Source organism: Stenotrophomonas sp. YJH_SMC_94-11, from assembly GCF_059370435.1.
The window spans coordinates 852772-910014 of the sequence record NZ_JCAFTR010000001.1 but is presented as its reverse complement, the minus strand read 5'-3'; the positions used below and the strand labels follow the sequence as shown (position 1 = coordinate 910014).

Sequence of the window (57243 nt, the reverse complement as noted above, 5' to 3'; positions counted from 1 at the left end):
TGGTACGAGAACATCCCGCTGTTCAGCTGGATCATCCAGGGCGGCAAGTGCCGCCATTGCAGGGCGCCGATCTCGCTGCAGTACCCGCTGGTCGAGGCCCTGACCTCGGTGCTGGTGCTGGCCTGCGTCTGGCAATTCGGCTTCGGCTGGCAGGGCTTCGGCGCCATCGTGCTGACCTGCTTCCTGATCGCCTTGTCCGGCATCGACCTGCGCACCCAGCTGCTGCCCGACCAGTTGACCCTACCCCTGATGTGGCTGGGCCTGATAGGCAACATCGACAACCTGTACATGCCGGCCAAGCCTGCATTGGTCGGCGCGGCGGTGGGCTATCTGTCGCTGTGGATGGTCTGGTGGCTGTTCAAGCAGCTGACCGGCAAGGAAGGCATGGGCCACGGCGATTTCAAGCTGTTGGCCGCCCTCGGCGCCTGGTGCGGGCTGAAGGGCATCCTGCCGATCATCCTGCTGTCGTCGGTGCTGGGCGCCATCATCGGCTCGATCTGGCTGTACACCCGCGGCCGTGACCGCGCCACGCCGATTCCGTTCGGCCCCTACCTGGCCATCGCGGGCTGGCTGTACTTCATGTGGGGCGCGCCCGTGGTCGAGCAGTACCTGGTGTTGAGCGGGCTGCGCTGAGGGGAATCCCCATGAGCCGGTATGTAGTGGGCCTGACCGGCGGCATTGCCGCCGGCAAGAGCGAGGTGACCCGGCGCTTCGAGGCGCTGGGCATCGTGGTGGCCGACGCCGATCTGGCCGCCCGCGCGGTGGTTGCTGCCGGCAGCCCTGCCCTGGGCCGCATCGCCGAGCGCTTCGGCGCCGACATGCTGCAGGCAGACGGCGGCCTGGATCGGGCACGCCTGCGGGCCCACGTGTTCGCCGATCCGGCCGAACGGGCCGCACTGGAAGCGATCACCCATCCGGCCATCCGCCTTCTGATGCAACAGCAGTGCGAGCAGGCCACCAGCCCCTATGCGATTGCCGCCATTCCGCTGCTGACCGAGGTCGGCGGGCGGACCGCCTACCCGTGGCTGGACCGGGTGCTGCTGGTGGATGCGCCCGAAGCCGTGCAGCACGCCCGGCTGATGCAGCGCGACGGCATCGACGCCGCACTGGCCGACAAGATGATCGCCGCCCAGGCCAGCCGCACGCAGCGGTTGGCACTGGCCGATGATGTGGTGGTCAACGATGGCCACCCGGAGGACCTGCAGGCGCAGGTGGAAGCGCTGCATGCGCGGTATCTGGGGTTGGCTGGAGGTTGAGGCCTGGTTGCCGGCCAGCGGCCGGCACTACCAAAGCAAATCCACGCATGGCGTGGATCTACTGGACGGTTTGGTTGCCGGCCAGCGGCCGGCACTACCGAACAGCATCCACGCATGGCGTGGATCTACCCGGCGCCAGCGTGGAACTGCTGCAGAGCCAAGCCCATGCTCGGCTGCGATCATCAAGCCGAGCATGGGCTCGGCTCTACAAAGCGTTCTGCATCCACGCATTGCGTGGACCTACTCAAGCTGCAGGCGGGCATAGCGGGCCAGTTCTCGTGCGCCAAGCAGCAATCCATCTACGACATCCGGGCTGAGCTGCTGGTGGGCACCGCCCTGTTCGCGGGCCGCCTCGGCGGCGTGCAGCACCTGCATGAGTGCATTCAAGCCGGCCAGGGTGCGGCTGAGGCCGGCCATGGTGGCCGCCTGTGCCGGGCTGAGGCCCTGTGCTTCCAATCGCCGCCCGTCGGCTGCATCGCGACCGTCCATGCGGGCCAGCAACGCAGGCAGCAGATCCTTGGGATCATCGAGCAGGACTTCGATGCGCTCGGCGACGTCGGCCGGCAGCAGGTCGGCGGCTTCGCCGATCAGGGCGTGCAGCTGGGGGAACAAGGGGCGTGCGGACATGGTGAATCTCCTCGCAGACGGCAGGCCACCCGCTGATGCAAGGTGGCGGACGGTGCGGGTTGGCGTACCGGAGACCCAACAACTCAAGCGCGAGGAAAAAGACTCCAGCGGATTCTGATGAATCCCCACGCACCATCCGCCGAAACAAGGCAGCCGATGCATTTTCCGTGATGAGCCGCAGCACACCCGGAGCGCTTGAGTTGAAGGTTTTTTTCAGGACGCCAATCCCGGCCAGGGCACCTGCCCCGGCCGACCCATCTGGCCATCACGTAGCGCTGTGATCTGTAAGGAAATTCTCAAGCCGCAGTTGAGGGTACGAATGCGTGCATGCGGACACGCACGTGGCGTGGCGGCGATCACGGTGATGTCGTGTTGGGCTTCTGGCCCATCACGACTGCAAAGCTAATTTGATGGCACAAGCGACACAGGGCGCAACACGAACCCGGTGTAGAGCCGAGCCAATGCTCGGCTCCGGGAAGCCACCGCAGCCGAGCGCGGGCTCGGCTCTACAAACGTGGAGCACCCACCAAAGTAAAGCCCCTTACAACGGCTTCGGCGAGAACGTCAGGGTGGCGATCACGCCGCGCTCGCCACCGGGGCGCACGCTCACCTGCCAGCCATACAGATCGCACAGGCGGCTGACGATCGACAGGCCGATGCCGCCGCCCTGCGAATGGCCGGCATGCGTGCCGCGATAGCCCCGCTGGAACAGTTTGGCGGCATCCTCTTCGCTCAGCCCCGGTCCGCTGTCGGTCACCGACACCGAATTGCTGCCGACAAAGACGCGCACTTCGCCATCCTGCGAGTACTTCACCGCGTTGCCGATCAGGTTGCCCAGCGCCACCGACAACGCGGCTTCCGGCGCATCGATCACCAGGTTGCGCTCGCCTTCCAGTGCCAGTTCCAATGGCTTGCCGCCCAGCTGTGCACGGTGGGCGTCCAGCAGCTGTTCGGCCACGCGGGCGACGTTGCTGGTGCCCTGCCCGCGTTCATTGCGCGACAGCAGCAGCAGTGCGCCGATCAGGTCGCTGCACTGTTGTTCGGCGCGCTGGATGCGCTGCAGACGCTGCAGCACCTTCTCATCCAGGCCGGGCCGGGTCAGCAGCAGTTCGGTGGCGCCACGGATCACCGCCAGCGGCGTGCGCAGCTCGTGGCTGACGTCGGCATTGAACTCACGGTCGCGCTGCACCACTTCGGTCAGCCGCGACGAATAATCATCCAGCGCCTGCGCCAGTTGCCCCACTTCGTCATCGGGGAAACGTGGCGCCAGCGGCTCGGGCTCGCTCGTGCCGCCGCGATAGGCACGCAGCCGCGCGGCCAGGTCCGAGACCGGCTTCATCACCTTCGACGCCGACCACCAGCCCAGCACCAGCGACAACAGGCTGAAGACCAGCACCGACAGCACCAGCGCGCGGTTGAGCTGCTGCCCGCCGCGCACGCTGTCGGTCATGTCGTAGGCCAGGAATGCCCAGGCGTCGGGCGTCTTGCGCACGGCCAGCTTGTACGAATAGCGCTGGCCGCGCTCATCCACGCCGCCCATGTTGTACAGGCCATCCTTGAACTCGTACCAGTCTGGCTCTTCCTCGCGCAGCGCCTCGAACTTGTCAGGCTTGATCAGGCGCGCACGCATCTGCTGCACGGGCAGGTCGGGGTTGCGATCCGGGCTCTCGTAGAACCGCCGCACGTACTCGTTGATGTTGCGGTTCATCACGTCTTCCACCAGCTGGTTTTCCACGCGCATGCGGGCCCAGTTGGTGGCGAACGCGAACAGTGTCGTCAGGCAGAAGCCCAACAACACGAACGAGACGATGATGCGGCTGCGCAGGCGCCGCCGATACGGCGAACGCCGGCGCTCCCCCTTGGTTGCCACGGAATCAGGCTTCCGGGGTAGCGATGCGGTATCCGATGCCATGGCGGGTCTGGATCAGCGGCACTTCAAACGGCTTGTCGACCACCGCACGCAGGCCGTGGATGTGGACACGCAGCGAATCCGAATCGGGCAGCTCTTCGCCCCAGACGCGGGTCTCCAGTTCCTGGCGGGTAACCACGGCCGGCGCGGCCTCCATCAGGGCCTGCAGAATCTTCAGCGCGGTCGGGTTGAGCTGCAGCAGCTTGCCCTGGCGACGCACTTCCAGCGTGTCCAGGTTGTATTCCAGATCGCCGGTTTCCAGCACGCGGGTCTGCACGCCCTTGCCGCGGCGCGACAAAGCGTTCAAGCGCACTTCCACTTCCTGCAGCGCGAACGGCTTGATCAGGTAGTCATCGGCGCCGGAATCGAAACCGGCCAGCTTGTTGTCCAGCGAGTCGCGGGCGGTCAGCATCAGCACCGGGGTCTGCTTGCGCGCTTCGTTGCGCAGCTTGCGGCACACTTCGATGCCGTCCATGCCCGGCAGGTTCAGGTCCAACACGATGGCGTCGAACTCGTGGACCACCGCCAGGTGCAGGCCGGTCACGCCGTCGGCGGCGAAGTCCACGGTGTGGCCACGATCCTCAAGGTAGTCGCCAAGGTTGGCGGCGATGTCGCTGTTGTCTTCGATTACGAGAATGCGCACTGGGACCTCTGGTTCTTGAAGGGTCGTCGGGGGGCCAGGCCCACCTGCTCAGGATGCCCCTGTGCGGGTGGACGCGACGTCTACCTGCTGAACGATACAGGTTCCATTCTTAACATTTCGTACCGGAGGGAGGACACCGGCAAACGCCCCCGGGGCGAGCGCTCAGCGGCTGATGCGCTGCTGGTCGGTCAGCGCCCGGCGGCTCTCTTCCTGGGCTTTGCGACGCTGGGCCACGGTCAGGCAGACGCTGGTCGGCATGTTGCTGCCGGTCAGGCGCTCGCGGCGGCAGATCATGCGGCTGTCGGCCTGGGCGCGGGTCATGATGGTGTTGACGATCTCCTGCTCGTTGAACAGGTCGTTGCGCTCCTGCGGGGCCAGCTCATCCACCTTCTCGCGGCCATTCATCTTGATCCGTATCCGGTTCAGCGCCTGCTGCACGCGGCTCTTGTCCTCCAGCCCGATCTCGCTGTAGTCCTCGCTGCCCATGGCCGTTTCAACGCGGCGGATCTGCTCGGATACCGGGGTGAAGGAATCCATCTGCACGGTGTCCTTCTGCGCCTTGGCCTGCACGGTGGCCACCAGGCCGAGCGACAGCATCAGGGCGAGCGTAGTGGTGCGGTACATGACGAGCTCCATGTTCGTCCATGAATAGGGTCTCGACTTTACGGTTCCGCCGATGCGTCCACAAGGGACGCACGGCAGGGTGACCGATGGCGGCCTGCGACCGGTCCAACCACGGTTACGGCTTGTAGTTGTTGAAACGCTGGTTGTCGTTGAGGGCCTTGCGGCTGTCTTCCTGCGCCTTGCGGCGCTGGGCCACGGTCAGGCAGACGCTCTGCGGCATGTTGCTGCCGGTGGTGCGCTCGCGGCGGCAGACCATGCGGCTGTCGGCATGGGCGCGGGTCATGATCGTGTTGATCACTTCCTGGTCGTTGAAGATCTCGGTGCGGTCCTGCGGGCTCAACTGCTCTACCCGTTCGTGGTCGCCCATCTTGATCTTGATACGGCCCAGCGCCTGCTGCACACGGCTTTTGTCTTCCAGCCCGATCTCGCTGTAGTCCTCGGTGTTGATCGCCGTCTCAACGTTGCGGATCTGTTCGGCCACCGGTGCGTTGGCGTCGAACTTCACCTGCCCTTTCTCGGGCTTGGCGTGCGCGGTGGTGGCCAGTGCCAGGCCCAGCATCAGGGCGAAGGGGGTCATGCGCTGCATTGTTACCTCCAGGTTCTTCCATGAGTGGAACACCGACCCTGCGGTGCCATCGACACGCCGTTACGGCACCCCGGTGGACCGAAAGGCGGTGCGGTCAACGCCCGGCGGGCGGTGGGCTGAGCGTGTTGTAGCTGCGCTGGTCGTTGATCAGCGCCTTGCCTTTCTCTTCGATCCGGCGCCGTTGGGCCACGGTCAGACAGCGGCTCCTGGGCATGTTGCTGCCGGTGGTGCGTTCGTACCTGCAGATCTGCCGGCTGTCGTCATGGCCACGCGCCATCAGGGTGTTGATGCGTTCCTGCTCGTTGAAGACCTCGGCCTGCAACTGCGGCGGCAGCTCCTGCACGGTCTGGCGTTCGCCCATGTGCTGGCGGATACGCGACAGCGCCTGCTGCACCTGGCCGCGATCCTCGGCAGACAGTTCGGCATAGTCGGGGGCGGCCAGCGCGGCTTCCACCTGGCGCATCTGCTCGGCGACCGAGCCCTGCCGGTCCATCTGTACAGCGACTTTCTCCGGCTTGGCGGCAACAGCGCCAGACAGGCCCAGCAGCAACGCGATCGTCATGATGCGGTACATCGCCAACCTCCCGATCCATCCCGGAACGAAGGGCCAACTCTACGACCGTCACGCGGCCTCCACAAGAGACCTTGGGCACAGAGCCGACAGGCATAAAAAAGGCCCAGGCGGTGCACCCGCCTGGGCCTGAAGTCGTATCCCGATACCGATCCTGCTGAGAGGCAGAGCTGCGGTTCGCTGAAGCCTACGCCGGGGCCGATTAAAGCCTCGTTAAAGGCCCGGATCATTTACCCATGAGAATCACAACCCTATGAATAATCAAGGCTTTTTGATCTTCTCTACGTGTTCGATGATGCGTGTGGCCACGTCCACACCGCAGGCCGCTTCGATGCCCTCCAGCCCCGGCGTGGAGTTGACCTCCAGCACCAGCGGGCCGCGCGCGGAGCGGATCAGGTCCACGCCGCACACCGACAGGCCCAACGCCTTGGCCGAACGCACCGCCACCTGCTGCTCGGCGCGACTGGCCTTGGCCGCCACGGCGGTGCCGCCAGCGTGCAGGTTGGAGCGGAAGTCACCCTCCGGTGCCTGCCGCTGCATCGACGCCACCACCTGGTCGCCCACCACGAAGCAGCGCAGGTCGGCGCCCTTGGCCTCGCCGATGAATTCCTGCATCAGGAAGTTGGCGTACAGGCCGCGCAGCGCTTCGACGATGCCGCGCGAGGCACTGGCCTTTTCGGTCAGGATCACGCCGCGACCCTGGGTACCTTCATTGAGCTTCACCACATGCGGCGGCGGGCCGAGCATGGACAGCAGATCGACGGTGTCGTCGGGGTTGTCGCCGAACACGGTGACCGGCATGTCGATGCCCTTGGCCGCCAGCAGCTGGTGCGCGCGCAGCTTGTCGCGCGAACGCAGGATGGCATCGGACGGATTGGGCGTGCGCGCGCCCATCAGCTCGAACTGGCGCAGTACCGCGGTGCCGTAGCGGGTGATCGAGGCACCGATGCGCGGAATGACCATGTCCACGCCGGTCATCGGCCGGCCCTTGTAGTGCATGGAAAAGCCATCGGCGGCGATGCGCATGTAGCAGCGCAACGGGTCGAGGATGCGCACGGTGTGGCCGCGCGCGCGCGCCGCCTCGACCAGCCGACGGGTGGAATACAGGGAGCTGTTGCGGGACAGGATGGCGAGCTTCATCGCGGAGGGATCGGTCGGCAGGCGCGCAGCATAGCGCGGGCGTGTGGCGGGCGGATGATGCCCGTCGTCGACGATCTCGAGCGTTGTGGATGAAGCTTCAGCTGTCCCGTTCAGCACTGACCTGGAAGCCACGGGCCGCTTCGCCCAGCGCCGCCACGCAGGCCATCTGCAGGGCAGAATTGCTGAACGCCTGCTGGTAGATCTGCTCGAGCAGTTCCGCGGCCTTGGGACCACCGGCACGCCCGAGCGCGCGCACGGCCTCAAGCTGCTTGTTCGAGCCGACGCCGGCGGAAAGAAAGATCTGATGGATGCGCTCGACGACGTCGTTCCGGCAGTTCATGGAAGGCAGCTCCTTGTCAGTATCCGCTCACGCTAGTTGGTCGGTGCCGGCCTGCCCATGGGAAAAGTTTGAAGCGTTACGCGCCATCTCGGCAGCACCGCTTCCGCTTCGGCTGCCAGGGAGCGGGGATGTTCTGGTCAGGAAAAGCCCGTAGTACCTGCACACAGTCACCATCAGGGACACCTGCTGGGCGCCGAGGCCCGGGGCCGGCGCGCTCGCGGCGTAGTAAGGCACCCGCGGGAATGGCTGACGTAGCGCTGCAGGCCGAACGCCCGCGCCACATGCGCCGCCATCGAATCCCGGCTGGACTCAGACGCTTGATCAGCGGGCACTGTGGCAATGTTCGGGCACCGCAGGCCCGAACAGTCTGTCCGCACCTCTGTTGGAGATATCCACCGCATGCCGGGCCCTCTCACGCATATCCGACTGGTACTGCGCCAGCGCACTCGGAATGGAGAGCGCGCCACTATCGGCTTTCAGCATCAGCTCGGCCAGAGCGGCCGCGTCGGCGAGTGCAGTGTTTGCACCCAACCCACCTGCTGGCGTCATCGCGTGGACAGCATCGCCCAGCAGCGTTGCCGGCCCAACGGGCCATGGCACGTCAGGACGTCCACTGCGGATCGGGAGCATCGCGGTGTCCCCGACCTTGCTCTGCTGCAGGATTTCCCGAAGATCGGGGTGCCAATCATCGGTCGCAGCCACTATCGCCTTGCGGATGTGATCCGGATCCGACCGATGATCCGACGCGACCCCGAAGCGGTGAGCTGGCCCGATCAGGCACCAATAGAGGTAGTCAGGTGTGGGCGTGACGCTGCAGCCGAGGTGAGCGCACGCATGCTCCAGGAAGTGCCGGTCAAACTGCATCTGATCGAAGATGGCGGCGAATCCGTCTGCAAAGACGATAGTGGTTCCTTCGAGACGTGAAGGGTTGCCGCCCAACCGGTCCAGATCTACTTTCCCGTAAATGCAGACTGCGCCGGTATCCACCGGCTGCGCATCCGGCGCCAGCTGGGAGCGGACCCGAGAATTGACACCGTCCGCACCTACCAGCACGTCACATGTCGACGCAGGACCACCGGACCGGAAACGCACTTCGGCCCTGCCATCGCTGGTCAATGCGTAGCGATCGAATGCGCGATCGAAATGGACACGGTCTTCGATCCCGCACATCAGGATCTCGCGCAGGGTGCGTCGATTGACGCTTACGTCCCCGCCCTCCTGTGCGCCATCGTCCTTGCTGTCGGCCGAGCGCCAGCTATCGGGCTTGCGGCCCGGGGCAGGCAGCAAACCTGGCGTGAGAAAGCGGCCTGATGTCGCCGTTGTCGAAACGGTTCCGCGGAAGAGATCGTACAGTTCTGGAGGGAGCGTTCGCGCGAGGGCCCGTTGACCTTCGGCGTCGATCCGGATGCGATAGCCCTGTGGCCGCGAGTTGAGCGTCTTGTCTGCCTCGAACACGTCGAATGCAACCCCGCCGCACTTCAGCGCCTGCGCCAGCGCCAGCCCCCCCAGACCGGCGCCGATGATGCTCACATGGATTCTGCTCACGGATTCTCCTGATAGTGGCCCCTCGGTTGCAGCTCGATGCCAGAGCCACGAGGTGATGGCTGAAGGGTTGCACGCGCGCCGCATAGCCAAGTAACGTCATTCGGACCACAAATAGTGAAATGCGGCCAGCATGAGCAATGACGCTACACGCGGCACGGAAGACTTCAGTGAGATGCCTGACGGCCCGCTTCTTGTTGGTCTCAGGGGAGACGACAGCCCGGCGCATGAGTTCCGGCTGGGGACGCGCGAATACGACTGGCACCAGCATGTGCGTGGCCAGTTGTTCTGTGTTGAAACCGGGTTGATCCAGGTCAATACACCGCGGGGCTCCTGGCTTCTTCCTCCCTATCGCGCAGGGTGGATACCACCCGGTGTGCGTCATGAGGTTCGCGTGAGTGGCGCGCTGAGTGGCTGGACATTGCTGATGGCGCCCTCGTTCTGCAGCAACCTCCCTGCAACACCCTGCGTTGTCGCAATCAGTGACGTGCTGCGGGCACTGGCGCAGAGGACCACGGAATGGGACAAGCGCGCTTCGTTGACGCCTGAGCAGGAGCGCATCGCCACAGTCATACAAGACGAAATCCGTCGGGCTCCGCACGAGTCCTTGCATGTGCCGATGCCCAGGGACCCCCGCCTTCTTCGCGTGGCCCGCGCTGTCCTGCGGGATCCGGGAAATTCCCGTACCCTCGAGGCGTGGGCATCGTCCGGGGCAATGTCATCGCGTACCCTGCGCCGCTTGACGCTTGCTGAGACCGGATTGAGTTTCGGCCAGTGGCGGCAACAGGTGAAGCTGATGCACGGTCTGGAGATGCTAGCGCGGGGCGTCCCGGTGGCGGAGATTTCGGATGTTCTTGGCTATTCTTCGCCGAGCAACTTCATTGCGATGTTCCGCAGAGCCTTTGGCGATTCTCCGGCGCGCTACTTCTCCAGCAGAAATCAGCATGGCGCCTTCCGCTGACGGTATACGACCCACTGCATAAACGGGTCGTGCCCGGCATGCAATGGGACCATGCGCTTCAGGAAGAGTGCTGACGTCAGTACCGACGTCACGGCTGCCGACGCTCCAAGGCGTGGTGGGATTGGAGCGGGCGATGGGAATCGAACCCAAACCAACCTAACCGACTGTTCCATAAGAAAATCCCAGGAACATTCGACTAAAAAAACGATACCTCAAACGATACCTTGAAGCCTAACAGGCTTGCAGAAGGGCCAGCAAGCAGCGGGGCAATGCTTCCCACTTGCTCCCACTCGTGGGGATGGCTCGGGTGCGCATTGCCCCGTCGGCAAACCAAGCTCCAGCAAAAGACAAGGCCGCCAAACGGCGGCCTTGTTGATCAACCCTTGGGAGGATTTGGGTCGTTCCCGTAACTGTCCTTGTCCCGGATAAGGCCCTGACGGTCGTGGATCACCACTTCGCTGCGCTGGTTGATAGCGATTTCACGCGCATGCTGCCTTGCCTCTTCCTGGGTCCGGTGGTGAGAGGTATCGCGCGAGTTGCCTTCGCCACGCACCGCCCAGCCATCCGGCCGCTTCACCACGTGCTGATTCTTGCCCATTTCGACCTCGACAATGGTTTTGGGCGACGACCGCCCAGACCCATGATCTTGGGTAAAAATTCCAAAATCAACACCAGATATAGTTAATTCACAAAAAAACACGCCAATTCACTCCGCAGCCGCGGATGTCGCAAACGCGTCTCAATTCACGCCGAGAGGAAAGCCTTCAAAGCTCGCGGGTAAGCCAGACCGAACGGCGTCTCGTGTCGGCAATTTGGGGCGTTTGGCTCAGCGCCTGCGGCAAGGAGCGTCGCACACGTGGCGGCAGGGTCACGCCGTTCCCACGCCTCCAGGAACCTAGTGGCGTGAACGGACGTCCAGGGGCGCCCATCGGCCAGCGCGGCCAGAGCTGCCGCGACGGGTCCGGAAGACCCAAAGTGATCTGAGCGTGCCGCCAAGTGAAGCGGGGTCTGGGCATGGCGATCACGTGCATTCGGGGAAGCACCGGCCAGCAACAGCGCGGACACTGCCTCAACGTTTCCCAGATGGGCGGCGAAGTGAAGCGGTGTCTGACCGTGGCGATCGCGCGGATCAGGAAAGATGGTCGCGGCCAGTGCAGCGTTGAGCGCGGCAACATCGCCCATGACCACGGCCTCGTGTAATGGCGTCCAAGTCATGATTGCCCTGCCCTTCGAGTGGCAGCCCTCGCCTCCAAATGGGCGATGCCTTTCTCGCGCAGGGCATTTCGTCGGGTCGGTTGTAGCAACAGCTGCTCGCTCACAACCAACAATCCTCCGACAACTTCTGCCGGATCCCAACTGTCCACCCCGGCAGCGATTACCAGACCACCCAGTTCGATCTTCCGGTGGGCATCGGCACGGCGATCCGCTTCGCGTTGCTTCAGTTCTGCACGCCGGCGCTTGCGTTGCTCTTCGCGCTCGACGAGCAGCAGCTTGGCTTGCTCCTTGGCCAGCGCTCCGACCATCCGCTCCAACTTCAGTTTCTGCTTTTCAACGTTTCCCACAGCACGCGTGCTCTTGCTTCGTTGATCCATGCAACCAGAAATGGCGCGAAGCGCAAGGGGAGCCTGCCCCATCGTGGATGCGAGCGGTTAGCGAGCATCGTTTTTGCTCTTGGCTAAAAAGTTGACAGTTCTGACGTGCATGTAACCCTGAGAAGGGGGCCCGGCGAGCGACAGCGAGCGGCCCGGTTCTATGCAGTTGGCAGGGGGCGATTTCGCCCCCAACAACCCAGCAATAGCGCACTTATGGTCTTGCTTCGCAAAACCGTGCGGTCAGGGCTTCGCCCCGACACTCGAACGCCACGCCTTGCGCGTCGCCTTCTCCCCAATCCTCGCCCCCAGAGGGGGCTGCGGTGCATCGGAGCTTTGGGCAGTGGCGATCTACAGCGTTCAAGTGAAAAGTCTCAGCCGAGGGAAGGGCGACAGCGCGACCGCTGCCGCCGCTTACCGGGCTGGTCTCGACCTGGACGATCCCAGCGGTGCACGCCACAGCTACAGCCGCAAAACCGGCGTGCTTTCCGTGGACATGCTGGCCCCCACTAACGCGCCGGCGTGGGCACTGAATCCGCACCAACTCTGGTCCAAGGTTGAAGAACACGAGACACGGAAGAACGCGCGTGTCGCGCGCGAGGTGCTGATGGCCCTGCCCCACGAACTCACGCCCGAACAACGCCGGGCGCTGGCTCGGGACGTCGGCCAACTGTTGGTGGAACGTTACAGCGTGGCTGTGCAGATCGCTCTCCACGCCCCGGACAAGGGAGGCGATGAGCGGAACTACCACGCGCACATTCTCATGACCCCTCGCCAAGTGGGCTCAACCGGGTTTGGCGACAGCGCGGCCAAGGTCCTGGATGAGTTCAAGGCAGGTGCTCAGGAGCTGAAAGCACTGCGGGCCTTGATCGGTGAGCGCATCAACGATGCCCTGAGCGCTGCCTGCCTATCAGCACGCGTGGACCACCGCAGCCTGCGCGACCAGCAAGGCAGCGCCATCGAAGCGGGCGATTTCTGCGCCGCCGCCAAGCTGGACCGCCAGCCCTCCAGGCACGAAGGCAAGGCGGTCACCCAAGCCCGCCGAAGGGGAGAGCGCCTCCCTCGAGCAAAACGCAACGATCGCTTGAAGACGGTGGGGGAGCGGCGATTCAACCAGCACTCCCGTCGCTTCGAGGAAATCAAAGCCAAGGCCGCTGCCGAAGGCCGATTGGCAACCGTGGACGAACAAGCCCTGCATGCCCGCGCCCTGGTAGAACGCCGCAAAGCAGGGGCTCAGCGGTTGCAGGCTGCAACCGACGCCCTTCTCGTTCCCACCCCACCCAAAGCCAAGACGGGCGTTCCGGCACGTGAGGTCCGTCCCGCTTCCCTCCAACCCGGATCCTCAGTGCCCAAAAGGATCACTCGGGTGATCGGTCACCGGGGGAAAGAGGCAGCGGCCAAACTGCCTCCGCAAGTCCACACCCGGGTCACCGGTAATGGAACGAGGGAAAGCGAACAAGCGGCCCACCTGGCCAACCTATGGCTGGCTCAGGTGGAAAAAGACGTGGCCGATCTGATCCGGCGTGCCCTGGCTTGGGCTCAGAACCATGCCGCCCCCCTGCCTCGTTCGTTAGCCAGGGACTACCTCTCTGCTGAGGGAGAAGCCCAGTTGGCCGTCGTCGTACGAAACCAAGCGGCGGCTGACCTCAAGCACGCCCGACGGGCCCGGCACGATGCCCGCTACTACCGCGATCAAGGCGAAGCGGGGTTGAAGGGCAAAGACAAGCTCGCCCAGCGCTTGGGCTGGACGCCCAGGACCCTGCGGGACCTGCAAGACGCGGTGAAACTGACTGAAGAGCAAGTAATCCACGCCAAACAGGCCGAGCACTTGGCCGTCAGCACCCAGGACAAGACCACCCGAGAAGCCGAGCGCCAACGCCAACGCCTCCTGCAGGCGTTCCACAAGGCCCATCCCACCGAGGACTTCCGGTTCCCAGAGCAGTGGCCGCCTATGGCGCCATCGCCCACGACTGAGCAATCACCAAGCAAGCAGCCTGGGGCGGGCACCGGCATTCTGCCTCCGCGGCTGGAGCCCCCGCGCATTCGACGGCAAGGCCCACGCTAAGAACGCGGGCCGCCCACCGTTCAGGGGGATGCGTTATCGCCGGTGTATCCCTTGATGAGGCCCAACACCTCTTTTTGCCGCTCTACGGGCAGTCGGGCCACCAACAAGATGACTTCCGCCAACACATCCGAGCTCGCGTGGAAGTAGGCCGGCGGCACGCCGAGCGCCTTGCTTAGGGCTTCCAGGGTTTCGCCGTCGGGTTCTCGCTCCCCACGTTCGTAGCGGGACAGGCGTGACGAAGCCGATTTCTCACTCATGCCGATCAACGCCCCCAGTTCGACCTGCGACAACCCGGCGGCCTGACGCGCTGCACGGAGGCGAAGGCCGAAGACAGAGATTGCGGGCAACGGAGCGGGCATGGGGGACGGGCAATGGATCAGCTCCTTAGTCTGCACGGACTGGCATGATAAGGCACGCATCTGCCAAAATGGCAGATGCCACCATCCGGTGGACAGCCAAGGAATTGATCATGAAGACCGTTTGCACCGTGCTTGTATCGGTGGTTGCTGCTGTGAGCCTTTCTGGATGCAGCAGCAATCAGCCTTCCATCGAAGAAGCCCAGGCCGCCATCGGGGCCACTTTCACTCAGGTCTCCAGCGGATCGATGACGGTGACCGGTTACCGGGACTTCACGCTTTCAAACTGCCGAAATGCCGCCCCCTCCGATGGCGTCATCTGTGACCTTGGCGGAGAGGTGGTCCTCAATGTGTCAGGCGCCGAACTGGTGCGCCCCATCGTGGAGCCCGTTCGGTTCTCCAAGGCCAACGGCACCTGGACGGCACACAGGCCCTGATCGATGAACTCCTACGCGAACGTGGGCTGTGCGTCGGTTCTTCTCGGGGGAGCCGGCCTCGTCTTCATCGGTGGCGGCTTGGAGATGCTCCAGAACGGAATCTCTTTGGGTTGGCTGGCGGTCTTGGGAGGCATTGGCACCTGGCTGGTGCTGGCCTTCCTCTTCTGGATCACCCATCGGGCCAACCGACGACGGGCGTGGATCAACCGCCAGCCTTTTCCCCATTACGCAGAACAGGGTCTCCCTCGCGGGGGCTTCTGGCGGGGCTTCCTTTGGACTTGGGCTGCGGTCATCGCGGCCCAAGTGCTAGTGTTTTTAGTCGCTGGCTTTGCCGATGTGCTTCCCAATCCCACGCAAGTCCGGGGCCTGGCAGCGGTGGTAGGGCTGTTGCTGTTGCCCGTTCACGTGGCTTTTCCTGTTCTAGGCGGGTGCGCCTACCGTGTTGTTCGCTCGACCAGAATTCCGAGGGCGGGAAGAACTAGCCCTAAACACTGATGGCCCGCGCAAAGGTCCGACCTTCCACTGAGGCCACGGAAGCTAAATCAATAACTTTCTGGAGTGCGTCCGCATGCACTACGTTCCCCAAATTCATCATCGACGGAACCACTGGAACTATTGCCGTCGCCGTAGGGATGTCCCGTTGAACGAGCGTGCCCTCGTTGGTAAAGAGCGGTCCTGAGGCCAATACGCCGAGCAACTGAGCGCGCGTTCCAGGCGTGTATGAATTATCTTTTGTTCTGAACATTATGTCTTCGAAAAGAAAAACAGGCGACCCGCTCGACCCGGGAAAGCAGGCTGCATCAATAACAAATTCTTGCCTTCCATTCCATTTCAAAAATGGATGTGACGCCGTGCTTCCTCGTCTCGCCAGCGGGCGATTGTTATGTTCATCCCAAAGTCCGTTAGGGTAGCCAATCATCATAATGGGCTCGATTGCGCGGACGTTTTTCCTTTCATCATGTGGGACAAGGAAATTCTTGTGCAGGAACGTATTCCTAATGAATAACCCACTGTTCTGTACGGCCTCGAAGACATCGCCGACATAAAATGCACACAGATCGACGCCCGCATCTGGGTGGAACACTATTCGTTGCTGGCAGTTTGGAATGAGGAATGTCCGGTGCACATCGCCCGGCGCAACCACCAGCTCGCTAACATCGTCCGATGAACTACGGGTTGTCACAGTTATACGGATCTCGTTGTGCCCGTTTACGACATGCTTATTCGTGAAAATTAGGGGGAAGTTCCCTTTCCCTTCCGGCGTATCAATTTCGACTAGATAGAAGAATCCGGTGCCCACCGACACTGACACACCGTTGCTCCCACACAGTAGCCGGACCGTCGACATAGAGATGTAGGTTGCTGGGTTCACACGTCCTCCTTGGATACAAAGACACCCTTGGCTTGACAACGGCCAAGGGTGCCATAGTTTGAATTCATGGCCCCCGAGCTTGACCGGCGCGGAGGCGAGCAAGGTAGAAGGCAGCTACACAAGCCCAGGCAATGGCCCCTTGAGGTCAGCGTAACAAGCCTCGGCCATCTGGCAAGCCCTCCCTCTCGCTCTCCCTTCGCTCCCGCTTGGACGGCCTGCGTGATCAGCACTAGGCGGGGGTGGTTCGTAGCCATCAAACGGTTCTGCTGGTCAGCCCATCATTGGGCAAACGCGCGGCAACTGGGGACTGGGGGCTTAACGGTGCAGGGCACCCCCGCAACCCGGGCACGCGTGGAGACGTGTGCGAACGCTGGCTCAGCCGCAGCCCGATAGAGACGCCCAGCAACCAACCGTTGGGCGGCGTGGACCGGGGGCAGATGGGGCGACCCATGAGAACCACGCTGGGCCGTTGGGGTCGCATTCCCACCGGCACACCTGCAGCCGCAAGGCACCTCAAGCGCAGGCCGCCAATCTCCTTTTCGACACCCAGCCGAGGGTGGGGGCCCGTGTGCCCGCGTCCCCGGAAAACCGGACCGGTTTTTCCTAACAGGGAAAAGCGAGACGGTGAGCAAGAAGCCCGAGGGCGGGCCCGCCGACAGGCGGGACGCACTCGGCGGCGGGGGGCTCGGGGGGCGCGCCGCCGCGCCCCCCGCTCGGTTCAGGGCCGCCTGGAAGGAAAAGCGGCCAAGGCGGCAAAGGACGGCCAGACCGGCCGCCCCGCAAAGGCCAACCGGGCTGGCAGGTCGGGACAAGCGCGCGGACCTCGCCGCTGGGAGGGCTGCGCCTGGGGTATCCCCAAGCATCGCCCACCGTGTGCCCGCGTCCCCGGAAAACCGGACCAAGCCCTGCCGTCGGCGCGGTCGGCTTCGCCGCCCGCCATCTGGCTCGCTCCCGCTCGCCTTCCCTCCGGGGGTAACGCCCATGGCGGTGCCTCCCGGCACCGCGGGGGCTTGCCAAGCGCGCGTGGGGTGGTAACAACTGGGGATGGACAACGCGACTCAACGTGCTGCCGAACGCGCAGCAAACAAACTCTTGAAAGCCGCTGGCTACGACACGCGCGGAAAGAGCCTGCGCCGAACCATGAAGAAAAAGCGCAAAGCTGCCAATGCAGCCAAGCAAGGGAAGAAGACGGGGAAAATGCGTGGACGTCTGGCACGCCGCGGCGCCTGATTTGCCGCGCAGACGGCCTGCAGGGCTTGCGCGGTGTCGGCGCGGATGGACGCTGATCGAACTGCTGCTGGTACTGGGCGTGCTGGCGGCCCTGCTGGCGGCCCTGTTTGCCGTCTACCCGGCCGTGCGCGCCGAACTGGCCGCCAGGCGCGAAGCCGATTTCATCGCCGCGGTGGTGGCCCGGTATGAGAGCCAGTACAACGGCAGCTACTACGGCGTCGGCAAGGACTGGGATGCGGCCTTGCGCAGAAAGGCCCCTTGGGCGATGAGCCCCGGCAACTGGCACTGGGAGTTGCTGGAAACCGTCGATGCCACCCGGCGGTGCCCCACGCGCCGCTGCCCCAAGCTCTGGGTGCTGTTGCATTACCGACCCGATCCCACCAAAGGCCCGGCCGAGTGCCAAGCCTTGCTGCAGCGGGTCAGCGGCAGGTTCACGATCAACGGTTACCCCGATCTGGACCCGGGCACAGGGGCGTGGCTGTGCGACAAGGGCAAGGGGCCCCTCTTCTTTTCCCTGCGGCCCAAGTAGCCCGGCGGCCCGGGATGGGAAGGCGGGTGGGGCTACCCTCCCAGTTTCCCGGTCACGGAGTAGAGAGGTTCCAGCAGCCACTCGTAGAGCTTGCGACGCTCGCCCATGATATCGGCTTCAAGCTGCATGCCCGGGCGGAGCGTCTCTGTCTTCCCGTATGCCAGCACTCCCTGTTGGTCCAACGAGACCAGAACTCGATACAGGGACTGCTTTGCATCGCTGCCCTCCTGGGCTCCCGTCAACGCGCTGCGGGAGATGCGGATGACCGTTCCTTCGTGGGCGCCGAACTTCTGGTAAGGATAGGCTTGATAGCGCAGGAGAACTCTGTCGCCCGATTTGACGAACCCAATGGCCGAGCTGGGCACCAGCAGTTGTGCCCGAAGCTCGGCCCCCTGGGGGAGCAGGCTGAGAATGGGCTGGCCCGGCTGCACCGCCTGGCCGGCCTCGACGAGTCGATTTGCTACCAGTCCAGTTACTGGTGCGCGAAGCAGCAGCTCCCCGTCGGCCTCCATCCGGACGGTCTCCTGGCTCAATGCAGCCAGATCACGTTCCGAGGCCGCCTTGGCGGAGAGCCTCTGATGGGGAATTTCTGCGAGCCGCTGCTCCAGTTCAGCCAGGTTCCGTCGAATCGAGGTCGCTTGGCGTTGAAGGGCTTGTTGCGCGTTGACCGACTCGAGTATCGATTGCTCTTGTTGGTTGATCTGAACCAGGCTTACGTAGCGCTCATCCTCGACGCTCCGAAATCGGGCGAGGGTCTCGCGACCAATTCGCACCTGCTCGCCGCGGGTGTGGATCTCTGCCTCAATCTGCGAAAGCTCGCGCAGCATCGCCGAGCGTTGGGCCTTGGCTCCCTCCTGCTGTGCCGCGAGCTGCCTGTCCTGGAACTCGCTCATCGCCTCCACGCTGGTCATACGGGAGCGCTGTGCGTCAAGCAACGTGGACACGGCATCCTGTCCTGAGGAGGTGACCCGCGGCACGTTGATCGTCAGCAGCCCGTCCTGGCGCCGGACGTGGTCGCCTTCTTCGACATCCAGTCTCGCAACCACGCCAGCCGACGGAGCGACCACGGTGGAAAGCCCGAGATCAGGCACAAGCTCGCCCATAACCCTGGATCTGCGTGAATACTCGCCCAGGTAGAGGAAGCCGACGATGGCCGAGGCAGCCATCGCTGCGAACACCGCAAGAATCCAGAAACGGAGCGGTTGCGCTAGGGACACTCCACCGAGCCAGCTTCGTCGCTGGGCATCGATGGCTTCCTTGCGGAAGAGGCCGTTCATGCGAGCACCTCCTCAAGGCCGTCCCGTGCGGCTTTCGCGGAGCTTGATGCGTTCTGCACCAACTCGCGCGCTACCGCGCCCGCGTGCATGATCAGCACCCGGTCTGCACTGGCGATGGTCTCTGGCCGATGGGCGATGATCACCCGGGTCAGCTCAAGTTGTCGGACGGCTTCATTCACCAGCCTTTCCCGCTCAACATCCAGATGGCTGGTTGCCTCGTCCAAGAAGAGCAACTGGGGCTTGCGATACAGGGCGCGTGCGAGGATCACCCGCTGCTTCTGACCGCCAGAGAGGGTCGTCCCCATGTCGCCGATCAGGCTGTTGTAGCCCATGGGCATCGCTGCGATGTCGTCATGCACGGCGGCCAACTCTGCGGCTTCACGCACCCTGGCTTCATCGTGGTGATCGTCTTCGAAGGCGATGTTCTCGCTGACACTTCCCGCGAAGAGCTGGTCATCCTGCATCACCGCGCCGATCATGCGGCGATACTCACTTACGCTGATCTTTGACAGAGGCACGCCTCCGATGCGGATCTCACCTTCCGTTGGCTGGAGAAGGCCAAGGAGAATCTTGATCAGCGTGGTCTTTCCGCAGCCAGATGGACCGATGATGGCGACTGACTCACCAGGATCCACTACAAAACTACAGTTCCTCAGCACCCAGGGCTCTCCGGGGGCGTAGCGGAATCCAAGCCCTTCGACCTCAATTCGGATGCCGTCCGGCAGCAGGTCACTTGCGTTTGAAGGGGGGGACTCTGGTTCGGCAAGAACAATGTCGGAGAGCCGCTCGCCATGCAGGCGGAGCATGCGGAACTCCACCCACTTGTCGATCAAGGTTCCTATCCTCTGTGAAAACTGGTCCTTGTAGGCGAGGTAGGCAATCAGCATACCGACGGAGAAGACGTTCTCCATCGCCAGCAGTGCTCCCAGCCAAATTACCGCAATGCGCTCCAGTCCAAACAGCAACTGATTGGCCCCGCCGAAGCTCAGCCCAAACTTTGCTAGCCAAATGTCGTGATTGACCGTTTCATTCATGAGATTGAAGTAGCCGGCTTGGCGAACGGAATCCCGACCGGCAACTTTCACCGACTGAACTCCACGAATGGACTCGAGCAGGTGGCTCTCCTGCCGTGCCCCTGCGATCAACTGTTTTTCTGTTCCTCTTCGGAAAGGCGCAAAGGCACAAGCACGCGCGATTGCATACAGAGCAACTGCAAGCAATGTGACCAGCGCCAACTTCCAGTTGTAGAGCAGCATCATTCCCAGCGTCACCACCGCCATGAGGCCATCAACGAACGCTTCGACGAAACTGGTTGTCAGCGTTCGTTGTATGGCCTGGACGCTCGACATCCGTGAGGTGACATCACCCAGATGGCGCTTCTCAAAGAAGTCCAGGGGCAAACGCAACAGGTGCCGGAAGACGTTGCCGGTCCATTGCAGATTGAGCCGATTTGATAGGTAGATGACTGCTCGGCCTCGGATCTGCCCAATACAGACCTGCAGCAGCAGTGCCAGGGCAAACCCGGTGCCCAGCACGGTCAGCAAGTCCTTGTCATGGGCAATGAGGGCTTGATCCACGGTCCATTGCATGAAGAATGGCGCTATCAGGACGAACACCTGAAGAGCAACGGACAGAAGCAGCAGCAGGGCAAGCGCTTTCCAAAGCCCATCGATCTTTCCTGTCAGCTGCGCGAGCGAGACGGCCGGTGGGCGAGGAGTAGCCCGGAACTCCGCAGTTGGATGCAACTCCAGCGCAATTCCGGTGAAGTGGCGCGAGACCTCATCCAGAGAAAGCCTGCGTTTGCCAAAGGCCGGATCCAGAACGGTCACGCCATTGCGACGGACCTTGCTGATCACAACGAAGTGGTTGAGGTCCCAGTGCGCAATGCAGGGCAGTTGAAGTTGGCTCAGGTGCTCCAAGTCCAAGCGCAGGGGGCGGCAGCGAAAGCCGAGCGCGCCTCCAGTTTCAATGATCTGAGCAAGCGTCGCGCCTTTAAGCGAAAGGGCATGGCGACGACGGAGTTCCCGCAGTCCAATGTTGTTGCCATGATGCGACGCAACCATGGCCAGGCATGCAAGGCCGCACTCCGCTGCCTCGGATTGAATCACGGCGTCAATAAGATCACATCTCTCTATCGATAGAAATGGCGAATTGAACAGGGTAGTTGCTGAAAGCTCTGCAGAATTGCGCGTAATGCGAGAAGGGCGGGGTAGAACACCCCGCCCCTTTAATCGTGAATTCAAACTATTGAGACTGTTCCGATCGCTTATCAGAATTTTCTTGCTTTGCGAGGTATTTCCCGCCGTGGTAGCCAGCCACAAAAAAAGCAAAGGCTGCTACAAGAGCGAAAGCAAGGATATTTGCGTCACTGTGCTTGGTCATTTGAATCAAAGGCTCCTCCGGGTTGACATTCGTGCTTGCCTGCGCGAGTCGCTGGCTTGAACGCACGGCGCTGCATGGGAAGGTCCGCTGGTGTTCACGACTGAATTCCGTAGTCCCTGAGCGTCGGGTAGAATATGACCCACTGCGTTATTGTGAGATTTATTGTGCCGTGGACTGTCGCCAGCTGGGTTGTGCTCAGGTTGAATGGATAGGCCAAAATGCATAGCAGTATCGAAAATAGGAATGACGAGATAACGGCGTCGACGTGAACCGCAGCAAATGCCGCGCTAACCACGATGGCTCCCAATACGCGCCCGAAGTAGTGAGATACGCCATCAAAGAGCAGGTGTCTCACTACCTTCTCCTCGAAAAGAGGTCCGATGATGCAGGTCGAAATCAAGCCAAGAACATAGAAATTGATTGGAATTTCGCTAAAGGGGATGAATTTTGTGTGCGGTATTGCAGGGATTCCAACGACGTAAACCCAAATCGCGCCTCCAGCGATCCCAATGGCAACCAAGGCAGCGCCAAGCCGGAAAGTCCACTCTCTCCTGGGCTCATTGGGAAGTAGCCAGACACAAACCGCGAAGGCGAGAAGTTCGACGATCGCTCTTGATCCAAAAACGTCGAAGTATTTCAGAACTCCAAGTGCCGCACCGGCGCCCACAGTTGAAATTGCAGCTACGAATATCTTGTTCTCCGCTATGGGGCGAGGCCTCCAGTGCGCGATTCTCCTGAGCAAGAACTTTCTCCCGAGGGCCCAGGCCCGGAATTGGGCCTGGGCCTTAGCTAACGCGCCTACATCATCCTGAATTGTGCCTCAGAGGTTCCGCCTCGTATTCACGCTGGCGCCCGATCAGGCATTCTGGATCATTGAGCCATGAGGTGATGGTAGATTAGACCAGCAGCGCCGATTCCACTGAAGGGCGCAACCCTTCCATACATATACGCGGTCTCCATGAAGCTGTGGAGAGTTCCGCTGACGTGGCTTCCTTCGCTCGAACCAATCTGAATGTTGATGCCCTTCGTACCGCCTGACACTTCTGCAAGTTCCAATTGACTAAGATCACGCATATAGCCTCCATTGCGATGCTGTCGGAGTAATGAGAGTTGCGAATTCGCCTCGAGACCAAGCGTGGCGGCATCGAGTTAACCAATATTCTCGATGCGCCGGAGCTTCGTCAGCGACGCGCTGTGGCCTTCGTGGTTCACATTGGTGCACCCAGCAGGCGCTTTCATTCAAGACTGTGACGGCCCTTCCGCACAATCCAACTGAGGCCACTTGAAATGTTATGACATAACAATATATGTTCGCAGACTGTCCGCAGCCGAGGCTGCCTCGGGCCACTGTGTTGCTTGATGCACCTGTGGCTTCGCAGTGGGCCGACCAATGCCTCGTCTGGCCAGCTCCGACGGAAGCCAAACTCTTGCCCTGCTCCTGCCGCCTCAGGCTGGAGCGTGCTCGGGCTTTGCTTTCGCACGCTTTCGCGGAGCACCTTCGGACAGGAGTGCCTTGAGAACCGGTAGGTTCAAGTTGAAGTCCAGTACTGCCAGCCCAGGGGTGTTCGCGCCCGGGCCATGCAGATCTTCTTGGACGGTGAATTCGTGGCTATACGTGGCTTGGTGCTCGTCGTCAGCTCGCTCAACCACCTGGACCCGCAACTCGGACGGTATGCCTGCGCGTCCGAGAGGCTGAACTTCTGCTTTCGAAGTGAGTGGAAACCGCGCCTCATCGGCTTCCACGTCTTCCCGGGCCAACGCCATCCCAACCGCGGCAGTCATGCGGATGTTTTGTTTCTTTTTGCCTCTCGCGCAATTCGCTTGGCTTCCGTAGCGGCCCGTTGCAAGTTCTCCCCAAATTGACCCGGCACATGCGACGGCAGGGTCACCGGCGGATTGAACATCGCCAACGTCTCCACCCGCAGAGGCAAGGTCTCTGGCTGAACTGCCGCTGGCACGGCCAACCCGCTGTTGTCCACGTAGACTTTTCGCAAGACCGATTTGGGCGGTTTGCCATGTCCGGTGATGCGGCCAATGGCCACGTCCCTGGCACTGACCTCCATGCCGGTGGCCAGCAGCGCTCGATCCGTGTGGGTGATGAAGTAATGCCTAAAGGCATGAAATCCCATGCCCTCTTCGGTGACACCTTGCCGCTTGATGTAGGTCGAAAACTGACGTGACAGCTGACGCCCAAAGCCCAGTCCTGTGCTGTTGGGAAGGTCCGGGAAAAGGCGATCTACGCCGCACCCTCGCACCTCATCTACGAAATGGAGGAAACCTGCATCCAACACCGGTTTCGCCAATGGAACGAACCGCAGTGAGCTCGTGTTCTTGACCTTGTTTCCGTCTCCCCGAGTTGTGACCAGGAAGCCGGCAACACCATCCACATGCATCACATCTGCTGCGCGTAGCTGCGCCACTTCGTTCACGCGCGCGCCACTGTACAAACCCAATATCGGCCCCCAGAAGCGGTGCGGATACTTCGAGGCCCAGCGCAAGAAACCTGCTCCGAACACCGCCTTCAGTTCGTCATGCGTGAACGGGCGACCCGTTTCCGGCTCCTCCACTCCCCGACGGTCCGACGGTGAGGCGATGCCCTCCATCGGGTCAAGCTGTAGAAGCCGCTGTTTGCGCAGGTGCGAAATGAACACCCTCAATCTGTCCCAATGCTTGCTGAGCGTCGCACTGGCCGGTGCCTTTTCGCCGTTGCGTTTGGAGAGCGCGAGAACCTCCTGGACACTGAGGTCGCGATACAGCTTGTGCTTGGTTGCGTTTCTGGGCCAATGCTCCACTGCGTCCATGAAGGCCTGCACGTGGTCAGCGTCCAGTGTGGCGACAGGAATGTCTCCAACAAGGCCCAACAGAATTCGCAGGCTGTGCCGACTTTCGATGATGGTCTTCGGCGCCAGCTTTCCCAAGCTGGCCAGATGCTTGTCGATGCAGGCGGAGAGCAGTGGTCCTGACGGGACCGTAGCCGACTTGGGCACCTGAGGCAGGTAGCCAGACACCGCAGCAGCCAGCGGATCCTTCTCCGCCACCTGCCCCATCAGCCGCTCCAGCATCTCCACGTCCTGGAGTGTTTCCAGCTGAGCCTCAGCAACATGTGTTCCGTTGCGCAGGGTCATGCCTTTGATGATCAGGTCCCTGCGCCCAGCAGCACGCGCCGCTTCCAGTGCTTTCTTCAGATCCACCGCGTCCCCCTGGCGTATCGCTTCGAATGCCTGAGAGAGTGCCACGCCCATGCAGGCGGCCACCAGCCGTGCCCTATCGCCGGCAGGCTCATGGAGAGGACGAACGAGGAAGCGCGAACCGATGGCGGCACGCAAATCGATGGGCACAAGAAAGCGGGCGTATAGCCCACTGGGACGAGAAAGAAGCAGCGGCTTGGGCAAAAACGATACCTCAAACGATACCTAAACAGGTCGTTTGAGCATTCGTTTTTCTGCCAGTTCACCCGTGCGCTATCAACAACTTAGGCGCAGATCGCGTGACAAATGGAGCGGGCGATGGGAATCGAACCCACGTCAGTAGCTTGGGAAGCTACAGCTCTACCATTGAGCTACGCCCGCAGCGCGGATGAAAGTCTATGCGGAGGGACCGGTACAGCGCAATGGTGGCCACCGTATCCGCGAGGGGGCAGAGCCCTTTCCTCGCGGAAAGGGCTCCGACCCCGGCGATTGCTGCTTAGAACGTGCCGCTGAAGTTGGCGAACAGGGTGGCGTCCTGCGCACGCTTCTGGCCGGTCGACGCGCTCAGGCCGAAGTTGCTCTGCAGGCCGAACAGTTCGGTGCGGGCACCCAGCACGACGGTGGCGTAGTTCTTGTCGAACTTCAGGCCCGGCACGCGGTAGCTGCCCAGTTCCGGCAGGGTCTGCAGCCAGGCGCTGGCCTGCTTGGTGTCCTCGAACTCGTGGTCGTAGGTCACCTGCGCGTACGGCTTGAGGGTGCCGCCATCGAAGCGGGCCTGCCAGCCGATGCGGCCGACGGTCGAATCGACATTCTGGCGGTCGTAGCCCAGTGCGGTTGCCAGCGTGCCGGCCGCGGCGCTCTCGGTGTAACCGTCGATCTTCACCTTCTGCCAGATCACCGAAGCGATCGGGCCGTGACGGAAGCCGCCTTCCGTGCCGAACTCGTAACCGGCGTTCAGGGCGGCGGTCAGGTTGCTGCCGTCCGGCGAACCACCATGCTCACGGGTGGCCGGGCCCAGCTGGACCTTGCGGTTCACGTCATAGGACAGCCAGGTGTAGCTGACCTGACCGTTCACCCAGATGCGGTCGCCGTACCAGCCAGCGAACAGACCGGCCGAGGTGTCCTTCTGGGTGAAGTCGCCGCGGTTGTTGCCGAAGTCGGCGTTGAGGCGACCGAAACCGGCGAAGCCGCCGAACACCATGCCGTCGCGTGCCCAGTCGATACCGAACAGGCCGGCCGGGGCCAGCCCGTCGTACAGGTCGGCGTGGTCGTAGCGCTGCAGGTCACCCCGCACGCCTCCCCACCAGGACAGGCCGTCAGCCGGACGGCCGCCCAGGTGCATGCTGACCTGGTCGGCGCGCGAGCGGCCGATGGTCTGCGCCGAGTGACTCAGCACCTGCTGCAGGCGCGGCGCTTCCAGCACCGACACGGCGTACTGGCCCAGCAGCTGATGGCCGGCGGTGGTCGGGTGCACGCCATCGGCGAACAGGTAGGTGTTGGCCGCATCCGGGCTGACGTAGCTGGTCGGGTTGCAGGTCAGGATGCTCTGCGTCGAGTTGGCCGGATCGATCTTGCAGGCGGTGCTGGTGACGTTGGTGAAACCGTACATGCCCGGGTTGGCGGTCACTTCACGCAGGATGCTGAAGGTATCGAGCGGAATGAACTCGATGCCCGCCTGCTTCAGGCCACCGTACAGGGCCTTGTTGTAGCCGGCCGACAGTGCGGTGGCGGCGGCGGCATTGGGGCCGCGGAACTGTGGGGTGATGCCCACATCCGGCAGGTTCGGTACCAGCACGTACTGGGCGCCGGCCTGCTTCAGCGCACCCACCAGCGCGATCTGGTCGGTGACCGCTGCGCCGATGATGCCCTGCACCTGGGCCTGCGACGCGCCACCTGCCGCCGCGCGGGTGGCCGCGAACAGATCATTGGCGCCTCCCCATACGGTGTACAGGGCGTTGCCGTCAGCCTTGCCACCGTTCGCGGCAAGGTAGCGGGTTGCTTGCGACTTCAGCGACGGAATCACGCCCAGGCCACCGGCCTCGTCCACCGACACGCGGGCACCGCCGACTGCATAGTTGTCACCGCTCTGGCCGTTGCCGTTGGCGGCGCCATTGAGGCCATAGTAGTTGGCGACCTGCTGCGACCACACCCAACCCGGGTTGGTGGTGAACTGGCCGGTCACCGGACGCACATCGGCCGGCAGCAGCGGGCGGAAATAGCCGGCATCGGTCAGGCTGTCGCCGAAGAACACGGCCTTGGAATACGGGGATTCGCCTGCCATGGCCGGAACCGCGGCCAGCGCGATCGCGGCCGCCATCAGGGAGCGGATCGGGCGTTTGCTGAGCAGCATGTAAGAAACTCCTGTGGGGATATCGTTGAGGACCCGGCGGACGTACGCCGGCGCACGGTGAATGGTTTCACTGCGCCGCGTTTTGCTCACGCTGCGCCGCCGCATGGATTGTCGCCCGGCAGCGTCGGACAACGCTGTGCCGGGGCTGGCGGCCGAGGCAATTTGCAAGGGTTCCGATCCGCGCAGGCCGTAGGCGACAATGCGGCGATGAACATCCAGCTCAACGGCGAACCCCGTACCCTGCCCGCCTCGGCGACCCTCCACGATCTGCTGCAGGCCGAGCAGTTGCTGCAACGCCGGGTCGCGGTCGAGGTCAACGGCGAGATCGTCAGCCGCAGCCGCCATGGCGAGCACGTCCTGGCCGAGGGCGACGTGGTGGAGATCGTGCACGCGCTGGGTGGGGGCTGAGGCTGCGCGGGTGTTCAGGGGTCAGATCCCTTTGCCGGTGGCAAAGGGATCTGACCCCACGCTCGACCCCGCCCTCTACGTGACCCCATCTTCAGGCGGATAAGCGATAATCGCGCCATGAACGTTCATGTCTCCCCCGATTCGCTGGTAATCGCCGGCAAGACCTATGGCTCGCGGCTGCTGACCGGCACCGGCAAGTTCAAGGACCTGGAAGAAACCCGCCTGGCGACCGAGGCCGCTGGTGCCCAGATCGTCACCGTGGCCATCCGCCGCACCAACATCGGGCAGAACCCGGGCGAGCCGAACCTGCTGGACGTGCTGCCGCCGGAGCGCTTCACCATCCTGCCCAACACCGCCGGCTGCTACACCGCCGAGGACGCGGTGCGTACGTGCCGCCTGGCCCGTGAACTGCTGGACGGCCACAACCTGACGAAGCTGGAAGTGCTCGGCGACCAGAAGACCCTGTACCCGGACGTGATGCAGACCCTGAAGGCCGCCGAGCAGCTGGTCAAGGACGGTTTCGAGGTGATGGTCTATACCTCCGACGACCCGATCCTGGCCAAGCGCCTGGAAGAGATCGGCTGCGCTGCGGTGATGCCGCTGGCCGCGCCGATCGGTTCGGGCCTGGGCATCCAGAACAAGTACAACCTGCTGCAGATCATCGAAGACGCCAAGGTGCCGATCATCGTTGATGCCGGCGTGGGTACCGCGTCGGACGCGGCGATCGCGATGGAGCTGGGCTGCGACGGCGTGCTGATGAACACCGCCATTGCCGGTGCGCGCAGCCCGGTGCTGATGGCCAGCGCGATGCGCAAGGCGGTCGAGGCCGGCCGCGAGGCCTTCCTGGCCGGGCGCATCCCGCGCAAGCGCTACGCCAGCGCCTCCTCGCCGGTGGACGGGCTGATCGGCTGATGACCAATCCTTTTGACAGCGCCGGTTCCAAGGCCCCGCCCAAGCCCTTCACCGTGAGCGAGGGCCGACGCGAGGTGCGCAGCTTCGTATTGCGCCAAGGCCGTTTCACTCCCGCCCAGCAGCGCGCGTTCGACGAACGCTGGCCGCGCTTCGGCATCGATTACAACGGCCAGCCGCGCGACCTGGACGCCACCTTCGGCCGCCTGGCACACAAGGTGCTGGAGATCGGCTTCGGCAACGGTGCCGCGCTGCGCTTCGCGGCCCAGCACGACCCATCGCGCGACTACATCGGCATCGAGGTGCACGCCCCGGGCGTGGGCCGGCTGCTGAACGCGCTGGCCGAGGACAATGCCGACCACGTGCGCCTGTACCACCACGACGCGGTGGAAGTGCTGCAGAACGAGATCGCCGACGGCGCACTCGATGAAGTGCGCATCTACTTCCCGGACCCGTGGCACAAGAAGCGCCACAACAAGCGCCGCCTGCTGCAGCCGGCATTCGCCGAACTGCTGGTGCGCAAGCTGCGCCCGGGGGGCCGCCTGCACTGCGCGACCGACTGGGAAGACTACGCCGAGCAGATGTGGGACGTGCTCGACGCAACCGCCGGGCTGGTCAACCGCGCCGGCCCGCGGGGCAGCGTGCCGCGCCCGGACTGGCGCCCGCAGACGCACTTCGAGACCCGCGGCCAGAAGCTGGGCCACGGCGTCTGGGACCTGTTGTACGACCGCACCTGACGATCGCCTGAGGACGCCGCGCCCCACATGGATACCGCGCTGACGCTGACCAACGACATGAAGCTCGTGCTCGGGCTGGTCGGCTTCACGATGGCGATGTTCCTGTTCGAGCGCATCCGCGCCGACGTGGTCGCGCTGGTGGTGCTGGTGGTGCTCGGTGTCACCGGGCTGATCGCGCCGGAGGAGATCTTCGGCGGTTTCTCCGGTAACGCGGTGATGAGCATCATCGCCACCACCATCCTCGGTGCGGGCCTGGACCGCACCGGGGCGCTGAACCGGCTGGCGGCCTGGCTGCTGCGGCGCGGCCACGGTGTCGAGCAACGGCTGCTGATGATGACCACCGCCATCGCCGGCCTGAACTCCTCCTTCATGCAGAACCCGTCGGTGATGGCGTTGTATCTGCCGGTTGCCTCACGACTGGCAGCGCGCACCGGGCTGACGATGCAGCGCCTGCTGCTGCCGATCTCGGCGGCGATCGTGATGGGCGGTGCGCTGACCATGGTCGGCAATTCGCCGCTGATCCTGCTGAACGATCTGCTGGCCTCGGCCAACAACAACCTTCCCTCCGGCCTGGCCACCATCGAGCCGCTGCGCATGTTCGCGCCGCTGCCGATCGGTGTGGCGTTGCTGATCGCTTCGTTGCTGTACTTCCGCTACTACGGCGACCGCAAGCTGATCGAAGAGGAAAGCCTGGTCAATGACGGGGTCACCCCGGCGCGCACCGAGAGCTACTTCGCCAAGACCTATGGCATCGAAGGCGATGTGTTCGAGCTGGTGGTGACCGCCGAGAGCCCGCTGGTGGGCATGACCCTGGGCGAGGCCGAGACCCTGCACGATGCGCCGCTGCTGCTGGCCCTGAAGACCGGCAACGACACCCGCCTGGCACCGCCGGCGGAGATGCGCATCTGGGTCGGCAGCGTGCTCGGTGCGATGGGACCGCGCCAGCAGATCAGCGACTTCGCGCAGAACCAGTTCCTGCGCATGTCCTCGCGCCTGAAGCACCTGGGTGACCTGTTCAACCCCAGCCGCGCCGGCATTTCCGAGGCAGTGGTGCCACCGACCTCGAACGTGATCGGCAAGAGTGCGGCCGATCTGCGACTTCGCAAGGAGCGCGGCATCAGCCTGCTGGCGATCAACCGCGACAAGCAGGTGATCCGCGAGGACGTGCGCGACGTGCAGCTGCGCGCCGGCGACATGCTGGTGTTCCACAGCATCTGGACCGACCTGGCGCAGGCCGCGCGCAGCCGCGACTTCGTGGTGGTGACCGACTATCCGACCGGCGAGCAGCGCCCGCACAAGTTCAAGATTGCGATGGCGATCTTCGCGCTGACCATCCTGATCGCGCTGACCAGCAAGCTGCCGGTGGCGCTGACGCTGATGACCGGCGTGGCCGGCATGCTGCTGACCGGCGTGCTGCGCATGGACGAGGCGTATGCCTCGATCAACTGGAAGACGGTGTTCATGATGGCCGGGCTGATTCCGCTCGGCTGGGCGATGGACTCCAGCGGTGCGGCCGCGTGGGTGGCCGGCCATACCATCGACAAGCTGCCGACCGGCATTCCGGTGTGGGTGCTGGAGGTGGCGCTGGCGCTGCTGACCACGGCGTTCTCGCTGGTGATCAGCCATGTGGGTGCGACCATCGTGATGGTGCCGATCGCGGTGAACCTGGCACTGGCGGCGGGGGGCAACCCGACCGCGTTCGCGCTGATCGTGGCGCTGTCGGCGTCCAACAACCTGATGACGGCCTCCAACCCGGTGATCTCGATGATCACTGGCCCGGCCAACTACACCCCGCGCGAGATGTGGCGGGTCGGCGGCCCGCTGTCGCTGATCTATACCTGCGTGGTGGTGCTGATGATCAACCTGATGTTCTGAGGTTGGGGGCTGTTTGCAGGGCTGCGCCCTGCACCTGCAGAAGCCAAAGCAACGGCAACAGCGTGCATTCCGTGGGATGGCGGGGTGGGTCCGGTTGCGGGGGACGCCGTGAACCCGTCCATGGGGGCTTGGCCGCGGCATCCATGCCGCGGACACCCCCGCAACCGGACCCACCCCGCCTTCGACAGATTTCTGCCATCTGCCGGAACGGCATTCTGTGCTGCTGGTGGGTGTCGACCTTGGTCGACACGGTGGATCCACGCCATGCGTGGATGCCTTTGTAGAGTCGAGCCGTGCTCGACTGCTTCCGGCCTCAGGCCAGGTAGACCAGCCCGTCGCGTACGTCCACCGGCACCGTACGCAGGCGGTCACCCTTGCACGGGCCGGCGATGCAGTCGCCGCTGTCCAGCGTGAACGAGGCGCCATGCGCGGCGCATACCAGGTGGCCCTCACGGCTCTTCAGGAACTGGCCTGGGGCCCAGTCCAGGCGGCGGCCAGCGTGCGGGCAGATGTTCAGGAACGCGCGCACCTGCGCGCCGTCGCGGTACAGCACCAGCGATTCGGCATCGCCATCGACCACCGCTTCGACCTCGGCAAACGCGCCATCGGCAATGGCATCAAGGGCGATCAGGGCAGCAACGATAGTCATGGCGAAGGCTCGGACGGTAAACCGGAATTGTCGCATGCCTGCTCAGGTGACTGGCTGCGACATGAACACAAGTCATTGATCCGTAATAAGCACAGGCTATATTTAACGAGTTTTTCACTCAATGACAGTGGCGCGTCCCGATACTCTGTTTTCGCTGATCCCAGCCTATCGAGCCGCCATGTTCAATCGCGCATCCGCCTTCAACCAGTTCCGCACCCTGTTCGCGCCGCGTAAGCCGCGTCATCCGCTGGTGCGCGTCGCCGTGGGCCTGCTTGGCCTGGCGATCCTGGCGGCGATGGTGTTCATCGGTGTGTTCGTTGGCGCGGCGATGATCCTGGTCGGCCTGGCGTGGAAGCTGCTGGCTTCGCGCAAGCCGGGCGTTGTGCGTCCGGTTGACCCGACCGTGGTTGAAGGCGAGTACCGCGTGGTGCGCAAGCCGGTGTTGCCGGCCTCGCGCTGATCCAGGCCTTCCGCGCCCGCTGACGGCGGGCGCCATGCGTTCTAGACTGCGGGCACGCCCTTCCTGGATGCCCGCATGTCCGATGTCTCCGATGTGATCCCTGCCGTAGCCCTGCCGCGTGTACCGGTAGCCGGTGGCGGCAGCTTCCCCGTGCACCGCATCTACTGCGTCGGCCGCAATTTCGCCGACCACGCCCGCGAAATGGGCGCGGCGGTGCCGGCGGCCGATGACCGCGGCCGCCCGATGTTCTTCAGCAAGCCGGCCGATGCGATCGTGGTCGGCCACGACGATGCCATCCCCTACCCGCCGGCGACCGCCAACCTGCACCACGAAGTGGAACTGGTGGTGGCGATCGGGCGCGATGCGCCCACCGGCGAGCTGGCCGTGGCCGACGCCGATGCGCTGGTCTATGGCTACGCCGTCGGCCTGGACCTGACCCGCCGCGACCTGCAGGCCGCAGCCAAGGACAAGGGCCACCCATGGGACGCAGCCAAGGGCTTCGACGCCTCCGCGCCGATCAGCGAAATCGTCCACGCCGAGGAAGTCGGCGACCTGGCCGCGCTGAACCTGTCGCTGGAGGTCAACGGCGAAGTGCGCCAGCAGGCACTGCTCGACCAGATGATCTGGAACGTGCCGGAGATCCTGCATGAGCTGTCCAAGCTGTGGCAGCTGCGTGCCGGCGACCTGGTGTTCATGGGCACCCCATCCGGGGTGGCTGCGTTGAAGCCCGGCGACCGCTTCAGTGCCCGCCTTGAAAACGTGGCCGAGCGCCACGGCGTGATCGCCGGCTGACATCACCTGCGCTACCCTGCGCGCTGTCCACTTCCCCACCGGAGAAAAACAACAATGGGAATGCTCACCGAGTTCAAGGAATTCGCCATGCGCGGCAACGTCATCGACCTCGCCGTCGGTGTGGTGATCGGCGCAGCCTTCGGCAAGATCGTGACGGCGCTGGTCGAGAAGATCATCATGCCGCCGCTGGGCTACCTGATCGGGCGCGTGGATTTCTCCAGCCTGGCCTGGACGTTGTCGCCAGCCCGGCTCGGACCGGATGGCAAGGAGATCCCGGCGGTGGTGGTTGGCTACGGCGACTTCATCAACACCGTCATCCAGTTCGTGATCGTGGCTTTCGCGATCTTCATCGTGGTCAAGGCGATCAACCGGCTGTCTCGCAAGAAGGAAGCTGCCCCGGCGGCGCCGGCCGAAGAAGTGGTGCTGCTGCGCGAGATCCGCGACAGCCTGAAGAAATAAGGTGTCGGGCGCCTATGGGCGCCCCTCCCACCTGTAGAGCCGAGCCAATGCTCGGCTGATCTGCAAAAGGCAGCCGAGCATTGGCTCGGCTCTACAGAAGCAGGCGAAAGCCCCGCCCTGGCGGGGCTTTCGCTTTGCCGGTCATGGCGGAAAACAGCGTTCGCGCCAGCCATGACCTCCCGCCCATGCGCCGGGCTGAACGACTGTTAAGCTCCAAGGCTTAGGTCCCTTCCCGGAGTTGTCCATGCGTCGCCGCGTCCTTGCCATCGCATTCTCCCTCGCCCTGCTGGCCGCCCCGGCCTTCGCGGCGCCGCACACCACTACCCTGCCCCCGGCGTCGCTGGCCACCGCCGCACAGCTGCGCGACCAGGCGCTGGCCGATGACACCGGCTGGAAGGTGGTCGAGTCGCTCACCACCGAGATCGGTCCGCGCATCGCCGGCAGCGAAGCCGACGCCCGCGCCGTGGCCTGGGCCGAAGCCAAGTTCAAGGCCCTCGGTTTCGACAAGGTGTGGAAGGAGCCGGTGACCTTCCCGAAGTGGGAGCGGCGCAGTGAACACGCCGCCGTGACCGGCAGGAACCCGCAGCCGCTGCAGATCACTGCGCTGGGCGGCAGCCCAGGCGGCGCCGTGGAAGCCGAGGTGGTGCGCTTCGCCGACCTGGCCGCGCTGCAGGCCGCACCGGCGGGTTCGCTGAAGGGCAAGATCGCCTTCGTCGATTACCAGATGCTGCCGTTCCGCGATGGCCGCGACTACGGCCGCGGCGGTGCGATCCGCAGCAAGGGGCCGTCCGAAGCGATCCGCAAGGGCGCGGTCGGCTTCCTGATGCGCTCGGCCGGTACCGACTCGCACCGCGTGCCGCACACCGGCATCACCCGCTTCGACGATGGCCTCACCCCGGTGCCGTCGGCGGCGCTGTCGGTGCCCGATGCCGACCAGCTGGCCCGCCTGCTGGCCCGTGGCAGCACCACGGTGAAGGTGGCACTGGATTGCGGTTGGGACGGCACCGCCACCTCCTACAATGTGATCGGCGAGATCACCGGCCGCAGCCTGCCGAAGGAAGTGGTGGTGATCGGTGGTCACCTGGATTCGTGGGACCTGGGCACCGGCGCGGTGGATGACGGCGCGGGCGTGGGCATCACCATGGCCGCAGGCCACCTGATCGGCCAGCTAAAGCAGGCGCCGAAGCGCACCATCCGCGTGATCGCCTTCGCCAACGAAGAACAGGGCCTGTACGGCGGCAAGGCCTATGCCGAGGCACACGCCAAGGACGTGGCCCTGCACCAGCTGGCCGCCGAGAGCGACTTCGGTGCCGGCCGCATCTATGCCTTCAACACCGGTTCGCCGAACCCGGAAGGCTCGCGCGAGGCAACAAAGCAGATTGCCGAAGTGATGAAGCCGCTGGGCATCGAGTACCAGGCCGACAAGGGTGGCCCGGGCCCAGACGTCGGCCCGCTGGCCGCCAAGGGCGGTGCGTGGGCGTGGCTGGCGCAGGATGGCTCGGACTACTTCCACCTGCACCACACCGCCGACGACACGCTGGACAAGATCGACCCGAAGGCACTGGCGCAGAACGTGGCCGCGTACACCGTGTTCGCGTACCTGGCGGCGGAAGCCGACGGCAGCTTCGGCAGCGAGGCCAAGGCGACCACGCCGCCGAACGAATGATGCGGTGACACAGGGGGGTCAGAGCCCTCGCCCTTGGCGAGGGCTCTGACCCCTGATCGTATTAGCTCTCCCAGACCCGGGTGTTACTTACCCCGATCGCCTGCGGCCTGAACAGCGGATCACGCTGCTTGCGCTTCTGCGCTTCGTAATCGCGCAGTGCGGCCAGGGCAGGCCCTTGCAGCAGCAGGATGGCGATGATGTTCAACCAGCTCATCAGGCCGACGCCGATGTCGCCGAGCGACCAGGCCACCGTTGCACTGTTCACCGCCGAGTACCCGGTCGCCGCCAGGAACAGCAGCTGGAAACTGCCCATCACCCACGGCGTCGGCCGATCGCGGCACAGATAGCTGACATTGGTCTCGGCCATGTAGTACAGCGCCAGGATGGTGGTGAACGCGAACGGCAGCATCGCCAGCGCTACGAACGAACGGCCGAAGCCCGGCAGCGCGGATTCCACCGCATGCTGCACGAAGCGTGGCCCGGCTTCGACGCCCGGCAGATTGCCCAGCAGCAGGCGCGCCTCATCCGGAATGCCGTTCACCGCCGGGTTGTAGACGTTGTACAGGCCGGTGGACAGGATCAGGAAGGCGGTCGCACTGCACACCACCATCGTGTCGATGTAGACCGAGAACGACTGCACCAGGCCCTGCTTGACCGGATGCGAAACCTCCGCGGCGGCGGCCGGGTGCGCGCCACTGCCCATGCCGGCCTCGTTGGACAGCACGCCACGGCGTACGCCCCACTGGATGGCAGTACCGATCATTGCGCCGAACGCCGCATCCACGCCGAATGCACTGCGCAGCACCAGCATGATCACCTCCGGCACCTTGTCCGCGTTGAGCACCATCACCAGCGCCGCGACCAGCAGATAGGCCACCGCCATCAGCGGCACCATCCATTCGGCCACGCGCGCGATGCGCCGCACACCGCCAATGAGGATGACACCCAGCACCACCAGCAGAACCGCGGTGGTGGTCATCGTCGGCACGTCCCAGGCTTCGTTCACTGCGCTGGTGATCGCATTGGACTGGGTGCCGGCCAGCATCGCGCCCGCCAGCACCGCCACCAGTGCGAACAGCACGGCATACCAGCGTTGGCCGAGGCCATTTTCGATGTAGTACGCCGGGCCGCCCCGGTACTGCCCCTTGCCGTCGCGGTCCTTGTAGATCTGCGCGAGCGTGGATTCGATGAAGGCACTGGATGCGCCGAGGAAGGCAACGATCCACATCCAGAAGATCGCACCGGGGCCACCGAAGGCGATGGCCATGGCGACGCCCGCGATGTTGCCGACACCCACGCGGCTGGACAGCGAAAGGGACAACGCCTGAAACGGTGAGACGCCGGCATCGGAACGCTCATGCCGGAACATCAGGCGCAGCATGTCCGGCAATGCACGCAGCTGGATGAAGCGTGTGCGCACGCTGAAGTACAGGCCGGTAAGCAGGCACAGCACCACCAGGTAGGGGCTCCAGACGACGCCCAGAATCGTGTTGACGATCGATTCGATGTTCATCGGCGGCCCCTCAGAAGAACATGCCCAGGGCAACCTGGGGGCTGACGATACGACTGGTGTTGCGGCCCGCCACGCTGAACTCCACGCCGGCGATCAGGCCCAGCGCCGGGCTGAAGTGGTACTCCACGGCCGGCGCCAGGGTGAGGCTGCGGCTGGCCGGGCGATGTTCGTCGATACGCTCGAAGGCACCGCTGGCGTTGCGCGCGAATCCACTCAGGCGCTGTCCGGTCTCACGGCTGGCGGCTACTTCCATCACACCTACCCAGCGCGAGTTGAAGCTGTACTCGGCACCCACCGACAGGCCCAGCACCGAGCCGCGGGAGATGTGCCCCTGGAAGCTGTCATCGGTGCCGTAGACGCTGGCCCCGGAAATCGCCGTGCGCGACGGCGCCGGCCCGGCGCTGAGCTGGGCACGCCAGCGCAGCGGACGCTCGTTGCCCAGCCACATCACCTGCTGCATGCCCAACGCGGCGGTGGTGCGCTGCACGCCGTCGCCCTGCGCATCGAGGGGATTGCCGGTGATGCGGTCGTGGCTGCCGGTGCTGAAGCGCTGCACCAGCGCGACCGAGATGGCCGGGCGCGTGCCATCGGCGTTGGGCGCCTGCAGCAGGTACTGCAGGCGCGCGGTGGTATCGCCAGCACGGAAACCGCTGCTGCGTGCGCTGCCCTGTTCGGCACGCGATGCACTGAGATTGACCTGGCCCATCACCCGGTCGCTGAAGCCGTAGATGATCGGCACCACCGTGGCCCATGCACCGCTGTGCTGCCCACTGCGGCGGCGATGGCCGCCATCGTCGTAGTGATCGCGACTGTCGACCCGCACCAGATAGGGTTCGATGTACCAGTTGCCCTGTGGCAGTCCGGCCGGGTTGGGGGTGATCAACGGGCCGGTGAAGTTGACACCGTCAAGACTGCGTTCGTCAGCCGCTGCGTGGGCACTGGCAAGGACGTTGGCCAGCACCAGCAATGCGACGAGGGTACGGCGAGGATGATGCATGACAGCCACTCCTGGACAGCATGGGATGGAATTCCACCCTGCGTCGCCAGAAGCGGCTGACCAATAAGGAAACTTTCAAAACGTCATGCGTGCTTGACGCAATTGCCGGCCCCGGAAGGGGTCAGAGCCCTCGCCTGCGGCAAGGGATCCGACCCCGAACGTGGCGAGCCGCTGGGGTCGGATCAGCCGCGGCGACTGGCCCATTGCGCCAGCAGTACCGCCGTGGCCGAGGCTACGTTCAGGCTCTCCACTGCGCCGCTGCCGGGAATCGAGACCTGCAGGTCGCACGCCCCCGCCAGGCTGCGGTCCATGCCCTCGCCTTCGGCACCCATCACATACACCAGGCGGGCCGGCAGCGAGCTGCGGAACACGTCATCACCGCCCTCGACCAGGGTCGCGGCCAGGCCGAAACCGGCTGCGCGCAATTGCGCCATTGCCTGATCGGTCTCCGGCAGCTGCACCAGCGGCACCGCTTCGGCACCGCCTTCGGCAACGCGCGCGGCGGCGCCGGACAGGGCCAGCGTGCTGCCGGCCGGCAACAGCAGCGCCTTGGCACCGAAGTGCGCGGCCGAGCGCAGGATCGCGCCGAGGTTGTGCGGGTTGCCCACACCATCCAGCCACAGCGCCAGCGCCGGGCCATCACCGACCTGCTGCAGCCACTGCGCCAGCGGCAGTGCCGGTGTGCGCAGCATGTCAGCCACCACGCCCTCGTGATGGGTGGTGCCGGCGAGCTTGTTCAGATCGCCATCCTCGACCACGCGGTAGCCCACGCGGTTGGCAACGCACCACTTCAACAGCGGCTGCAGGCGCGGGATGCGTGCTTCCAGCAGGTACAGCTTGCGCAGCGCCTGCGGCCGCGCTTCGAACGCAGCCAGCACGGCATTCAGGCCGTACAGACGCAGCTCATCGCTGCCACCGCGCCCACCACCGCCCGTGGCCGGCACCTCCGGGCGCGGCAACGGCGTTGCGCGCGGCGGACGGGCGGACGGGCGGCGGTTGTTCCAAGGGTTGTTCACTTACACACTCTCCTGCTTGCGCTGGCGCCAGAAATCGGCGTTCTTGATGCCCAGGGCATCAGGGTCGAACACCGGATCCAGGCCCAGCTTCTTCTGTCGTTCGTAGTCACGCAGGGCCAGCATCGCCGGCTTCTGGATGATGAGGATGGCGATGATGTTCAGCCAGGCCATCAGGCCGACGCCAATGTCGCCCAGCGCCCAGGCCAGGGTGGCATTGTGGAACGCGCCGAACACCACCATGCCAATGATGCCCAGGCGCAGCAGCAGCACGGTCAGCGGCCGCTTCCTGTTGTGGTTCACATAGCTGAGGTTGGTCTCGGCCATGTAGTAGTACGCCATGATGGTGGTGAAGGCGAAGAAGAAGATGGCCACCGATACGAACGCCGAACCCCAGCCCGGCAGCACCGCTTCCACGCCGGCCTGGGCGTAACCGGCGCCTTCCGGAATGCCGGCCAGGCCCTGGAAGATCGGCGCGGCGCCCTCCACCGGCGAGTACACGTTGTAGGTACCGCTGGCCAGGATCAGGAACGCGGTGGCGGTGCACACCATCATGGTGTCGAAGTAGATCGCGAAGGCCTGCACATAGCCCTGCTTGGCCGGATGCGAGACTTCCGAGGCGGCCGCTGCGTGCGGGCCCGAGCCCTGGCCGGCTTCGTTGGCGTAGATGCCGCGCTTGATGCCCCACTCCACAGCCAGGCCCATCATCGCGCCGAACGCGGCATGCGTGCCGAAGGCGCTCTTGAAGATGATGCCGAACATTTCCGGCACGCGGTCGTAGTTGATGATCATGATGATGATGGCCATCAGGATGAAACCGGCGGCCATGAACGGCACCACCACCTCGGCGAAGTTGGCGATGCGCTTGACGCCACCGAAGATCACCACGCCCAGCAGCAGCGCGACCACGATGCCGATCCCCAGCTTCAGCGCCTGCACCGATTCCATGCCGAAGGCCTGGCCATCGAGCGGACCGCACAGCGCGGTGCCACGGCAGGCGTTGATGATGCTGTCGGCGATGGCGTTGGCCTGCACGCCCGGCATCAGGAAGCCTGCGGCGATGATCGTGGCGATGGCGAAGGCCAGCGCATACCACTTCAGGCCCATGGCCTTTTCGATGTAGTACGCCGGGCCACCGCGGTAGCGGCCTTCGGCATCCTTGGTCTTGTAGATCTGCGCCAGGGTGCATTCCACGTACGAGGTGGACGCGCCGAGGAAGCCCATCACCCACATCCAGAAGATCGCACCGGGACCGCCGAATGCGATGGCGGTGGCCACACCGGCGATGTTGCCGATACCCATGCGGCCGGCCATCGACATGGCCAGCGCCTGGAACGAGGACACACCGGCGTCGGATTTCTCACCCTTGACGGTGAGGCGGCACATCTCGAGGAACCCCCGGATCTGCATGAAGCGCGTGCGCAGGCTGAAGAACAGGCCGGCGCCCAGGCACACGAAGATCAGTGCCTTGCTCCAGATGATGCTGTTGATGAAGTGTACGGTTGCTTCCACGCGCGCTCTCTCCAGTCGGCGGGTTGTAAGGACGTCCCGTCGGCTGGAGGGGACCGGTCGATTCTCCCTGATCGAAGGCCGCTGCGGTAGCGCCAGAAGACAAGGGATCGGATCCCTTGCGCGCCGCGCGAGGGCTCCGACCCCGGTTCGCCCTTATGGCGGGTTGGGGTCAGAGCCCTTTTCTGGCGAAAAGGGATCTGACCCCGAGGGCTCACGGCAGCTGCGTGCGCACCCGGGCGAAACGGCGCAGGTCGTGCAGCACGCCGCGCTTGTAGACCGCACAGCGCTCCACGCCCTCTTCCTGGAAGCCGTTCTTCTCCAGCACCCGGGCCGAGCCGAGGTTGAAGTCGACCACGGTGGCCTGCAGCCTGAACAGGCGCAGCTCATCCATCACCCACGGGGCAAACAGGCCGACCACGCGGGTCATCAGGCCCTGCCCCCAATAGGCCCGGCCCAGCCAGTAACCCAGCTCGGCGGTATGCCCACGCTCGGCCAGGCCCTGTTGGGCACCGACGCTGCCGCAGGCCTGGCCGTCGATCTCGATGGCCAGGTTCAGGGTGCCGGGAGCCAGCACGCGGCCGGCGAGGAAAGCCTCGCCATCCCCGCGCGTGTACGGGTAAGGAAAGCGGTCGCGCAGGCCGCGCGATACCTCGGCATCGTTGGCGTGGCGCAGCAGGGAGTCCAGGTCATCCGGGCGCCAGGGGCGCAGCTGGAAGCCGTCGCCTTGCAGGTCTGGGGTCAGAGCCCTTTCCCTTTGGGAAAGGGATCCGACCCCGCCGGCGTACCGGTCAGGCATGCCCGCCCACCGACGGCGATTCCGCTTCCTGCTTCTCCAGCTCGCGCTTCACCGCTTCCGGCGAACGGGTGTACGGCGCCAGCCGCGCGTAGAACGCCGGCACCACGAACAGCGACAGGAAGGTCGAGAGGGTCACACCGAAGATGATCACGATGCCGATCGTGCCACGGCTGGCCGAACCAGGACCACCGGCGACCACCAGCGGGATCGCGCCGACCACGGTGGCGATCGAGGTCATCAGGATCGGGCGCAGGCGCACCATCGCCGACTCGATGATCGCCTCGCGCACGCTGCGCCCATCGTCGCGCAGCTGGTTGGCGAATTCGACGATGAGGATGCCGTTCTTCGCGGCAAGGCCGACCAGCATCACGATGCCGATCTGGCTGAACAGGTTCACGGTACCGCCACTCACCCACAACCCGACCAGCGCGCCGAGTACGCCCAGCGGCACGGTCAGCATGATGGTGAGCGGATGGATGAAGCTCTCGAACTGCGCCGCCAGCACCAGGTACACCACCAGCAGCGCCATCGCGAAGGTCAGCAGCACCGCACCGCCGGCGCTCTGGTACTCGCGTGATTCGCCCTTCCAGTTCACCTGCGCGTACTGCGGCAGCTCTTCCTGGGCTACGTTCTGTGCCCACGCAATGGCCTCGCCCAGCGGATAACCCGGCGCCAGGCCGGCACTGATGGTGATCGAGCGCAGTCGGTTGAAGCGGTTCAGGGTGCCGGCCTCGGCCACTTCACTCAGCGTGACCAGGTTGGACAGCGGCACCAACTCGCCGGAGTTGGCGCGCACGCGGATCGCGGCCAGGTCGGCCGGGCTGGCACGACCATCGCGACCGGCCTGCACCAGCACGTCGTACTCCTCGCCGTTGTCGACGAAGGTGGTGACGCGACGCGAGCCCATCATGGTTTCCAGCGCCGAACCGATCGCGGTGACCGGCACGCCGAGATCGGCCGCACGCTGGCGGTCAATGTTCACCCGCATCTGCGGCCGGGTTTCCTTGTAATCGGAATCGGGGCCGACCAGGCCGGGATTGTCGGCCATGCGCAGCAGGATGCGGTCGCGCCACTGCGCGATCTCGGCATATTCCGGGCCGCCCAGCACGATCTGGAACGGTTGGCCGCCGCTGCGCACCAGGCCACCACCCACCTGCGTGCGTACGCGCACGCCGCGGATGGTATCCAGTTCCTTCTGCAGTTCGTTGGCGACTTCGGGCGTACCCTCGCTGCGCTGGCGCCACGGCTGCAGGAAGATGCTGACGCGGCCGGTATGCATTTCCTCGCTGGCGCCCCAGCCGCCCGGCACGCGGGGGTTGGCACGCACGATCGGCTTGTCCGGGCCGACATGCGGTGCCAGCAGCGCTTCCACCTGCTGCACCTGCTGCACGGTGTAGTCGTAGCCGGCGCCTTCCGGGCCGTCGATCATGATCTGGAACGAACCACGGTCTTCGGCTGGCGCCAGTTCCGAGGGCAGCAGCTTGAGCAGGCCCCAGCTGGCGGCCAGCGCAGCCACCATCACCAGCAGGTAGATCCAGGTGCGGTCGACATGGTGATCGAGCACTCGCCCATAGGCACCCGCAAGGCGTTCCAGGTTGCGGTTGATGAAGCCGTGCAGGCCTCGCGGGGCCTGCCCGGTATGCGGCTTGAGCAGCTTGGAAGCCATCATCGGCGTCAGTGTGAGCGCAACGAACGCGGACAACGCCACGGCAGCGGCCAGCGCCACGGCCAGTTCGCGGAACAGTCGCCCGGTGTTGCCCTCCAGGAAGCCGACCGGCAGGAACACCGCCACCAGCACGGCAGTGGTGGCGATCACCGCGAAGGCGACCTGCGCGGTGCCGCGCTTGGAGGCCACCAGCGGTGGTTCGCCCAGGTCGATGCGGCGCTGCACGTTTTCCACCACCACGATCGCATCGTCCACCACCAGGCCGATGCACAGCACCAGCGCCAGCAGGGTCAGCAGGTTGATCGAGAAGTCGAACGCATACAGCGCGATGAACGCCGCCACCAGGCAGACCGGCACCGTCACCGCCGGAATCAACGCGGCGCGGAAGCTGCCGAGGAACAGCCAGATCACCGCCAGCACCAGGATCATCGCTTCCACCAGGGTGGCGTAGACGCGGTCCACTGCAGCTTCGATGAAGGTGGTGTTGTCGAAGGCGACGAAGATCTGCGTGCCCTTGGGCAGGGTCAGCGCCACCCGCTCGGCCTCAGCGCGCGCAGTGCGTGCCACGTCCAGCGAGTTGGCGGTGGAGGTCTTGACGATGCCCAGGCCGATGCCGGGCTCGCCGTTGCTGCGGTAGTACGCGCGGCGTTCGGCCGAGGCCAGCTCGATCTTCGCCACGTCGCCCATGCGCACCACGTAGCCGTCGCGGCCCTTGCCCAGCGGGATGGTCGCGAAATCCTCGGGCTTGATGTAGTTGCGTTCCACGCGCAGGGTGAAATCGCGGTCGGTCGACTCGATGCGGCCGGCCGGCAGCTCCACGTTCTCGTTGCGCAGTGCGGTTTCCACGTCGCCGGTGGTCAGCCCGCGCGCGGCCAGCTGGTCACGGTCCAGCCAGATCCGCATCGCATAGCGCTGGCGGCCGCCGATGCGGACCTGGGCCACGCCATCGAGGCTGGAGAAACGATCGACCACGTAGCGGTCGGCGTAGTCGCTCAACTCCAGCGTGTCCATGGTCGAGGACACCATGTTGAACCAGATGATCGGGTCGGCATCGCTCTCGACCTTGGCAATCTCTGGTGGCCGCGCCTCTTCCGGCATGCGGTCGGCGACGCGGCTGACCGCATCGCGCACGTCGTTGGCCGCCGCTTCGATATCACGGTTGGAGGTGAACTCGATGCTGACCTGCGAGCGGCCGTTGGTGCTGCGCGCGTTGATCGTATCGATGCCTTCGATGCCGGCCAGCGCATCTTCCAGCACCTGGGTGATGCGGCTTTCGATGACCGCCGCCGACGCGCCGGTGTAGTCCACCGACACCGAAACGATCGGAGGGTCGATGGCGGGCAGTTCGCGCAGGGTCAGGCGGGTGAAGGACATCACGCCCAGCACCAGCAGCAACAGGCTCATCACCACGGCGAACACCGGCCGCTGGATGGAGATGTCGGACAGCTTCATCCGCCGCGGCCCTCGGTCGCGACCGGCGCCGGCGCGTCAGCCGGTTTGGCGCCAGAGGCCGGTGCGGCGTCCTTCGCAGCGACCTTCAGGCCCGGGCGCAGCTTGCCGGTGCCATCGACCACGATGCGCTGGCCTGCTTCCAGGCCCTGCCGGATCTCGACCACGCCGGCACGGCGCGCGCCGGTGACCACGTCCACCCGCTCGACGCTGTCGTCGGCCTTGATGCGGTACACGAAGGTATCGCGGCCGACCTGTACCACGGCGATTTCCGGGACCACCAGCGCCGGGCGCTCGGGGCGGAACAGGCGCACGTCCAGCAGCATGCCCGGGCGCAATGCGTGGTCGCCATTGGCGAAATCGGCGCGCACGGTCACCGCACGGGTGGCCGGATCGATGCGCGCATCGATGGTGCTGACCACGCCCTCGAAGGTGCGACCCGGCCAGGCCACGCTGGTGGCACTGACCTTGTCACCAACGCCCAGCGCAGCCAGCTCCACTTCCGGCACCTGGAAATCGACATGCATGTGCTCGATGTCGTCGAGCGTGGCGATGACCGTGGTCGGGGTCAGCAGCGATCCCGGACTGACCTGGCGGATGCCAAGCACACCGGCAAAGGGCGCACGCACGCGGCGGTCGCCAATGTCTGCCTGCATCTGCATCACGCGCGCCTCGGCGGCGTCGCGGATCGACTTCTGCGTATCCAGCGTGGCGCTGGACACCAGCCGCTGGGCGGCCAGTTCGCGCTGGCGCTTGTACAGCTGATCAGCTTCATGGAAGGTGGCCTGCGCCTGCACCAGTGCGGCTTCCTGGGCCTGCCCGCGCAGCGTCACGATCGGCGCACCGGCGGCAATGTGCTGGCCACTCTCGAAGTGCACTTTCTCGACGATCTCGCTGACTTTGGCAGTGACGCTGATCGACTCGCGCGCCTTGGCCGTGCCCAGTGCCTGCAGGGTGTCGTTCCACTGCGTGGGCTGCACGACCTGCGCGGTGACCGGCACCGCTTCGCCCTGCCGACGTGCGGCGGCCTCCTGTTTGCCTGCGCACCCGGCCAGCACGGCCAGGCTGAGGCCAAGGGCCAGGGTCGAAGCGATACGAGCCAACATGAACGGTCCTGATTGATCCACGGCCGCCGAGTGTAGGCAAGTGCCCATAAAAGCGGTATGTGCCAAGCGTTTACCGGCGTGGAACCTAGGCTGCGATAGCGCCTTGAACCCGTTCCGTGCAAGGCTGCCATGGGCAGTGTCGGCGTGTGTCGGGGTGTATCCAGTGGTGCACCACCGCGGCCGTCATCGTAGAGTCGAACCTGCCCGACCGAGGGCGTCGGGCGGGGACGGATCCTGGCGGGGATCCGGCCCCGTTTTTTTATGCCCGGCGGATCAATACCGGTAGTTCAACTTCATCCACACGCTACGCCCCGGCTCGTTGATCCGCACCGGGTCGGCCGGGAAGCCGAAGTCGGCGCTGCCGGCCAGGTTCAGGTGCTCGCTGTAGGCGCGGTCGAACAGGTTGTCGACGCCGGCGCTGAGCTGCAGCTGCGAACTGAAACGGTACGCGGCATTGAGCGCGAAGGTGGCAAACCCGGCGCTCGGCCCGAGGTCCTGCGCGACCACGTTGCCCTGTCCATCTGCGACACGATGCTGATGGGTCACCGCGCGCAGCAATGCGCCGGCACTCCAGCGCTGGCCCTCCCAGTTCGCGCTCAGGCGTGCTTCCAACGGCGGCATCTGCGGCAGCGGACGCTGCTGGTCGCGGTTCTCTCCCCAGGCATAGGCCAGCGTGCCGCCCAGCTTCCACTGCTCGGTCAGGCTCACTTCCAACCCGGCCTCGGCACCGGCAATGCGCGCCTCGACGTTGCTGGCCTGGCTCATGCCCATCATGCCGCTGCCGTGGTAGGTGAACAGGATGTAGTCCTGGATCTGCCCGGCATAGGCCGAGACCCAGGCCTGCACGCGCGGTCCCTTGTACTGCAGGCCCACGTCGAGCTGCGTGGTGCGCTCGGGCTGGATGCCGGCAAACGCGTTCACTGCACCGGCCGGTCCGTGGTCGGGCGAGAACAGCTCCCAGTAGTCGGGCATGCGTTCACTGTGGCCGAGGCCGGCGTACCAGGTCAGGCCGTCGGCCAGGTCCTGCTCGTAGCGCAGGAAGCCACTGCCGAGCCACGCCTTGCGCTTTTGCTCGGCCGTTGGGTTGGGCCGGCTGCCCATCATTCCACGGATCGACTGCCGCTCATCACGCACGCTGGCACGATCGATGCGCAGGCCGCTGATCCAGCGCTGATCGGTGCCGGCCCCGAGGGTCAACTCGGTGAAAACGCCATAGCGGCGGAAGCTGGCATCGGTCTGCCACGCCGCCTGGCTATAGGTGCCCCGGCCCATGCCCATTCGCCCACGATGGCGGCTGTCCTCGCCATCCACACCCGCCACCAGTTGCACGTCCTGCCAGCGCCACTCGGAACTGACCCGGCCGCCCTGGGTGCGTCGGTCCACGTTCGATGCCATCGGCATCGGCATCATGCTGTGCGGATTCGGCGTTCGCAGCGTGTAGTTGTCCATCACGTGGTCGGCCTCGTTGTAGTACACGTTGGCCTGCACTGTGTCCCACGCACCCGGCAGATTGCGCTTCTCGAAGCGCGCGGCGTAGCTGGTGCGTTCGAACGCGGCACCGTCCATGCCGCGCCCCGCGTAGCGTGCGATCGCATCGCCGGCACCGGCAGAAATTTCCAGCAGCGTGTCGGCATCCGGCGTCCAGCCGATCGCCACGTCACCGTTCCACTTGCGCCACTTCGATGGCACCACATCGCCGTTGCCGTCCTTGTAGTCATCGGCTTCGGAACGGTTGCCGCTGGCGCGCACATAGCCGGTCGGGTTGCCCAGGGTCAGGTCCAGCACCTGGTCGTTGCGGTTGCGCGAACCGACCAGCGTACTGGCATCGGCACGCAGGCCCGGTTCCTCGAAGCGCGGTGTATCGCGTTCGAAGCGCACGGTGCCGGCCGAGGCACCTGCCCCCCAGCGCACGCTCTGCGGGCCCTTGATGATGGTCAGGCGGTCGAAGCTCTCCGGTGCGATGTAGGACAGCGGGTTGTCCATGCGCGAGGGGCAGGCACCGATCAGGTTGCCGTCATTGCTGAGGATGTTCAGGCGCGAACCCAACATGCCGCGCAGCACCGGGTCACCGTTGGTGCCGCCGTTGCGGATGGCGGAGAAGCCAGGAACGGTCTTCAGGTAATCGGCGCCGTCACTGGCAGGGACCGGCTGCCGCGGCAGGCGTGGATCGGTCACCCAGTGCAGTGGCGACGAAGGCGCGGCGGCGGTGACCACCAGCGTATCGAGAGTGCGCGCCTCTTCGGCGGGCGCGGCATGGGCCAGCGTTGCAGCTGCGGCCAGGCCAAGGGCAACCGGCAGGCGCACGCAGGCGCCGGCGGGGCGGGAAGTCATTTTCATCGGAACAGCTCCAAGGTACGCACGCGCGCACGGCGCCCGGTCAGGCGTCGTGCGGCAGATTCGACAGGAAAATCAGCGGACGATGGAGGCGCGCGGTGGCCCACGCGCGGCGTGTGCCGGCCAGCGCAGTGCCGGCAGTACCTGCTGCGACCACGGGAATACCAGCCGCGGCCGCCACAGCAGTGGCAACAGCACCACCAGTACAGCCAGCCACGGCAGCAGGCGCATGGCCAGCACGCAGTATTCGCAGGCTTCGCCATGCATGGCGTGGGGATCGGCCGGTGGGGTCGGACTCCGTTGCCCGTGCAGAGGGCTCTGACCCACTGCGGCAGCGTCGTGGTGCATGTGCGCGTGGTCCATGCCTGCCATCGCCGCGTGGTCCATCGGCGGCGCCTGCAGCGCGCGGCTGACCAGTGGCGCAAGCACCATCAGCAGCGTCGCCAGGACGGCGAGCTGCAGCAGGAGGCGCTGCGGGCGGGACAGGCGGGTCACCCCGCTAGTGTAGAGGCGGGTCCAGGGTTGCCCGTGCGACGAACCGTCGCAGGAGGGGGTTTATCGGCAGGGCTTGCAGCCCTGCACCTGCAGAGGCCACGGCAAGAGCCGAAGCAACAGCAAAAGCAAAAGCGGTTTCCTGTGGGTAGGCGGGGTGGGTCCGGCTGCGGGGGACGCCGTAAATACGTCCATGTAGCCTCGGTCGCGCCATCCATGGCGCTCACGCCCCCGCAACCGGACCCACCCCGCCTTCGACAGTTTTCTGCGGTCTGTTGGAACGGCTCTTGGGGTCAGATCCGTTTTCCGCAGGAAAAACGGATCTGACCCCAGATGCATTTCGATATCTGACAGATTTCATCTACGCATGGCGTGGATCTACCGTGTCGACCAAGGTCGACACCTACCAACAGCCATCGGAATCTGTCAGAGGCGGGGCGGTGTGGGCAGGCAGGACCGTTGGCGCCATGGATGGCGCCATCGAGCCCCCAGGGATAGGTTTACGGCGTGTCCTGCCTGCCCACACCGCCCCGCCGCCCCACGGAAGCCAGCAGTTGCTGTTGCTTCGGCGTTTGCCTTTGATTCGGCAGGTGCAGGGCTGCACGCCCTGCTCGACCCACCTCACACCGTGATGGTCTGGGTCAGAGACTCCCAGGTCGGTGGCACCGGCCACGCTGCGGCCTGGTTGCCATCCAGCACCCGCCGCAGGTCGCGCGGATCAATCTGTGGGGCCAGCACGTGCACGAGCTCCAGCGCGTAATCACGCAGCACGCGGTCGCGCGGCAACACCGCCCAGGCGATGCACTCGCTGATCGGATCCGGCGCCGGCCACGACCTCAGGTCTTCGTCATTGGAACTGACCGCCATCTCGGCCAGCAGGCCTACGCCCAGGCCCGTGCGCACGTAGGTCTTGATCAGGTCGGCATCGAGCGCGGTCAGCGCCAGGTCGGGCACCAGCCCATTGGCGGCGAAGGCGCGTTGCAGGGAAGAGTTCGGTCGGGTCGAGGATTCGTAGCTGATCAACGGCTGGCGGGCCAGCGCGGCCAGGTCCGGTGCACGGCCGGCGCGGTCCAACGGGTGGCCCTTGGGTACCACCACCAGGCGCCGCCAGCGGAACAGCGGCACTGCGATGCCGTCGGTTGGCTCACCGCCTGCGGTGCTGATGATGGCGATATCGGCGTCACCCTGGTTCAAGCGGTCCAGCGCGTCGGTTTCACCGGCCTGCTGCAGGTGCACGCTGACCTGCGGATAGGCCTGCTTGATCGCCGCCACCGCCGGCGGCAACACGAAGCGCGCCTGGGTGTGCGTGGTGGTCAGGATCAGCTGGCCCTGGCTTTCGCGCCGCTGGTTTGCCGCATACGTACGGATGTTGTTGGCTTCGGCCAGCACTGCGCGGGCACGCGCGATGACTTCGGTTCCGGCCGGGGTAACCGACTCCAGGCTGCGCCCCTTGCGCACGAACAGCAGGAAGCCGAGCTCGTCCTCCAGCTGCTTGAGCTGCTTGGACAGGCCGGGCTGGGTGGCGTGCACGCGCGAGGCGGCCAGCGTGATGTTCAGCTCGGCGTCGGCGATGGCTACCAGGTAGCGCAGCTGGGTCAGCGTCATGGGCAGGCAGGCGGCATGGGGCGGAAGTCCACTCTAGGGTCAATTGCCGTCACCAGCTTATAACCAAAGGTTGTTTAAGAAAGGTATCTGGTCATTTCCGGGCGTCATATGCCGGCGCTACGGTCAGCCGGCAGCCGCTGGCCTGAACGGCCAGCCCTCCCCCCTTCGCCCGCCGTGACCCGTCGCGGCCCCGTTTCCGGAGCGCTCCCATGGCCCTGTACGACTCCATCCTCGATACCGTCGGCAACACCCCCATCGTCAGGCTGCAGCGCCTGGCGCCGCCACAGGTCAGCGTCTACGCCAAGGTCGAGTCGTTCAACCCGGGCGGCTCGGTGAAGGACCGCCTGGCGCTGGCGATCATTCTCGATGCCGAAGCACGCGGCCTGCTCAAGCCGGGCGACACGATCGTGGAGGCCACCTCGGGCAACACCGGCGTGGCACTGGCGATGGTCGCCGCCGCGCGCGGCTACAAGTTCGTGGCCACCATGGTCGAAACCTTCTCGGTCGAGCGCCGCAAGCTGATGCGTGCCTACGGCGCCAAGGTGATCCTGACCCCGGCCGCCGAGCGCGGCAGCGGCATGGTGCGCAGGGCGGCTGAGCTGGCCGAGCAGCACGGCTGGTTCCTGGCCAGCCAGTTCGCCAACCCGGCCAACCCGGCGTATCACCGCAACACCACCGCTGCCGAGATCCTGCGCGACTTCGCCGGCAAGCGGCTGGACTACTTCGTCAGCGGCTGGGGCACCGGCGGCACGCTCACTGGCGTAGGCGAAGTGCTGAAGGTGGCACGCCCGCAGGCCCGCATCATCGCCACCGAACCGGCCGGCGCCGCCCTGCTCAAGGGGGATGACTGGAAGCCGCACAAGATCCAGGGCTGGACCCCGGACTTCGTGCCGGACGTGCTCAACCGCGACGTGGTGGATGAACTGGTCTCGGTCGAAGACGATCGTGCGATCACCACCGCGCGTCGCCTGGCCGCCGAGGAAGGCATCTTCGTCGGCATCTCCGCCGGCGCCACCGTGGCCAGCGCGCTGGACATCGCTGCCCGCGCTGAACCGGGCTCGGTGATCCTTGCGATGCTGCCGGACACCGGTGAACGTTACTTCTCCACGCCGCTGTTCGCCGATGTGAACGAAGGATCCGACGACGACTGGCTGGCCGGCCTGCCGTGATGCGATCCGCCGGGCATGGCCCGGCGCTACCGACGTCCGACTGCAGGTAGCGCCGGGCCGTGCCCGGCGTGCGCCCTGCTTCAGCCTGCGTGAAGGCGTCGCCCGCCATCGTGCGCGAAGGCCGTTGGATCGCAGCGCGTGAGACGGTCATGACGCAGCATCGATGCCCTGTCCCCTACCGTGGGAACAGCCGGCGCAGATGCTGCGCGGATCACCTCACAGGCAGGAGACGGACGCATGAAGATCGAGGTTTGGCAGGGCGACATCACGACCCTGGCGGTGGATGCGATCGTCAACGCGGCCAATGAAACGCTGCTCGGTGGCGGCGGTGTCGACGGCGCGATCCATCGTGCGGCCGGCCCCGCCTTGCGGGCAGAGTGCGAGCGGTTGCCGGAGCTGCGCCCGGGCGTGCGTTGCCCGACGGGTGAAGTGCGCGCCACCGGTGCCCATGCGTTGCCGGCGCGCCATGTACTGCACACGGTAGGCCCGGTCTGGCACGACGGCCAGCGCGATGAACCGGCGTTGCTGGCCAACTGCTACTGGAAGTCACTGCAGCTGGCCGAATCACTGGGCGTGCAGTCCATCGCCTTCCCGGCGATCAGCTGCGGCGTGTATGGCTATCCGTTGTACCAGGCCGCGCAGATCGCTGTCACCGAAACACTGGCCTGGCAGCGCAGCCATGCGCAACCGATGCGCATCGTGCTGGTGGCGTTCAATACCGCGACGGCCAAGGCCTACCAGCAGGCGTTGAGCGCCGCCGGGCAAAGCGCGGACAGCGAACCGCGCGGGTCGCTGCTGCCGCCGCTGGGGGATGCGGGCTTTGCCGCCGCGCACTGAACCGTGGTGCTTCAGGTAAAAGAAAAGGCCGGGCATTGCCCGGCCTTTTCCGTTGCAGCGTAGTGCTCTTCCACGCACGGCGTGGATCACACTCAGCGACTGGAGGCTTCCACCGCGGCGGCATCATCGGCCACGGCGGCTGCGTCTGCCGCGGCACGTGCCGCCGAGGCTGCGGCCCCGTCGGCGCTCGCGCCATCCACCTGCACGCGCACTTCCACCATGCCTGCGCCATTGTTCAGGCTGGACACATCGACGGTGTAGTGACCGGCCGGCAGGGTCTCTTCCAGGCGTGAATTGGTACCGTTGCCGCCGTCGTCGTCGGTCAGCTCGACATCGCCGCCAACCACGCGCAGCAGGGTATCGACCTGGCTGGAGATCGCATCCAGGCGCACATCGGCCGGGCGGTCCAGGGACAGCAGGAAGCGGCGGCGGCCATCGTTGTCGAGCATCGTGTACACGCTCCCCGACTTCGGCAGTGCCGTGCCATCGCGCTCGACCAGATTGCCGGGCAGCTCGATGCGGGTGGCCGACAGGGTGAACATGCCGCTGACGCCGTCGCCCAGGCCACGCGCGGTCAGGGTGTACTTGCCCGGCTTCAGCGACAGGGTCAGGCGCGAGTTGGTGCTGTCACCGCCGTCGTCATTCTCGGCATCCACGCCCTGGCCCGACAGCTTCAGCACTGGATCGAAGACATCCGACACCAGGCGGATCTCGTACAGGCCGGCCTTGTCCACCTGCAGGGTGTAATCCTGGGAACCACCGGCCAGCATGTCGACGATCTCGCCGCTGCCCGCCAGCGGCTTGCCGTCGTACGGCACCAGCTTCTCGGCACGCAGGCGGTACGGACCATAGTCGGTCGAGCCGTTGGCGTTGACCGCCACCTGGTAGATGCCGCCACCGTTGGCACGGAAGGCCAGCGAGACGTCGCCTTCGCGCTCGTAGCCGGTGTTGCTGCTGGCCACCAGGCTGCCGTTGTTGAACACGGCAATCGAGCCGCTCAGCGAACCGGTCAGCTTCAGACCGACCAGTTGCTTGTCTTCCAGCTTGATCTGGTAGAGCTGGTGGTGGCTGCCGTCGTTGTAGTTGATGCCGCTGCGCGAGGTGATCTCGCCGGAAACCGGCTTGTCGAAATCGAGCGACGCGGCCTTGCCTGCGTCACCACCGCCACCGAGACGGTTGCAACCGCCGGCGACCAGGACCGTGGCGACGGCCAGTGTGATTGCTGCCAAACGCATGTTGTTTCTCCTTGGCCTTCCATGTGGTTCCCACGCACCGGCCAGGCGCATGGGGGCGGAAAAGATACCCGCAAAAGCAAACGCCGGCGTGATGCCGGCGCTGCCTTGTTCATCCAGCGATGGGACGGATCAACCGTTCCACTTGCCCAGCGCCGCCAGGCCGTTGTCCCTGGCGCGCTCGTACACGGTCTTCTGGGCAGCAGCGTAGTTGCCCTTCATGTCCTTGGCCCACAGCTTCAACGCGGCCTGCTGCATGGCGCGGCCGTAGGAGAAGCTCAGCGGCCACGGCAGGTTGCCCAGCTGGTTCATCGCGTTCAGGTGCTCGGTGGACTGCTCGTCGCTCTGGCCACCGGACAGGAACACGACGCCCGGCAGGATCGCCGGCACGGTGCTCTTCAGGCACATCACCGTCGACTCGGCCACTTCCTCGACGTCGGCCTGCTCATCGCAGCCCTTGCCGGAGATGACCATCGACGCCTTCAGGATGGTGCCTTCCAGCAGCACGTTCTGCTGGTACAGGGCGTCGAACAGCGAACGCAGGGTGGCTTCGGTGACTTCGTAGCAGGTCTCGATGTCATGATCGCCGTCCATGATCACTTCCGGCTCGACCATCGGCACCAGGCCGCATTCCTGGCACAGCGCTGCATAGCGGGCCAGCGCATGGGCGTTGGATTCGATGCAGGTACCCGACGGGATGCTCTCGCCGATGTTGATGACTGCACGCCACTTGGCGAAGCGCGCGCCCAGCTTGTAGTACTCCTGCAGGCGCTCACGCAGGCCATCGAGGCCTTCGGTCACCAGCTCGCCCGGGCAGCCGGCCAGCGGGTGCGCACCCTTATCCACCTTGATGCCCGGAATCATGCCGTGGTCGGCCATGTACTTGGCGAACGGCACGCCGTCCTTGGTCGACTGGCGGATGGTTTCGTCAAACAGGATGGCGCCGGAAATGTGCTCGTTGAGCTTCGGCGTGGTCAGCAGCAGCTCGCGGTAGGCGCGACGGTTCTCCTCGGTGTTCTCGATACCGACGCCGGCGAAACGCTTGGCGATGGTAGCGGTGGATTCGTCGATCGCGATGATGCCCTTGCCCGGGGCGACCATGGCCTGGGCGGTTTCAGCCAGCTGTTCGATGCTCATGTATTTCCTGTGGCGGGTGCGGGAAAAACACAAGTATAGCCCCGCGGCCCGTTGCCTCGGTGTCGAGGTCAGGATGGAAACGATTCCAATGTCCGCACAGGACAACGGATGTCCTGCTGGGTTGGGGTCAGAGCCGCTGCGCGGATCTGACCCCGGGTCGGATCCGCGCAGCGGCTCCGACCCGATGTGGCCAGCGCTTACAGGTCGCCCAGGCCGATGGCGCGGCCGTCCTCACCCACTTCCAGCAGGCGCAGGGTATTGGTGGCACCGTGGGTTTCCATGTGCTCGCCACTGGTGAACACGACGCGATCACCAGCCTGCAGCAGTTCCGATTCCACCAGCAGGCGGATGCTGCCGCGCGCGGCTTCACGCGGGGTCAGGCCGCGGCTGTCGAAGTTGATCGGGAACACATCGCGCATCAGCGCCATCTGCCGGCGCGCACCGTCATGGCGGGTCACCGCGAACACCGGCGCCTTGGCCCGGAAACGCGACAGGTAACGTGCGGTGCCACCGGATTCGGTCATCGCCACGATCGCGCGCACGCCCACATGCTGCGACAGGAACATGGTGGCCATGGCAATCGCCTGGTCGGCACGTTCCAGGTTGCGCGGCGACGCGTTGAAGTCGGTCTCGGTCTGGAACTGGCGCTCGGCACCCAGGCAGATGCGTGCCATCGCCTCCACGGCCTTGACCGGGTAGGCGCCAGCGGCAGTTTCCGCCGACAGCATCACTGCGTCGGTGCCGTCGATGACCGAGTTGGCCACGTCCAGTACTTCGGCGCGGGTCGGGATCGGGCTTTCCACCATCGACTGCAGCATCTGCGTGGCGGTGATCACCACCTTGTTCTGCGCCAGCGAGGCCTTGATGATCTTCTTCTGCAGGCCCGGCAGCTCGGCATCGCCGATTTCCACGCCCAGGTCGCCACGGGCGACCATCACCACGTCACTGGCCTCGACGATTTCTTCCAGGTTCTCGATTGCCTCGGTGCGCTCGATCTTCGACACCAGCGCGGCATCACAGCCGTGCGAACGGGCGATGTCGCGCGCATCGTTCATGTCCTGCGCATTGCGGCAGAACGACACGGCGATGAAGTCCACGCCAATCTTGGCAACGATGCCGATCAGCTCCTTGTCGCGCTCGGTCAGCGCACCCAGCGAGAGGCCGCCGCCCTGCTTGTTCAGGCCCTTGCGGTCGGACAACACACCATCGTTGAGCACGGTGTTGACGATACGGTCGCCCTGTACTTCCACCACCTGCAACTGCATCAGGCCGTCGTCGAGCAGCAGCACATCACCCGGGCCGACGTCCTGCGGCAGGCCGAGGTAGCTCACGCCCACCTCGCTGGCAGTGCCCGGGCCGGCGTTCTCGCTGGCGATCAGGTCGAAGCGGTCGCCCGCCTTCAGCTGCACCTTGCCTTCGGCGAAGCGCTCGATGCGGATCTTCGGGCCCGGCAGGTCGGCCAGGATGCCCACTTCCACACCCACGCGGGCCGCAGCGGCACGCACTTCGGCGGCACGCTTGGCCTGGCCGGACGGATCGCCATGGCTGAAGTTCAGGCGCACCACGTTGACGCCGGCGCGGAACAGATCCTCCAGCACGCCCGGCGGGTCAGTGGCCGGACCGAGGGTGGCAAGGATCTTGGTGCGACGCTGACGCTCGAACATGGTGGATGGGCCTCTCCCGATAAAGAACGGAAATTAGCACATCCTTCACGCCGCATGTATACGGTTACAGCCTTGTGCCGCCTGACTTCGCGGGTCATGGAACGGACATCATCCGGACATACGCTGGCGCAGGGGGGCGGTTCTGTGGAGCCGAGCATGGGCTCGGCTCCACAGGAAGCTACGCCAGCAGCGCTTCCAGCTGCGCCGGCTCACGTGCCAGCTGGCTGGCACCGGCTTCGGTCAATTCCGCCTCTCCGCCAAAGCCCCACAGCACGCCGACACTACGCAGGCCGTGGTGGCGCGCGCCTTCGATGTCCATGCGCCGGTCGCCGATCATCCAGCACTGTGCAGGCTGCACCTGCAGCCGGCGCAGTGCCTCGCCGACCAGTTCCGGCTTGTGGCTGCGCGAGCCATCCAGGGTTGAACCGACGATCTCCTCGAACAGCCCACCGAACGGCAGGTGGGCGAGGATGCGGCGCGCGTGCGGCTCGTTCTTGGCGGTGACCACCGCCAGCCGGTGTCCACGGCCATGCAGCGTGCGCAGCGTGCCTTCCACCTGCGGGTACACCGTGTGCTCGCGCCAGCCTTCGACGTCGAAGCGCTCCCGGTAGTAGCCCACGGCCTGTTCCACCCGCGCCGGTTCGACGAACAACGGCGCGAAGGTGGTGCGCAGCGAAGGACCGATCCAGCCCAGCAGGGTTTCCTGCGGCGGCACCGGATGGTCCATCTTCTGCAGCGCATAGGCGATGCAGGCGGTGATGCCCACCTGCGAATCGATCAGCGTGCCGTCAAGATCGAAGAACAGCACATCCTTGCCGCGCTCGGCGCTCATGCGCCGCGCGCGTCGAGTGCGGCGACAGCCGGCAGGGTCTTGCCTTCCAGGAATTCCAGGAACGCACCACCACCAGTGGAGATGTAGCTGACGTCGCCGGCGATATCGAACTTGTCGACTGCGGCCAGGGTGTCGCCACCGCCGGCGATGGAGAACGCCTTCGAGCTGGCGATCGCGCGGGCCAGCGCTTCGGTACCCTTGCTGAAGGACTCGAACTCGAACACGCCGACCGGGCCGTTCCAGACCACGGTGCCGGCCTTCTCGATCAGCTGCGCGTACTGCGCGGCGGTCTGCGGGCCGATGTCCAAGATCAGGTCGTCTTCGGCAACGGCATCGACCGCCTTCACTTCCGCGGCAGCGTCGGGCAGGAACTGCTTGGCGGTGACCACGTCAACCGGCAGCGGAATGTCGGCGCCGCGTGCCTTGGCATCGGCCACGATCTTCTTCGCGGTATCCAGCAGGTCCGGCTCGTACAGGGACTTGCCGACGTTGTAGCCAGCTGCGGCGATGAAGGTGTTGGCGATGCCGCCACCGACGATCAGCTGGTCGACCTTGCCAACCAGATTGGCCAGCAACTCCAGCTTGGTGCTGACCTTGCTGCCGGCGACGATGGCCAGCAGCGGCTTGGCCGGTGCATCCAGCGCCTGCGCCAGCGCGTCCAGCTCGGCCATCAGCAGCGGGCCACCGGCCGCGACCGGTGCGAAGCGGATGACACCATGGGTGGAGGCCTGCGCACGGTGCGCGGTACCGAAGGCATCCATCACGAACACGTCGCACAGGGCGGCGTACTTCTTCGACAGGGCCTCGTCGTCCTTGCCCTCGCCGACGTTCATGCGGCAGTTTTCCAGCAGCACCAGCTGGCCCGGCTGCACGTCGACGCCGTCGACCCAGTCGCGCACCAGCGGAACGTCGCGGCCCAGCAGTTCGGACAGGCGCTGGGCGACCGGTGCCAGCGAATCG

General features: G+C 65.1%; 52 protein-coding genes and 1 tRNA gene (2 of these 53 cut by a window edge). 17 read left to right on the top strand and 36 right to left on the bottom strand.

Annotated elements, in window-relative coordinates; genetic code table 11:
* Both AC5P74_RS04070 and coaE read left to right on the top strand, forming a co-directional pair.
* Window positions 1-633 carry the 3' portion of a prepilin peptidase gene (locus AC5P74_RS04070; RefSeq protein WP_053499201.1) on the top strand. Its footprint begins 231 nt before the window's first position, so the window shows 633 of its 864 coding nt (coding positions 232-864); its start codon lies beyond the left edge, outside the window; its stop codon occupies window positions 631-633.
* A gap of 11 nt (window positions 634-644) precedes the next feature.
* Window positions 645-1256: a dephospho-CoA kinase gene (gene coaE / locus AC5P74_RS04065; RefSeq protein ID WP_053499203.1), complete on the top strand. Its 612-nt coding sequence runs from the start codon at window positions 645-647 to the stop codon at window positions 1254-1256.
* Window positions 1257-1496: 240 nt separating this feature from the next.
* Here the strand turns inward: coaE and AC5P74_RS04060 are convergent, their stop codons facing one another.
* The 9 genes from AC5P74_RS04060 to AC5P74_RS04020 all read right to left on the bottom strand — a co-directional run bounded on the left by AC5P74_RS04060 (window position 1497) and on the right by AC5P74_RS04020 (window position 9241).
* Complete coding sequence (locus AC5P74_RS04060) at window positions 1497-1883, bottom strand: hypothetical protein (protein WP_206620692.1); 387 nt, start codon at window positions 1881-1883, stop codon at window positions 1497-1499.
* Window positions 1884-2424: 541 nt separating this feature from the next.
* Window positions 2425-3795, bottom strand: coding sequence for a sensor histidine kinase (locus AC5P74_RS04055; RefSeq protein WP_053499207.1), 1371 nt, complete (start codon window positions 3793-3795; stop codon window positions 2425-2427).
* On the bottom strand, window positions 3758-4435 hold the full coding sequence (locus tag AC5P74_RS04050) for a response regulator transcription factor (protein WP_005410804.1): 678 nt from the start codon (window positions 4433-4435) through the stop codon (window positions 3758-3760). Before AC5P74_RS04050 ends, AC5P74_RS04055 begins: the two co-directional genes overlap by 38 nt.
* A gap of 162 nt (window positions 4436-4597) precedes the next feature.
* Window positions 4598-5059: a hypothetical protein gene (locus AC5P74_RS04045; protein ID WP_053499209.1), complete on the bottom strand. Its 462-nt coding sequence runs from the start codon at window positions 5057-5059 to the stop codon at window positions 4598-4600.
* Window positions 5060-5174: 115 nt separating this feature from the next.
* The gene (locus AC5P74_RS04040) at window positions 5175-5645 is read right to left on the bottom strand and encodes a hypothetical protein (RefSeq protein WP_005418647.1); all 471 of its coding nucleotides are present in this window, start codon (window positions 5643-5645) and stop codon (window positions 5175-5177) included.
* Window positions 5646-5739: 94 nt separating this feature from the next.
* Window positions 5740-6219 (bottom strand): hypothetical protein, encoded by a 480-nt coding sequence (locus AC5P74_RS04035; RefSeq protein ID WP_495204803.1) that lies wholly within the window; start codon window positions 6217-6219, stop codon window positions 5740-5742.
* A 258-nt stretch (window positions 6220-6477) separates the two neighbouring features.
* Window positions 6478-7356, bottom strand: coding sequence for a 30S ribosomal protein S6--L-glutamate ligase (rimK, locus tag AC5P74_RS04030; protein ID WP_005418651.1), 879 nt, complete (start codon window positions 7354-7356; stop codon window positions 6478-6480).
* Window positions 7357-7453: 97 nt separating this feature from the next.
* Complete coding sequence (locus tag AC5P74_RS04025; RefSeq protein ID WP_495204802.1) at window positions 7454-7696, bottom strand: hypothetical protein; 243 nt, start codon at window positions 7694-7696, stop codon at window positions 7454-7456.
* Between the two features lie 321 nt (window positions 7697-8017).
* Window positions 8018-9241 (bottom strand): FAD-dependent oxidoreductase, encoded by a 1224-nt coding sequence (locus AC5P74_RS04020; protein ID WP_346607650.1) that lies wholly within the window; start codon window positions 9239-9241, stop codon window positions 8018-8020.
* Window positions 9242-9371: 130 nt separating this feature from the next.
* Between AC5P74_RS04020 and AC5P74_RS04015 the strand changes: the two genes are divergently transcribed.
* The gene (locus AC5P74_RS04015) at window positions 9372-10199 is read left to right on the top strand and encodes an AraC family transcriptional regulator (protein WP_329843343.1); all 828 of its coding nucleotides are present in this window, start codon (window positions 9372-9374) and stop codon (window positions 10197-10199) included.
* A gap of 376 nt (window positions 10200-10575) precedes the next feature.
* Here AC5P74_RS04015 and AC5P74_RS04010 read toward each other — a convergent pair whose 3' ends face one another.
* From AC5P74_RS04010 to AC5P74_RS04000, 3 genes are all read right to left on the bottom strand, one after another.
* Window positions 10576-10797, bottom strand: coding sequence for a DUF2188 domain-containing protein (locus AC5P74_RS04010; RefSeq protein ID WP_010481480.1), 222 nt, complete (start codon window positions 10795-10797; stop codon window positions 10576-10578).
* 146 nt (window positions 10798-10943) lie between these two features.
* The gene (locus AC5P74_RS04005; RefSeq protein ID WP_126559703.1) at window positions 10944-11414 is read right to left on the bottom strand and encodes an ankyrin repeat domain-containing protein; all 471 of its coding nucleotides are present in this window, start codon (window positions 11412-11414) and stop codon (window positions 10944-10946) included.
* On the bottom strand, window positions 11411-11791 hold the full coding sequence (locus tag AC5P74_RS04000) for a conjugal transfer protein TraD (protein WP_346607651.1): 381 nt from the start codon (window positions 11789-11791) through the stop codon (window positions 11411-11413). Before AC5P74_RS04000 ends, AC5P74_RS04005 begins: the two co-directional genes overlap by 4 nt.
* A 340-nt stretch (window positions 11792-12131) precedes the next feature.
* Here AC5P74_RS04000 and AC5P74_RS03995 point away from each other — a divergent pair, with 340 nt between their 5' ends.
* The gene (locus AC5P74_RS03995) at window positions 12132-13853 is read left to right on the top strand and encodes a MobA/MobL family protein (protein WP_346607652.1); all 1722 of its coding nucleotides are present in this window, start codon (window positions 12132-12134) and stop codon (window positions 13851-13853) included.
* Between the two features lie 20 nt (window positions 13854-13873).
* Here the strand turns inward: AC5P74_RS03995 and AC5P74_RS03990 are convergent, their stop codons facing one another.
* A complete protein-coding gene (locus AC5P74_RS03990; protein ID WP_126559707.1) occupies window positions 13874-14212 on the bottom strand; it encodes a helix-turn-helix domain-containing protein in 339 nt (112 codons plus the stop codon).
* Window positions 14213-14280: 68 nt separating this feature from the next.
* Here AC5P74_RS03990 and AC5P74_RS03985 point away from each other — a divergent pair, with 68 nt between their 5' ends.
* On the top strand, window positions 14281-14646 hold the full coding sequence (locus tag AC5P74_RS03985) for a hypothetical protein (protein ID WP_126559709.1): 366 nt from the start codon (window positions 14281-14283) through the stop codon (window positions 14644-14646).
* Between the two features lie 484 nt (window positions 14647-15130).
* Here the strand turns inward: AC5P74_RS03985 and AC5P74_RS03980 are convergent, their stop codons facing one another.
* Window positions 15131-16018, bottom strand: a complete 888-nt coding sequence (locus tag AC5P74_RS03980) for a trypsin-like peptidase domain-containing protein (protein ID WP_126559711.1) — start codon at window positions 16016-16018, stop codon at window positions 15131-15133.
* A 1044-nt stretch (window positions 16019-17062) separates the two neighbouring features.
* Here AC5P74_RS03980 and AC5P74_RS03975 point away from each other — a divergent pair.
* Both AC5P74_RS03975 and AC5P74_RS03970 read left to right on the top strand, forming a co-directional pair.
* The gene (locus AC5P74_RS03975; RefSeq protein ID WP_126559409.1) at window positions 17063-17248 is read left to right on the top strand and encodes a hypothetical protein; all 186 of its coding nucleotides are present in this window, start codon (window positions 17063-17065) and stop codon (window positions 17246-17248) included.
* Window positions 17220-17777: a prepilin-type N-terminal cleavage/methylation domain-containing protein gene (locus tag AC5P74_RS03970; RefSeq protein WP_231298767.1), complete on the top strand. Its 558-nt coding sequence runs from the start codon at window positions 17220-17222 to the stop codon at window positions 17775-17777. The genes AC5P74_RS03975 and AC5P74_RS03970 overlap by 29 nt, the downstream gene beginning before the upstream one ends.
* A gap of 32 nt (window positions 17778-17809) precedes the next feature.
* Here the strand turns inward: AC5P74_RS03970 and AC5P74_RS03965 are convergent, their stop codons facing one another.
* The 6 genes from AC5P74_RS03965 to AC5P74_RS03940 form a co-directional block, all read right to left on the bottom strand.
* Window positions 17810-19054, bottom strand: coding sequence for an HlyD family secretion protein (locus tag AC5P74_RS03965; protein ID WP_495204799.1), 1245 nt, complete (start codon window positions 19052-19054; stop codon window positions 17810-17812).
* Window positions 19051-21171: a peptidase domain-containing ABC transporter gene (locus AC5P74_RS03960; RefSeq protein WP_495204807.1), complete on the bottom strand. Its 2121-nt coding sequence runs from the start codon at window positions 21169-21171 to the stop codon at window positions 19051-19053. Before AC5P74_RS03960 ends, AC5P74_RS03965 begins: the two co-directional genes overlap by 4 nt.
* A 359-nt stretch (window positions 21172-21530) precedes the next feature.
* Window positions 21531-22178: a CPBP family glutamic-type intramembrane protease gene (locus tag AC5P74_RS03955; protein ID WP_346607654.1), complete on the bottom strand. Its 648-nt coding sequence runs from the start codon at window positions 22176-22178 to the stop codon at window positions 21531-21533.
* 1036 nt (window positions 22179-23214) lie between these two features.
* A complete protein-coding gene (locus AC5P74_RS03950; RefSeq protein ID WP_231298748.1) occupies window positions 23215-24828 on the bottom strand; it encodes a site-specific integrase in 1614 nt (537 codons plus the stop codon).
* Window positions 24829-24931: 103 nt separating this feature from the next.
* A tRNA-Gly gene (locus tag AC5P74_RS03945) sits at window positions 24932-25005 on the bottom strand.
* A gap of 115 nt (window positions 25006-25120) precedes the next feature.
* On the bottom strand, window positions 25121-26974 hold the full coding sequence (locus AC5P74_RS03940; RefSeq protein WP_053501089.1) for an autotransporter domain-containing esterase: 1854 nt from the start codon (window positions 26972-26974) through the stop codon (window positions 25121-25123).
* Window positions 26975-27181: 207 nt separating this feature from the next.
* Between AC5P74_RS03940 and thiS the strand changes: the two genes are divergently transcribed.
* From thiS to AC5P74_RS03920, 4 genes are all read left to right on the top strand, one after another.
* A complete protein-coding gene (thiS, locus tag AC5P74_RS03935) occupies window positions 27182-27382 on the top strand; it encodes a sulfur carrier protein ThiS (RefSeq protein ID WP_005418796.1) in 201 nt (66 codons plus the stop codon).
* 117 nt (window positions 27383-27499) lie between these two features.
* On the top strand, window positions 27500-28294 hold the full coding sequence (locus AC5P74_RS03930) for a thiazole synthase (protein WP_005418798.1): 795 nt from the start codon (window positions 27500-27502) through the stop codon (window positions 28292-28294).
* Window positions 28294-29028, top strand: a complete 735-nt coding sequence (gene trmB / locus AC5P74_RS03925; protein WP_346607655.1) for a tRNA (guanosine(46)-N7)-methyltransferase TrmB — start codon at window positions 28294-28296, stop codon at window positions 29026-29028. Before AC5P74_RS03930 ends, trmB begins: the two co-directional genes overlap by 1 nt.
* Before the next feature lie 27 nt (window positions 29029-29055).
* Entirely contained in the window at window positions 29056-30903 is a 1848-nt protein-coding gene (locus tag AC5P74_RS03920) for an SLC13 family permease (protein ID WP_005418803.1), read from the top strand.
* Window positions 30904-31216: 313 nt separating this feature from the next.
* Here the strand turns inward: AC5P74_RS03920 and AC5P74_RS03915 are convergent, their stop codons facing one another.
* Window positions 31217-31552, bottom strand: a complete 336-nt coding sequence (locus AC5P74_RS03915; protein WP_053501270.1) for a Rieske (2Fe-2S) protein — start codon at window positions 31550-31552, stop codon at window positions 31217-31219.
* A gap of 178 nt (window positions 31553-31730) precedes the next feature.
* On the opposite strand from AC5P74_RS03915, the gene AC5P74_RS03910 reads away from it, so the two are divergent.
* The 4 genes from AC5P74_RS03910 to AC5P74_RS03895 all read left to right on the top strand — a co-directional run bounded on the left by AC5P74_RS03910 (window position 31731) and on the right by AC5P74_RS03895 (window position 34929).
* Window positions 31731-32012: a hypothetical protein gene (locus tag AC5P74_RS03910; RefSeq protein ID WP_065179501.1), complete on the top strand. Its 282-nt coding sequence runs from the start codon at window positions 31731-31733 to the stop codon at window positions 32010-32012.
* A 75-nt stretch (window positions 32013-32087) separates the two neighbouring features.
* The gene (locus tag AC5P74_RS03905) at window positions 32088-32804 is read left to right on the top strand and encodes a fumarylacetoacetate hydrolase family protein (protein WP_005418807.1); all 717 of its coding nucleotides are present in this window, start codon (window positions 32088-32090) and stop codon (window positions 32802-32804) included.
* Between the two features lie 54 nt (window positions 32805-32858).
* Window positions 32859-33263, top strand: a complete 405-nt coding sequence (mscL, locus tag AC5P74_RS03900) for a large-conductance mechanosensitive channel protein MscL (RefSeq protein WP_005418809.1) — start codon at window positions 32859-32861, stop codon at window positions 33261-33263.
* A 244-nt stretch (window positions 33264-33507) separates the two neighbouring features.
* Window positions 33508-34929: a M28 family peptidase gene (locus AC5P74_RS03895; RefSeq protein ID WP_346608105.1), complete on the top strand. Its 1422-nt coding sequence runs from the start codon at window positions 33508-33510 to the stop codon at window positions 34927-34929.
* Between the two features lie 61 nt (window positions 34930-34990).
* On the opposite strand, the gene AC5P74_RS03890 is transcribed toward AC5P74_RS03895, so the two are convergent.
* From AC5P74_RS03890 to AC5P74_RS03845, 10 genes are all read right to left on the bottom strand, one after another.
* Window positions 34991-36442, bottom strand: coding sequence for an alanine/glycine:cation symporter family protein (locus AC5P74_RS03890; protein ID WP_346608106.1), 1452 nt, complete (start codon window positions 36440-36442; stop codon window positions 34991-34993).
* 10 nt (window positions 36443-36452) lie between these two features.
* The gene (locus AC5P74_RS03885; RefSeq protein ID WP_329843334.1) at window positions 36453-37439 is read right to left on the bottom strand and encodes a transporter family protein; all 987 of its coding nucleotides are present in this window, start codon (window positions 37437-37439) and stop codon (window positions 36453-36455) included.
* A gap of 182 nt (window positions 37440-37621) precedes the next feature.
* The gene (locus AC5P74_RS03880; RefSeq protein WP_053500566.1) at window positions 37622-38455 is read right to left on the bottom strand and encodes a TrmH family RNA methyltransferase; all 834 of its coding nucleotides are present in this window, start codon (window positions 38453-38455) and stop codon (window positions 37622-37624) included.
* Entirely contained in the window at window positions 38456-39964 is a 1509-nt protein-coding gene (locus AC5P74_RS03875) for an alanine/glycine:cation symporter family protein (protein WP_005418815.1), read from the bottom strand. It abuts the gene before it with no gap.
* 211 nt (window positions 39965-40175) lie between these two features.
* The gene (locus AC5P74_RS03870) at window positions 40176-40760 is read right to left on the bottom strand and encodes a GNAT family N-acetyltransferase (protein ID WP_005418816.1); all 585 of its coding nucleotides are present in this window, start codon (window positions 40758-40760) and stop codon (window positions 40176-40178) included.
* A complete protein-coding gene (locus AC5P74_RS03865) occupies window positions 40753-43878 on the bottom strand; it encodes an efflux RND transporter permease subunit (RefSeq protein ID WP_005418827.1) in 3126 nt (1041 codons plus the stop codon). Before AC5P74_RS03865 ends, AC5P74_RS03870 begins: the two co-directional genes overlap by 8 nt.
* The gene (locus AC5P74_RS03860; RefSeq protein ID WP_053500562.1) at window positions 43875-44981 is read right to left on the bottom strand and encodes an efflux RND transporter periplasmic adaptor subunit; all 1107 of its coding nucleotides are present in this window, start codon (window positions 44979-44981) and stop codon (window positions 43875-43877) included. Before AC5P74_RS03860 ends, AC5P74_RS03865 begins: the two co-directional genes overlap by 4 nt.
* A gap of 273 nt (window positions 44982-45254) precedes the next feature.
* Window positions 45255-47318 carry a TonB-dependent copper receptor gene (locus tag AC5P74_RS03855; protein ID WP_346608108.1) on the bottom strand — a complete coding sequence of 688 codons (2064 nt, stop codon included), beginning with the start codon at window positions 47316-47318 and terminating at the stop codon, window positions 45255-45257.
* A 72-nt stretch (window positions 47319-47390) separates the two neighbouring features.
* Window positions 47391-47810, bottom strand: coding sequence for a DUF2946 family protein (locus AC5P74_RS03850; protein ID WP_053500558.1), 420 nt, complete (start codon window positions 47808-47810; stop codon window positions 47391-47393).
* A 618-nt stretch (window positions 47811-48428) separates the two neighbouring features.
* Window positions 48429-49412, bottom strand: a complete 984-nt coding sequence (locus tag AC5P74_RS03845; RefSeq protein WP_005418854.1) for a LysR family transcriptional regulator — start codon at window positions 49410-49412, stop codon at window positions 48429-48431.
* A gap of 209 nt (window positions 49413-49621) precedes the next feature.
* Here AC5P74_RS03845 and cysK point away from each other — a divergent pair, with 209 nt between their 5' ends.
* Both cysK and AC5P74_RS03835 read left to right on the top strand, forming a co-directional pair.
* A complete protein-coding gene (gene cysK / locus AC5P74_RS03840) occupies window positions 49622-50581 on the top strand; it encodes a cysteine synthase A (RefSeq protein WP_053500969.1) in 960 nt (319 codons plus the stop codon).
* A 237-nt stretch (window positions 50582-50818) separates the two neighbouring features.
* Window positions 50819-51418 (top strand): O-acetyl-ADP-ribose deacetylase, encoded by a 600-nt coding sequence (locus AC5P74_RS03835; protein ID WP_049413164.1) that lies wholly within the window; start codon window positions 50819-50821, stop codon window positions 51416-51418.
* 92 nt (window positions 51419-51510) lie between these two features.
* On the opposite strand, the gene AC5P74_RS03830 is transcribed toward AC5P74_RS03835, so the two are convergent.
* The 5 genes from AC5P74_RS03830 to AC5P74_RS03810 all read right to left on the bottom strand — a co-directional run.
* Window positions 51511-52653 carry an ABC transporter substrate-binding protein gene (locus tag AC5P74_RS03830; protein ID WP_346608171.1) on the bottom strand — a complete coding sequence of 381 codons (1143 nt, stop codon included), beginning with the start codon at window positions 52651-52653 and terminating at the stop codon, window positions 51511-51513.
* A gap of 129 nt (window positions 52654-52782) precedes the next feature.
* The gene (locus tag AC5P74_RS03825) at window positions 52783-53787 is read right to left on the bottom strand and encodes a class I fructose-bisphosphate aldolase (protein ID WP_005418861.1); all 1005 of its coding nucleotides are present in this window, start codon (window positions 53785-53787) and stop codon (window positions 52783-52785) included.
* Between the two features lie 197 nt (window positions 53788-53984).
* Window positions 53985-55451: a pyruvate kinase gene (gene pyk / locus AC5P74_RS03820; protein WP_005418863.1), complete on the bottom strand. Its 1467-nt coding sequence runs from the start codon at window positions 55449-55451 to the stop codon at window positions 53985-53987.
* Between the two features lie 178 nt (window positions 55452-55629).
* Entirely contained in the window at window positions 55630-56283 is a 654-nt protein-coding gene (locus AC5P74_RS03815) for an HAD hydrolase-like protein (RefSeq protein WP_065179512.1), read from the bottom strand.
* Window positions 56280-57243, bottom strand: the 3' portion of a protein-coding gene (locus tag AC5P74_RS03810) for a phosphoglycerate kinase (protein ID WP_005418866.1). 212 nt of this gene lie beyond the right edge of the window; 964 of the gene's 1176 nt are visible here — the last part of the coding sequence; the start codon falls outside the window, past its right edge — the gene reads right to left on this strand; its stop codon occupies window positions 56280-56282. The genes AC5P74_RS03815 and AC5P74_RS03810 overlap by 4 nt, the downstream gene beginning before the upstream one ends.

Coding starts and splice junctions, on each gene's coding strand:
- AC5P74_RS03890 (WP_346608106.1), bottom strand. CDS start 36,442: ATGAACATCGAATCGATCGTCAACACGATTCTGGGCGTCGTCTGGAGC.
- trmB (WP_346607655.1), top strand. CDS start 28,294: ATGACCAATCCTTTTGACAGCGCCGGTTCCAAGGCCCCGCCCAAGCCC.
- thiS (WP_005418796.1), top strand. CDS start 27,182: ATGAACATCCAGCTCAACGGCGAACCCCGTACCCTGCCCGCCTCGGCG.
- AC5P74_RS04005 (WP_126559703.1), bottom strand. CDS start 11,414: ATGACTTGGACGCCATTACACGAGGCCGTGGTCATGGGCGATGTTGCC.
- AC5P74_RS04025 (WP_495204802.1), bottom strand. CDS start 7,696: ATGAACTGCCGGAACGACGTCGTCGAGCGCATCCATCAGATCTTTCTT.
- AC5P74_RS04000 (WP_346607651.1), bottom strand. CDS start 11,791: ATGGATCAACGAAGCAAGAGCACGCGTGCTGTGGGAAACGTTGAAAAG.
- AC5P74_RS03915 (WP_053501270.1), bottom strand. CDS start 31,552: ATGACTATCGTTGCTGCCCTGATCGCCCTTGATGCCATTGCCGATGGC.
- cysK (WP_053500969.1), top strand. CDS start 49,622: ATGGCCCTGTACGACTCCATCCTCGATACCGTCGGCAACACCCCCATC.
- rimK (WP_005418651.1), bottom strand. CDS start 7,356: ATGAAGCTCGCCATCCTGTCCCGCAACAGCTCCCTGTATTCCACCCGT.
- AC5P74_RS03975 (WP_126559409.1), top strand. CDS start 17,063: ATGGACAACGCGACTCAACGTGCTGCCGAACGCGCAGCAAACAAACTC.
- AC5P74_RS03870 (WP_005418816.1), bottom strand. CDS start 40,760: ATGCCTGACCGGTACGCCGGCGGGGTCGGATCCCTTTCCCAAAGGGAA.
- AC5P74_RS03835 (WP_049413164.1), top strand. CDS start 50,819: ATGAAGATCGAGGTTTGGCAGGGCGACATCACGACCCTGGCGGTGGAT.
- AC5P74_RS04040 (WP_005418647.1), bottom strand. CDS start 5,645: ATGCAGCGCATGACCCCCTTCGCCCTGATGCTGGGCCTGGCACTGGCC.
- mscL (WP_005418809.1), top strand. CDS start 32,859: ATGGGAATGCTCACCGAGTTCAAGGAATTCGCCATGCGCGGCAACGTC.
- pyk (WP_005418863.1), bottom strand. CDS start 55,451: ATGTTCGAGCGTCAGCGTCGCACCAAGATCCTTGCCACCCTCGGTCCG.
- AC5P74_RS03815 (WP_065179512.1), bottom strand. CDS start 56,283: ATGAGCGCCGAGCGCGGCAAGGATGTGCTGTTCTTCGATCTTGACGGC.
- AC5P74_RS03865 (WP_005418827.1), bottom strand. CDS start 43,878: ATGAAGCTGTCCGACATCTCCATCCAGCGGCCGGTGTTCGCCGTGGTG.
- AC5P74_RS03930 (WP_005418798.1), top strand. CDS start 27,500: ATGAACGTTCATGTCTCCCCCGATTCGCTGGTAATCGCCGGCAAGACC.
- AC5P74_RS03985 (WP_126559709.1), top strand. CDS start 14,281: ATGGCAGATGCCACCATCCGGTGGACAGCCAAGGAATTGATCATGAAG.
- AC5P74_RS03895 (WP_346608105.1), top strand. CDS start 33,508: ATGCGTCGCCGCGTCCTTGCCATCGCATTCTCCCTCGCCCTGCTGGCC.
- AC5P74_RS04015 (WP_329843343.1), top strand. CDS start 9,372: ATGAGCAATGACGCTACACGCGGCACGGAAGACTTCAGTGAGATGCCT.
- AC5P74_RS04045 (WP_053499209.1), bottom strand. CDS start 5,059: ATGTACCGCACCACTACGCTCGCCCTGATGCTGTCGCTCGGCCTGGTG.
- AC5P74_RS04035 (WP_495204803.1), bottom strand. CDS start 6,219: ATGTACCGCATCATGACGATCGCGTTGCTGCTGGGCCTGTCTGGCGCT.
- coaE (WP_053499203.1), top strand. CDS start 645: ATGAGCCGGTATGTAGTGGGCCTGACCGGCGGCATTGCCGCCGGCAAG.
- AC5P74_RS03885 (WP_329843334.1), bottom strand. CDS start 37,439: ATGCATCATCCTCGCCGTACCCTCGTCGCATTGCTGGTGCTGGCCAAC.
- AC5P74_RS03910 (WP_065179501.1), top strand. CDS start 31,731: ATGTTCAATCGCGCATCCGCCTTCAACCAGTTCCGCACCCTGTTCGCG.
- AC5P74_RS03920 (WP_005418803.1), top strand. CDS start 29,056: ATGGATACCGCGCTGACGCTGACCAACGACATGAAGCTCGTGCTCGGG.
- AC5P74_RS03905 (WP_005418807.1), top strand. CDS start 32,088: ATGTCCGATGTCTCCGATGTGATCCCTGCCGTAGCCCTGCCGCGTGTA.
- AC5P74_RS04055 (WP_053499207.1), bottom strand. CDS start 3,795: ATGGCATCGGATACCGCATCGCTACCCCGGAAGCCTGATTCCGTGGCA.
- AC5P74_RS03990 (WP_126559707.1), bottom strand. CDS start 14,212: ATGCCCGCTCCGTTGCCCGCAATCTCTGTCTTCGGCCTTCGCCTCCGT.
- AC5P74_RS03825 (WP_005418861.1), bottom strand. CDS start 53,787: ATGAGCATCGAACAGCTGGCTGAAACCGCCCAGGCCATGGTCGCCCCG.
- AC5P74_RS03855 (WP_346608108.1), bottom strand. CDS start 47,318: ATGAAAATGACTTCCCGCCCCGCCGGCGCCTGCGTGCGCCTGCCGGTT.
- AC5P74_RS03940 (WP_053501089.1), bottom strand. CDS start 26,974: ATGCTGCTCAGCAAACGCCCGATCCGCTCCCTGATGGCGGCCGCGATC.
- AC5P74_RS04060 (WP_206620692.1), bottom strand. CDS start 1,883: ATGTCCGCACGCCCCTTGTTCCCCCAGCTGCACGCCCTGATCGGCGAA.
- AC5P74_RS03965 (WP_495204799.1), bottom strand. CDS start 19,054: ATGAACGGCCTCTTCCGCAAGGAAGCCATCGATGCCCAGCGACGAAGC.
- AC5P74_RS04010 (WP_010481480.1), bottom strand. CDS start 10,797: ATGGGCAAGAATCAGCACGTGGTGAAGCGGCCGGATGGCTGGGCGGTG.
- AC5P74_RS03860 (WP_053500562.1), bottom strand. CDS start 44,981: ATGTTGGCTCGTATCGCTTCGACCCTGGCCCTTGGCCTCAGCCTGGCC.
- AC5P74_RS03845 (WP_005418854.1), bottom strand. CDS start 49,412: ATGACGCTGACCCAGCTGCGCTACCTGGTAGCCATCGCCGACGCCGAG.
- AC5P74_RS03830 (WP_346608171.1), bottom strand. CDS start 52,653: ATGCGTTTGGCAGCAATCACACTGGCCGTCGCCACGGTCCTGGTCGCC.